At 71.8% G+C, this 57,337-nt stretch carries 49 protein-coding genes and 1 other RNA gene (2 of these 50 only partly in view); 7 read left to right on the top strand and 43 right to left on the bottom strand.

Features of this window, described 5'->3' with window-relative positions; translation table 11 throughout:
- The 13 genes from IE272_RS29525 to IE272_RS29465 all read right to left on the bottom strand — a co-directional run.
- Positions 1-299, bottom strand: the 5' portion of a protein-coding gene (locus IE272_RS29525) for a hypothetical protein (protein WP_057663195.1). 475 nt of this gene lie to the left of the window's left edge; 299 of the gene's 774 nt are visible here — the first part of the coding sequence; it begins with the start codon at positions 297-299; the stop codon falls past the left edge of the window.
- A 406-nt stretch (positions 300-705) separates the two neighbouring features.
- Positions 706-1,362: a hypothetical protein gene (locus IE272_RS29520; RefSeq protein WP_143202801.1), complete on the bottom strand. Its 657-nt coding sequence runs from the start codon at positions 1,360-1,362 to the stop codon at positions 706-708.
- Complete coding sequence (locus tag IE272_RS29515) at positions 1,359-3,686, bottom strand: hypothetical protein (RefSeq protein ID WP_190008872.1); 2,328 nt, start codon at positions 3,684-3,686, stop codon at positions 1,359-1,361. The genes IE272_RS29520 and IE272_RS29515 overlap by 4 nt, the downstream gene beginning before the upstream one ends.
- A 19-nt stretch (positions 3,687-3,705) precedes the next feature.
- A complete protein-coding gene (locus IE272_RS29510) occupies positions 3,706-4,128 on the bottom strand; it encodes a hypothetical protein (protein ID WP_056707324.1) in 423 nt (140 codons plus the stop codon).
- A 111-nt stretch (positions 4,129-4,239) separates the two neighbouring features.
- Entirely contained in the window at positions 4,240-6,597 is a 2,358-nt protein-coding gene (locus IE272_RS29505) for a xanthine dehydrogenase family protein molybdopterin-binding subunit (RefSeq protein ID WP_098890857.1), read from the bottom strand.
- A gap of 97 nt (positions 6,598-6,694) precedes the next feature.
- Positions 6,695-8,422 (bottom strand): 2Fe-2S iron-sulfur cluster-binding protein, encoded by a 1,728-nt coding sequence (locus tag IE272_RS29500; protein WP_190008870.1) that lies wholly within the window; start codon positions 8,420-8,422, stop codon positions 6,695-6,697.
- Entirely contained in the window at positions 8,419-9,315 is an 897-nt protein-coding gene (locus tag IE272_RS29495; RefSeq protein WP_032791588.1) for an FAD binding domain-containing protein, read from the bottom strand. The genes IE272_RS29500 and IE272_RS29495 overlap by 4 nt, the downstream gene beginning before the upstream one ends.
- A gap of 329 nt (positions 9,316-9,644) precedes the next feature.
- The gene (locus IE272_RS29490) at positions 9,645-11,348 is read right to left on the bottom strand and encodes a beta-N-acetylhexosaminidase (protein WP_050359652.1); all 1,704 of its coding nucleotides are present in this window, start codon (positions 11,346-11,348) and stop codon (positions 9,645-9,647) included.
- 4 nt (positions 11,349-11,352) lie between these two features.
- Positions 11,353-12,261, bottom strand: a complete 909-nt coding sequence (locus IE272_RS29485) for a carbohydrate ABC transporter permease (protein WP_373304208.1) — start codon at positions 12,259-12,261, stop codon at positions 11,353-11,355.
- Positions 12,258-13,238: a carbohydrate ABC transporter permease gene (locus IE272_RS29480; RefSeq protein ID WP_050359651.1), complete on the bottom strand. Its 981-nt coding sequence runs from the start codon at positions 13,236-13,238 to the stop codon at positions 12,258-12,260. The genes IE272_RS29485 and IE272_RS29480 overlap by 4 nt, the downstream gene beginning before the upstream one ends.
- Positions 13,239-13,240: 2 nt before the next feature.
- A complete protein-coding gene (locus tag IE272_RS29475; RefSeq protein ID WP_050359650.1) occupies positions 13,241-14,545 on the bottom strand; it encodes an extracellular solute-binding protein in 1,305 nt (434 codons plus the stop codon).
- Between the two features lie 239 nt (positions 14,546-14,784).
- The gene (locus IE272_RS29470; RefSeq protein WP_006124925.1) at positions 14,785-15,081 is read right to left on the bottom strand and encodes a DUF3039 domain-containing protein; all 297 of its coding nucleotides are present in this window, start codon (positions 15,079-15,081) and stop codon (positions 14,785-14,787) included.
- Positions 15,082-15,201: 120 nt separating this feature from the next.
- Positions 15,202-15,762 (bottom strand): YqgE/AlgH family protein, encoded by a 561-nt coding sequence (locus IE272_RS29465; protein WP_047176886.1) that lies wholly within the window; start codon positions 15,760-15,762, stop codon positions 15,202-15,204.
- A 287-nt stretch (positions 15,763-16,049) separates the two neighbouring features.
- On the opposite strand from IE272_RS29465, the gene murA reads away from it, so the two are divergent.
- Entirely contained in the window at positions 16,050-17,390 is a 1,341-nt protein-coding gene (gene murA, locus IE272_RS29460) for a UDP-N-acetylglucosamine 1-carboxyvinyltransferase (RefSeq protein ID WP_007450559.1), read from the top strand.
- Positions 17,391-17,517: 127 nt separating this feature from the next.
- Here murA and IE272_RS29455 read toward each other — a convergent pair whose 3' ends face one another.
- The gene (locus IE272_RS29455) at positions 17,518-18,399 is read right to left on the bottom strand and encodes a helix-turn-helix transcriptional regulator (RefSeq protein ID WP_373304207.1); all 882 of its coding nucleotides are present in this window, start codon (positions 18,397-18,399) and stop codon (positions 17,518-17,520) included.
- Between IE272_RS29455 and IE272_RS29450 the strand changes: the two genes are divergently transcribed.
- The gene (locus tag IE272_RS29450; protein ID WP_050359648.1) at positions 18,398-18,874 is read left to right on the top strand and encodes a DUF2000 domain-containing protein; all 477 of its coding nucleotides are present in this window, start codon (positions 18,398-18,400) and stop codon (positions 18,872-18,874) included. The genes IE272_RS29455 and IE272_RS29450 overlap by 2 nt on opposite strands.
- Before the next feature lie 31 nt (positions 18,875-18,905).
- Here the strand turns inward: IE272_RS29450 and IE272_RS29445 are convergent, their stop codons facing one another.
- The 7 genes from IE272_RS29445 to IE272_RS29415 form a co-directional block, all read right to left on the bottom strand.
- Entirely contained in the window at positions 18,906-19,466 is a 561-nt protein-coding gene (locus tag IE272_RS29445) for a hypothetical protein (protein WP_229897808.1), read from the bottom strand.
- Positions 19,467-19,676: 210 nt separating this feature from the next.
- Positions 19,677-19,958, bottom strand: coding sequence for an HU family DNA-binding protein (locus IE272_RS29440; RefSeq protein WP_003968811.1), 282 nt, complete (start codon positions 19,956-19,958; stop codon positions 19,677-19,679).
- 376 nt (positions 19,959-20,334) lie between these two features.
- On the bottom strand, positions 20,335-21,771 hold the full coding sequence (locus IE272_RS29435) for an NAD-dependent malic enzyme (RefSeq protein ID WP_098890852.1): 1,437 nt from the start codon (positions 21,769-21,771) through the stop codon (positions 20,335-20,337).
- A 434-nt stretch (positions 21,772-22,205) separates the two neighbouring features.
- On the bottom strand, positions 22,206-24,593 hold the full coding sequence (locus IE272_RS29430; RefSeq protein ID WP_050359645.1) for a HelD family protein: 2,388 nt from the start codon (positions 24,591-24,593) through the stop codon (positions 22,206-22,208).
- A gap of 120 nt (positions 24,594-24,713) precedes the next feature.
- Positions 24,714-25,739: an anti-sigma factor family protein gene (locus tag IE272_RS29425; protein WP_190008867.1), complete on the bottom strand. Its 1,026-nt coding sequence runs from the start codon at positions 25,737-25,739 to the stop codon at positions 24,714-24,716.
- On the bottom strand, positions 25,736-26,323 hold the full coding sequence (locus tag IE272_RS29420) for a sigma-70 family RNA polymerase sigma factor (RefSeq protein ID WP_063739458.1): 588 nt from the start codon (positions 26,321-26,323) through the stop codon (positions 25,736-25,738). Before IE272_RS29420 ends, IE272_RS29425 begins: the two co-directional genes overlap by 4 nt.
- Positions 26,324-26,389: 66 nt before the next feature.
- Positions 26,390-27,028: a CGNR zinc finger domain-containing protein gene (locus IE272_RS29415; RefSeq protein WP_190008865.1), complete on the bottom strand. Its 639-nt coding sequence runs from the start codon at positions 27,026-27,028 to the stop codon at positions 26,390-26,392.
- 146 nt (positions 27,029-27,174) lie between these two features.
- Between IE272_RS29415 and IE272_RS29410 the strand changes: the two genes are divergently transcribed.
- The gene (locus tag IE272_RS29410; protein ID WP_056707350.1) at positions 27,175-27,819 is read left to right on the top strand and encodes a GNAT family N-acetyltransferase; all 645 of its coding nucleotides are present in this window, start codon (positions 27,175-27,177) and stop codon (positions 27,817-27,819) included.
- Here the strand turns inward: IE272_RS29410 and IE272_RS29405 are convergent.
- From IE272_RS29405 to IE272_RS29375, 7 genes are all read right to left on the bottom strand, one after another.
- Positions 27,752-28,315 carry a GNAT family N-acetyltransferase gene (locus IE272_RS29405; RefSeq protein WP_190008863.1) on the bottom strand — a complete coding sequence of 188 codons (564 nt, stop codon included), beginning with the start codon at positions 28,313-28,315 and terminating at the stop codon, positions 27,752-27,754. The two genes, IE272_RS29410 and IE272_RS29405, sit on opposite strands and share 68 nt — an antisense overlap.
- A gap of 45 nt (positions 28,316-28,360) precedes the next feature.
- Positions 28,361-29,503 carry a uroporphyrinogen-III synthase gene (locus tag IE272_RS29400; RefSeq protein ID WP_190008862.1) on the bottom strand — a complete coding sequence of 381 codons (1,143 nt, stop codon included), beginning with the start codon at positions 29,501-29,503 and terminating at the stop codon, positions 28,361-28,363.
- Between the two features lie 153 nt (positions 29,504-29,656).
- The gene (locus IE272_RS29395) at positions 29,657-30,988 is read right to left on the bottom strand and encodes a nitrate/nitrite transporter (protein WP_050359640.1); all 1,332 of its coding nucleotides are present in this window, start codon (positions 30,986-30,988) and stop codon (positions 29,657-29,659) included.
- 135 nt (positions 30,989-31,123) lie between these two features.
- Positions 31,124-32,293, bottom strand: coding sequence for an acyltransferase family protein (locus IE272_RS29390; protein WP_190008860.1), 1,170 nt, complete (start codon positions 32,291-32,293; stop codon positions 31,124-31,126).
- Positions 32,290-34,440: a bifunctional polysaccharide deacetylase/glycosyltransferase family 2 protein gene (locus IE272_RS29385; protein WP_050359639.1), complete on the bottom strand. Its 2,151-nt coding sequence runs from the start codon at positions 34,438-34,440 to the stop codon at positions 32,290-32,292. The genes IE272_RS29390 and IE272_RS29385 overlap by 4 nt, the downstream gene beginning before the upstream one ends.
- Before the next feature lie 87 nt (positions 34,441-34,527).
- Entirely contained in the window at positions 34,528-35,211 is a 684-nt protein-coding gene (locus tag IE272_RS29380; RefSeq protein WP_190008858.1) for a hypothetical protein, read from the bottom strand.
- A gap of 161 nt (positions 35,212-35,372) precedes the next feature.
- Positions 35,373-36,344: a LysR family transcriptional regulator gene (locus IE272_RS29375; RefSeq protein WP_190008856.1), complete on the bottom strand. Its 972-nt coding sequence runs from the start codon at positions 36,342-36,344 to the stop codon at positions 35,373-35,375.
- Between the two features lie 102 nt (positions 36,345-36,446).
- Between IE272_RS29375 and IE272_RS29370 the strand changes: the two genes are divergently transcribed.
- The gene (locus IE272_RS29370) at positions 36,447-37,790 is read left to right on the top strand and encodes an MFS transporter (protein ID WP_229897807.1); all 1,344 of its coding nucleotides are present in this window, start codon (positions 36,447-36,449) and stop codon (positions 37,788-37,790) included.
- Between the two features lie 150 nt (positions 37,791-37,940).
- On the opposite strand, the gene IE272_RS29365 is transcribed toward IE272_RS29370, so the two are convergent.
- The 6 genes from IE272_RS29365 to IE272_RS29340 form a co-directional block, all read right to left on the bottom strand.
- Entirely contained in the window at positions 37,941-38,783 is an 843-nt protein-coding gene (locus IE272_RS29365; RefSeq protein ID WP_056707364.1) for an ABC transporter ATP-binding protein, read from the bottom strand.
- Positions 38,780-39,862, bottom strand: a complete 1,083-nt coding sequence (locus tag IE272_RS29360) for a FecCD family ABC transporter permease (protein ID WP_050359634.1) — start codon at positions 39,860-39,862, stop codon at positions 38,780-38,782. The genes IE272_RS29365 and IE272_RS29360 overlap by 4 nt, the downstream gene beginning before the upstream one ends.
- Positions 39,859-40,932: an iron chelate uptake ABC transporter family permease subunit gene (locus IE272_RS29355; RefSeq protein ID WP_056707369.1), complete on the bottom strand. Its 1,074-nt coding sequence runs from the start codon at positions 40,930-40,932 to the stop codon at positions 39,859-39,861. Before IE272_RS29355 ends, IE272_RS29360 begins: the two co-directional genes overlap by 4 nt.
- Positions 40,929-41,810, bottom strand: coding sequence for a siderophore-interacting protein (locus tag IE272_RS29350; protein WP_050359632.1), 882 nt, complete (start codon positions 41,808-41,810; stop codon positions 40,929-40,931). The genes IE272_RS29355 and IE272_RS29350 overlap by 4 nt, the downstream gene beginning before the upstream one ends.
- Positions 41,807-42,838: an ABC transporter substrate-binding protein gene (locus IE272_RS29345; protein WP_190008854.1), complete on the bottom strand. Its 1,032-nt coding sequence runs from the start codon at positions 42,836-42,838 to the stop codon at positions 41,807-41,809. Before IE272_RS29345 ends, IE272_RS29350 begins: the two co-directional genes overlap by 4 nt.
- Positions 42,839-42,978: 140 nt before the next feature.
- On the bottom strand, positions 42,979-43,830 hold the full coding sequence (locus IE272_RS29340; RefSeq protein WP_050359630.1) for a helix-turn-helix domain-containing protein: 852 nt from the start codon (positions 43,828-43,830) through the stop codon (positions 42,979-42,981).
- Between the two features lie 82 nt (positions 43,831-43,912).
- Here IE272_RS29340 and IE272_RS29335 point away from each other — a divergent pair, with 82 nt between their 5' ends.
- Positions 43,913-45,613 carry an ABC transporter transmembrane domain-containing protein gene (locus tag IE272_RS29335; protein ID WP_190008852.1) on the top strand — a complete coding sequence of 567 codons (1,701 nt, stop codon included), beginning with the start codon at positions 43,913-43,915 and terminating at the stop codon, positions 45,611-45,613.
- The gene (locus IE272_RS29330) at positions 45,610-47,394 is read left to right on the top strand and encodes an ABC transporter ATP-binding protein (RefSeq protein WP_190008850.1); all 1,785 of its coding nucleotides are present in this window, start codon (positions 45,610-45,612) and stop codon (positions 47,392-47,394) included. Before IE272_RS29335 ends, IE272_RS29330 begins: the two co-directional genes overlap by 4 nt.
- A gap of 66 nt (positions 47,395-47,460) precedes the next feature.
- Here the strand turns inward: IE272_RS29330 and ssrA are convergent.
- The 5 genes from ssrA to ftsE form a co-directional block, all read right to left on the bottom strand.
- Positions 47,461-47,848, bottom strand: a transfer-messenger RNA (tmRNA) gene (ssrA, locus tag IE272_RS29325).
- A 118-nt stretch (positions 47,849-47,966) separates the two neighbouring features.
- The gene (gene smpB / locus IE272_RS29320; RefSeq protein WP_032790702.1) at positions 47,967-48,455 is read right to left on the bottom strand and encodes an SsrA-binding protein SmpB; all 489 of its coding nucleotides are present in this window, start codon (positions 48,453-48,455) and stop codon (positions 47,967-47,969) included.
- Between the two features lie 18 nt (positions 48,456-48,473).
- Complete coding sequence (locus IE272_RS29315; protein ID WP_190008848.1) at positions 48,474-49,661, bottom strand: S41 family peptidase; 1,188 nt, start codon at positions 49,659-49,661, stop codon at positions 48,474-48,476.
- Between the two features lie 68 nt (positions 49,662-49,729).
- Positions 49,730-50,647 (bottom strand): permease-like cell division protein FtsX, encoded by a 918-nt coding sequence (ftsX, locus tag IE272_RS29310; RefSeq protein ID WP_050359626.1) that lies wholly within the window; start codon positions 50,645-50,647, stop codon positions 49,730-49,732.
- 54 nt (positions 50,648-50,701) lie between these two features.
- A complete protein-coding gene (gene ftsE, locus IE272_RS29305; RefSeq protein ID WP_003968787.1) occupies positions 50,702-51,391 on the bottom strand; it encodes a cell division ATP-binding protein FtsE in 690 nt (229 codons plus the stop codon).
- A gap of 259 nt (positions 51,392-51,650) precedes the next feature.
- Here ftsE and IE272_RS29300 point away from each other — a divergent pair, with 259 nt between their 5' ends.
- Complete coding sequence (locus tag IE272_RS29300; protein ID WP_003968786.1) at positions 51,651-51,851, top strand: hypothetical protein; 201 nt, start codon at positions 51,651-51,653, stop codon at positions 51,849-51,851.
- Positions 51,852-52,054: 203 nt separating this feature from the next.
- Here IE272_RS29300 and IE272_RS29295 read toward each other — a convergent pair whose 3' ends face one another.
- The 4 genes from IE272_RS29295 to IE272_RS29280 form a co-directional block, all read right to left on the bottom strand.
- A complete protein-coding gene (locus tag IE272_RS29295) occupies positions 52,055-52,981 on the bottom strand; it encodes an LPXTG cell wall anchor domain-containing protein (RefSeq protein WP_190008846.1) in 927 nt (308 codons plus the stop codon).
- 330 nt (positions 52,982-53,311) lie between these two features.
- Positions 53,312-54,418, bottom strand: a complete 1,107-nt coding sequence (gene prfB / locus IE272_RS29290; RefSeq protein ID WP_007448315.1) for a peptide chain release factor 2 — start codon at positions 54,416-54,418, stop codon at positions 53,312-53,314.
- Between the two features lie 146 nt (positions 54,419-54,564).
- Positions 54,565-55,812 carry a serine/threonine-protein kinase gene (locus IE272_RS29285; protein ID WP_050359624.1) on the bottom strand — a complete coding sequence of 416 codons (1,248 nt, stop codon included), beginning with the start codon at positions 55,810-55,812 and terminating at the stop codon, positions 54,565-54,567.
- A 190-nt stretch (positions 55,813-56,002) separates the two neighbouring features.
- Positions 56,003-57,337 carry the 3' portion of a serine/threonine-protein kinase gene (locus tag IE272_RS29280; RefSeq protein ID WP_190008844.1) on the bottom strand. Its footprint extends 363 nt past the window's final position, so 1,335 of the gene's 1,698 nt are visible here — the last part of the coding sequence; its start codon lies off the right edge, out of view; it ends in the stop codon at positions 56,003-56,005.

The following is a 57,337-nucleotide window of genomic DNA, read 5'->3' as shown; positions in this document are numbered from 1 at the left end:
GGCTCGGCCGCCGGCTCCCCCACCGCCTCGGCGAGCGCCTTCAGCTCCACCGCCGCGCAGGAGTCGGACTCCACGCGGTAGCCCCGCGGGTCGGGCTTCCGGTCGCCGCCGATCCCGTACGCGAAGACCGCCGTCGCCCACACCGCCGACGCCACCACCGCTCCGGCGGCGGCCCACAGCAGGCCCTGCCCCCGGCGTCGGCCGCCGGCCACGGGTCCCTGCCCCGGATCGAACCCGCTCACCACGTCCGGGGGCGCATCCGACCCGGGCTCGCCCACCAGTTCCGGCTCAGTGATCACGTGCGGGCTCTCCCTTGTTCGGACAACGGTACGAACTTTTGGCCGGGTTCGGCCCTTCGGGGGCATTCTCCGGCTATCCGGGCCGGCCCGGAAGTGTCCGCGTGCTCCCGTCGCTCGGAGAGCCTCTCGCTCCGGCAGGGGACGCGAAGGGCCCGCACGGAACCGGGAAGCCGGGGGTTCGCGTGCGGGGCCGCTCACAGCGCGTGGGCCGTCAGACAGCGTCCAGAGAGTACGTACCCGTGCCGTCCTGCCTGCCGCTGGAGTACTGGCGGACGAACTCCCCGTCCGCGTAACGGTCGTGGCCCATCATGGATCCGGTGTACCGCACACAGCCACACCTCACCGGGTCACGCGGGATCCAGCGACGGCCGGGCCTCCAGCCCCCTGCGACCGCCGGACAGCCCGCTCACGCGGAAGGGGGCAGCGCGGAGGGAATGACGGGAGCTTTCGCGCAACCCATCTCTTCCGTGACCGAGCGCGCGAACGTGCTCAGCAGTTTCCACCGTAGCTCCGTTCCCAGACTCGCCCCCGCCACGTCGAACTGGAGTGGCAGGTCGGACGGCTGGGAGGCGATAGCGCCGGGCACGGCGCATTCCGCAACCAATCGCATTCGGGCCGGCCCAGGCTCCGGTTGCACGTAAACCGATTCGTTCGCTCGACGCCACGTGCGACTGTTCTCCGGGCTGTCCATCATTCCCAGGGAGAGGATGGACCACTTCACCGACACATCGACGGTGCCGCTGATGCGATCACCTTCGAAAGCGTCCATTCTGCAGCCGGTGTAGAGGGTGTGCTGCAGATCCGACTCCTGCCACCGCTTCGCCTCCCGTACGAGGCGATCCGCCAGCACATCGGTCTTAGGTGTCCCGCTCACCTCGACGTCATCGCCGCCCGTCCGCTTGACCGCCGCCTCCACGTTCCCCGCACCGAGCAACGCCTTGCACTGCCCCAGTTCCGGTGATTCCGTACGGTCCTCGCCCCCGGAACACCCGGAGAGGAGACCACCGATAACCAGGACCGTTGTTACTGTCATCCGATTCCCATGGCGGCGCAGCATCGTCACTTGACCCTCCCCGCATCACTGACCGCATCCTTACCGTTCCCGTAATAGGTCTCAATATCCAATCCAAGCTGCCGCTTCTCGTCAGCCGACAGCCCAATTTCGTCCGCGTAGTTGAGCAGGGGCGTGACAGCCCCGCGCTCCCCCTCGGCCTTAAACTTGTCAACCCCGGTCAACGCTTCGTCATTATTGTCGTACTCGCGCTGCTTCAGGTAATCCATCGTCTCACCGGCGTATCCGGTACTAATTGCCGAGGAAGCGGTATCCATAACGAGAGGAACCGCTGTAGCGGCCACGACTCCCGCAGCAGGACCCAGGACTACTGCAGTACCAACCCCCACCACAGCTCCTACGCCGGAACTGACGCCGAATTTCCTCCACTCGGCATCCTTCTCCATCTCCAGTATCTTGGCTTCTTCTTCGCCCTTGAACTGCTGATGGATGCCCTCGATGCGCGACTCATCGAGGATTCCATGCATCTTCGCCCCGCTGTATCCGAAGTGCAATCCGAGTTCCTGACGCTCGGCCCCGAATTCCTTGAGCCCACTCGCCTCGTACATCTGCTGCGCCGACGACAACGACCTCCAGCCCTCTTCATCGGCTGCCACCACACTCATGAACCGCCGCGTCGCGGCCTCGCCGAAGTCAGTCCGCTTGGAACCATCGCTGCTGTTCACGAACAGATCGTCACGCCCGAGTTCGTCACCCGCCGACCCGAAGTTGTACGTGGAGTAGTTGAGGTCGTCGATGTACGCGGCCCCCATACGGCCCAAGTTGTCCTTCAGCGCCTCATGCCGGCCGAGCAGGCCCGAATCCGACCCGTAGCTGTCGATCACGTTCTTCATGATGTCCGCCGTCACCTCGTCCCGCTTGAGCGTGGGCGAGGGGTCGTCCCAGGCATGCCCGGTGGTAGCCGCCTCCAATGCCTTACCAAGCGCATCAGGCATGTATTGCGTGGACTTCTTTGCGTCATCAGGGTCATGGCCCGTCACGTCACAGAACGGGTCATATTCCTCATTCTGGAAAAATTCCAGGTAACTAGTGGCCTCCCGCTCCTTCCCGTCCTCGCCCTTGACCTTCCCGAGGTCAGCGTCACCGCTCTTCGGGGTGCCGTCCTCGTTGTACGCGGTGGGCTCGGCGGAGAAGAACTGCTTTGCCGCCTCCGGGCTGTGCCCCAAGGCTTCCAGCATGCTGTTCACCGGGTCGTAGCCGGAGCCATTGACACCCGAGGGGTTGAACGGGTTCTCCGGGCCACCGGGTATGCCCTTCGACGCGTAGAAGAAGTCATGGTCCTTCTGCCTCAGCTGGACCACATGCTCGGCAATGGGATTGAGGAACTTGGGGGCGTAGTTCCCGTACCGCATGATGCCGCCGAGCAGCTGATAGCCGAACGGCCCGCCGTAGTCGTTCTTGGCGAGCGGAATGCGTTCCGTCCCCAGCTTGCGGAGCTCCGGCCCCCACTCCGCCGAGAACGCCTTGTCGTGGGAGGCGGTGGCCAGGTTAAGGCCGAGGTTGCGCTGGAGTTCCTGCACGTCCGCCAGGCGGGTCTTGTCGACCTTGGCGTAGTCGTGCGTGTCCGTGGCGAGCTGACCGAAGAAGGCGAGGGACTTCTCCGGGCCGAGCTTCTCGTAGAAGTTCTTCGCGAACTCCGGCGACTTTCCGTTGTCGCGCAGCAGCTCGTTCAGCGACAGGAGTTCGGTGTGGGTGAGGTCGCGGCCCTTGGCGGCCAGGGCAGCGGCCCGGCCCGCCTCCTCCTGGTCGAACTTCGTGTACTTCGGGGCGCTGAAGTCCTTGCGGTCGGTGACGTTGGCCTCGAGGGAGTTCTTGAAGGCCACATCGGTGTCGTTGCAGTTGTCGACGATGAGGTCGATCCTCTTCTGCCACGACTCGATGTTCTCCCTCTCCTGCTGGAGGTACTTACTGAAGTCGGGGTCGTGGCGCGCCGTGTTGTCCTCGGAGATCGGGGAACGCGCCGTGACCCTGCCCCTGCCGTCCACCCGCATACCGGCCGCGGGCCCCTCGTGTTCCCGGATGTTGACCAGGTCGTCCTTGGCCTTCTTGAAGGCCGTGTAGCCCTCTTCCAGCAGCGTCTTGACACCCTTGGCCTCGGCCGCGGCGTCCGCGAACTCCTTGGCGGTCTTGCCGATGAACTCCCTGGTGACCCCGGCGTTGAGGCCCTCCCAGCTCGCCTTGTTCGCCTTCGCCTTCATCCCGTCGGATGCCTGGGTGGCGAGCTTGTCCAGATTGGTCGCCATCTCCGACCAGTCGTCGGCCGCGGCCTTCAGCTTTGCCAGCGGGGCTTCGACGATGTCTTCGTATTGCAGCATGCGCGCGCTCCCCCGAGCCCTACTTCATGTATTCCGAGAGCTTGGAGATCGATGACAGATCCCCACCGATCTTCACGTCGTCCTTCGAGTGCAGAGCCTTGGTGTAGTCCAGGTGGTTCGAGATGTGCGCACAGGAATCCAGCAGCGTCTTCAGATGCGTCTGCCAGAAGTCATGCACCTTCAGCACCGCCGCACCGCTCGCGAAGTTGCCGTTGGTGAGCGCGATCGCCGCGTCGAAGGTGGCCGGACGGGCGTGGTCACCGTCCTTCGACAGCTTCGTCCTCAGCTCATAGGCGTCATTACCGATAGCACCGAGATCATCCCGGTTCACCACCAGATCGGCCGAACCCCCGCCCCCCTGGGCCGGTGCGCTGTTGATCTGCATGGTGCCTCGCTCGGCCGCCGCCGCGCGCAGTTCGGCCCATTCCTTCTCGAACGTCACGAATTCCCCAAGTCCGCTTGCGTAGACCGCTTCATCGGAGGAACGCGGCCACCAGCCCGCTCACCGTATCGGGTTCATCCCCGCACGGGTTGAGCGAAGGGCGAAGACTGTTCACCTGGGCGCCGCCACCGCCGCCTGCGGCCTGATCGGCAGGCGGTTCACCGGGCGGCCCGTCGCCGAGCGGACCGCCGAGGCGACCGCCGCGGGGGCCGTGACGACCGGGACGGCCGAGGCCGGCTTCGCGCCGAACGGGGCCACCACGTCGCGTTCCTCGACCAGCTTCACGATGCGGATGTCCGGGGCGTCCAGCGAGGTCGGGAGCGCGTAGCCGGTCAGGTCGGGGTGGCGGATCAGGCCTCGGGCGGTGCGGAGGTTCTCCGTGAGGGCCGCGCCGATGCCCTGGGTGATGCCCGCCTCGATGCGGATCGCCAGCTGGGCCGGGTTCAGGACGCGGCCGACGTCCTGGGCGACCGCCATCTCCACCACGCGGACCGAGCCGAGCTCGATGTCGACGTCGACCACCGCCCGTACCGCGCAGAACGCGAGGCCGACGAACGCGTCGCCCTGGCCGGACTCGTCCAGCGGTTCCGTGGGATGGGGGCGGCACTGGGCCGTGGCCCAGAGTTCCTTGCCGTCCAGCTCCTCGGTGACCGTCGTGGACAGCACGCCGTCGTACGAGGTGATCTTGCCGTCGGCAATCTGGAGCAGCTCGGTGGACATGCCGAACTTGTGGGCCAGCGGCTGGAGGAGCTGGGTGCGGACCATCTTCGCCGCACGCTCCACCGCCCCGCCCGACACCCAGGTGTGGCGGCCGTGCGTCGCCGGGCCCGCCGGGGGCTGGTCGGTGTCGACGGCGGCCACATGGACCTCTTCGATGCCCAGGGTCTCCTGGACGATCTGGCGGGCGAGGGTGGTGAAGCCCTGGCCCGTCTCCACCGCCGCGCAGATCACCGTGGCCACGCCGTCGTGCACCCGGACCGTGGCCGTGGAGACCTCGTCCGTGCCCTCGGCCCCGAGCATGTGCACCATGCCCAGGCCGTAGCCCACGCCCCGGCGCACCGCTCCGGGCTCCCCCGCGCCCTCGGGGCCGCCCGGCAGCAGCCAGTCGTCCTCCGGGGCGTCCTTGGGGAGGGAGGGGAGGGGGTAGTCGCGGACGGCCTGGAGCAGTTCGGCCACGGGGGCCGGGCAGGTCACCGTCTGGCCCGTGGGCAGGATGTCGCCCGTGGAGAGGGTGTTGCGCAGGCGCAGTTCGGCCGGGTCGATGCCCAGCTTGGCGGCCAGCTTGTCCATCTGGCCCTCGTACGCCGCGCAGACCTGCATCGCGCCCTCGCCGCGTACGTGACCGGAGGGCGGGTTGTTCGTGCGGACCGCCCAGCCCTCGATGAAGGCGTGCGGAACGACGTAGGGGCCGCAGGCGAAGGCCACCGCGGCGGCCAGGGATTCGGAGGAGGCGTCGGCGTACGCGCCCGCGTCCAGGAGGATCTGGGCCTCCACCTTGACCAGCCGGCCCTCCGCGTCCGCGTGGTGGCGGTAGCGCAGGAGGGTGGGGTGGCGGTGGGTGTGGCCGAGGAAGGACTCCTCGCGGCTCGCGGCCAGCTTCACCGGGCAGCCGGTGCGCAGCGCGAGCAGGCCCAGCGGGATCTGGAAGCCCGGGTCCTCGCGGTCGCCCGTCGCGCCCGGCACCCCGGTCACGACGACCTTGACCCGGTCCGGTTCCAGGCCGAAGCAGGCGGCGATCAGGTCGCGGTCGGTGTGCGGGTCGGTGGAGGCGGTGTAGATCTCCACGCCGCCGTCGGGCCTCGGCACGGCGAGGCCGGCCTCCGCGCCGATCGGGGCGGGGTCCTGGCGGCCGATGCGGTACAGGCCCTCGACGACGACCTCACCGGTCGCCTCCGCGTCGCCGTAACGGAGGGGGATGTGGCGGATCAGGTTGCCGTCGGGGTGCAGCGGCTCGGCCGCGAACGCCTTCTCCGGGTCCGTGACCGGCTCCAGCACCTCGTACCGTACGGCGATGGCGGCGGCGGCCAGCCGTGCGGTGTCGGGGTGGTCGGCGGCGACCGCGGCGATCGGCTCGCCGTGGTGGCGGACCAGGTCGGAGGCGAACACCGGACGGTCCACGACGTGGCGGCCGTAGTTGCTGTCCCCCGGCACGTCCTCGTGCGTGACGACCGCGCGCACCCCGGGCATCTCCTCGGCGCCCGAGGTGTCGATGGACAGGATCCGCGCGTGCGGGTGCGGGGAGCGCAGCACGGCCGCCCACAGCAGGCCCTCGGCCCAGAGGTCCGCGGCGTACGGGAAGGTGCCCTCGGTCTTCGCACGGGCGTCGGCGGCCGGCAGTGAGGCGCCGAGGCCCAGCAGGGGCGGTGCCTCGTCCGGGCCGGAACCCGCGCCCGGTCCGCCGCCGATGGCGTCGATCCTGGGCAGGCTGGTGCTGGTCGCGTTGGCCGCGGTGGCCGCGTCGCTGCTCACGCCGCCTCCTTGTCGTTCGCCCCGCCGGTGCGGCGACGGGAGATGGGCCCTGGGTCGGCGTGGTGCTGCTGTCGTACGGCGGGGCCGCGGGCGTGCCTCACAGCGCCTCTCCCTCGTGCGGGTGGGGCCCCTGCTGCACGCCGCCGGCGCCCGGCTCGGCCTGGTGCGGGATGCGCGCCTCGTCCTGGACGGCCGTGGCCGCCTCGGCGCTCGCCTCGCGGGCAGCGACGACGTCCGCGACGGCGTCGAGGACGCCCCGGTAACCGGAACAGCGGCAGAGGTTGCCGCAGAGTGCCTGGCGGGTCTCCAGCTCGCTGGGGGCGTGGTTGCCCTCCAGCAGGTCGTGGACGGTCATCGCCATGCCGGGGATGCAGAAGCCGCACTGGACGGCTCCGCAGGCGGACAGGGCGCGCTGGACGTCGGAGGGTTCGCCGTCGACGGCGAGGCCCTCGACCGTACGCACCTCGCTGCCCGCCGCCGTGGCCGCGGGGACCAGGCAGGAGGCGACCAGCCGGCCGTCGACCTGGACGTTGCAGGCGCCGCATTCGCCCTGCGAGCAGCCGTCCTTGGCCCCGGCCAGGCCGAGGCGCTCGCGGAGCACGTAGAGCAGGGACTCGCCGATCCAGGCGTCGCTGACCGGGCGGTCCACGCCGTTCACATGGAGCAGGTAGGACGCGGACGGGTGTTCGCTCGGTGCGTCGAGGAGGACGGGGGCGGGGTCGGCTTCCGGGGCCGCCTCCGGGGCCGTCTCCGGGGCTACCTCCGGGTCCGTCTCCGAAGTCGCGTCCGCGTCGCCGTCCAGGAGTGTGTCCGGTGCCGCGTCCGCGTCCGCGTTCGCGTCGGCCTCGGGAGCGGGTGTCGCGTCGGATGCCGTCCCGGCTTCCTCGGCGGCGGGGCCCTCGATGTCGGCGGTGGTGGCGCCGGGCTCCGCGTCCGCGGTCCGGGCCGCCTGTGCTGCCGGTTCGCCCGTCGCCTGATCGTCCGTCGCCGGGTCCGCTTCCGGGGTCCGGTCCGTCACGGGTACGGGGTCGGCCACCGGCTCCGGTTCCGGCGTGGCCCAGGGGGCGGGGGCGCCGCCGGGAAGCGTTGCCGGGCGGGCGCTGTCCGCGTACCACTGCGGCGTGTGCGCCGAGGCCAGGAACTCGCCCGATTCGTCCGGGAGATCCCCGTCCGCCACCGGGATCGTCCACTGGCCGGTGTGACCGGTGTGACCGGCCTGGCCGACCTGGCCGGCATGACCTGTGTGGTCGGTATGGCCTGTGTGGCCGGCGTGGTCGGGGTGGCCGGTGTGATTCGCCTGGTCGGGGTGGCCCAGGTGCCCGGCATCCGGGACCTGCGCCTCCGGGACCTCGGTCGCCTCCGGGGCCGCCGGCGTCCCGCCGAAGGCCTCGGTGAAGTTCCACTGGGCCGTGGCGTGCGACGTGTCCTGGTAGGGGCCCTGGTATCCGCCCTGCCCGCCCTGCTGGTTCGGGTCCGGCCAGTGGACCGCCCCGGACTCCTGGGCGGCGGCGGCCTCCTGGGCGCGCTGCTCGGCCTGTGCCTGCTGGGTCTGCGTCTGGAGCACCCAGCTGCCCGTCGCCGCCGGGTCCAGGCCCGCGGCCGGGGTCAGCGGCAGGATCATCGGGGGGACGTACCCGTGGCCGGGCGCGGCCAGGGGGATGTTCGCCAGGTCCTCCGGCGGGAGGTGGACGAACGCGGTGGCGTCGGCGTCGAACCCGTCGCCCTGCGGCGTCGGCTCCCAGCCGCCGTAACGGGGGTCCGGGCCCTCGGGGTGGCCCTGCCGCCCCTGCCGGCCGTGCTGGTCGGAGGTTTCCTCATTGCTCACGACAGTGCCCTCCCCAGCGCGCGTCGGGCGAGCGCGGCGACGGTGCGCCGCAGGTGCAGTACGGCCGGGGACAGCGGCGGGGCCTCTGTTCCGTCGGCCGGTGGTGCGTGGTCCGGGATGCAGGCCGCGGCGACGTACTCGCCGAAGGCGGCCAGCGCGTCGGGGGCCAGGCCCCGCTCGCCGTCCCAGTCGATCAGCGAGGCGATCCAGCGCTCAGCCTCCAGCGGGCGCAGCGGCATCGGGGCGATGGCGCCGACCGCGCAGCGCACGCCCCGGCGGGCCGGGTCCAGGACGATGGCGACCGAGGCGGTGGCGCGGCCCGGACCGGTGCGGCCGGTGGCCTTCAGGAAGACCTGCGGGGCGTGCAGCAGCGGTACGCGGACGAAGCCGATCAGCTCCGCGGGCTCCAGCAGTTCACGGCCGGCCAGCAGATGGGAGACGGGGATCTCGCGGCGGGCGCCGCCGGGGCCCGCGATGACCAGCTCGGCCTCCAGCGCGGCCAGCACCGGCAGGGCGTCGCCGGTGGGCGCGGAGGTGACGATGTTGCCGCCGAGCGTGCCCGCGTTGCGGATCTGCGGCGGTCCCGCGGCGCGGGCGGAGGCGGCGAGGGCGGGGATCAGGGCGGCGAAGTCGGGGCGGCCCATGCGGGCGTGGGTGAGACCGGCGCCGAGGAGCGCGTGGCCGTCCTGGTAGTGCCAGCCGCGCAGCTCGCTGATCCGGCCGAGGCCGACCAGCCCCGAGGGGCGCAGGAGCCCCTTGTTGACGGCTGCCATCAGGTCCGTGCCCCCCGCAACCGGAACGGCTGCGGGCATGGCGCCGAGTGCCGCCACGGCCTCGTCCAACGAGGCCGGCAGCGTCACCGTCTGCATCGCCTGCGGTGCGTGCGTGGTCAACCCAGCTGCCCCTTCCCGGTCTCCCGGCTGTCCCGCCTGTTCCGCCGTACGGTACGTGTTCACAGCCCGGACGTGGCAACTCTGGCACATCTTCCGATCGGACCGTCGCGAGGGTCCGCGAAGGGTGGATCCGTCCCTGACCTGCGAGATGTTCCGGTATCGCACTTCTTCGGCGGGGAGGGTGAATTGCCACTCTTCAGCGAGGCTTGTACGACTTATACGGTTCGCGGCCTCGCTCCGGCGCGTGGCGGCAGGGCTGTTGGCCCCGGACGCGCGCCGGCCGCGGCGGTCCCGGAGGACGGCCGCGGCCGGGCGGGGTGGTGCGGGGGTCACACCACGGGCGGCGCTCCCTCGCGCGGGAAGCCGAGAACGCCGGGGCGCTGCTGCCGGGGGTACGGGCCGGCCGGCGGGCGGTAGTCGACGCCGAGGGCGTCGAGCCGGGCGTAGTGGGCCGTCATCCGGGCGTCGAAGGCGGCGAAGTCCCGTTCGGCCGGGGCGGGCAGGGCGGACCAGGCGACCTCGGCGAACGCGGCGAGGCGCGGGAAGACCTGGTAGTCGACGCGGGCCCGGTTCTGCATGACCTCGGTCCAGACGTTGGCCTGGGTGCCCAGGATGTGACGGGCCGCCTCCTCGCTCAGGCCCGGCGGGACGGGCTCGAAGCGGTAGACGTCCTCCAGGCTCCGGACGTACCCGATGGGCATCGGCTCGTCGGGGCCACCGTCCTGACGGTGGTCCAGGTACACCTGCTGCTCGGGGCACATGACGACGTCGTGTCCGGCCTCGGCGGCCGCGATGCCGCCGCCGTAACCGCGCCAGGAGGAGACCGCGGCACCCTCGGCGAGGCCCCCTTCGAGGATCTCGTCCCAGCCGATGAGGCGGCGGCCTCGTTCGGTGAGCCAGGCGTCGAAGTGCCGGATGAACCAGGACTGGAGCCCGTCCTCGTCCTTCACGCCGAGTTCGGCGATCCGGGCCTGGGCGAGCGGGGACTCCTTCCACTGGTCCTTGGGGCACTCGTCGCCGCCCATGTGGACGAACGGCGAGGTCTCGGCGGGGAAGAGTTCCAGCACCTCCTCCAGGACGCCTTCGAAGAAGCGCAGGGTGTTCTCGGTGGGGGCGAGTACGTTCGGACTGACGCCCCAGTTGTCCCAGACGGAGAGGGTGGTGGTGTCGATGACGTCGGTGTTGCCCAGCTCGGGGTAGGCGGTGATGGTCGCCTGCGAGTGGCCGGGGATGTCGATCTCGGGGACGACCCGGATATGCCGCTCGGCGGCGTAGGCGACGATCTCGCGGATGTCGTCCTGGGTGTAGAAGCCGCCGTAGGGGGTCTCGTCCCACAGCTCGGATGCCCGGTGGCCGTACTTGGTGCGCGAGCGCCAGGAGCCGACCTCGGTCAGGCGCGGGTAGCGCTTGATCTCGATGCGCCAGCCCTGGTCGTCGGTGAGGTGGAAGTGGAAGACGTTCAGCTTGTGCGCGGCCAGCAGGTCCAGGTAGCGCAGGACGTCGTCCTTGGGCAGGAAGTGCCGTGAGACGTCGAGCATCATGCCGCGCCAGCCGAAGCGGGGTTCGTCCTCGACGACGACCGGCGGGACCTCCCAGGTGCGGCCGGGGGCGAGGGGCGCGCGCCGGAAGGCGTCCGGGCCGAGGAGCTGACGGAGGGTCTGCGCGCCCCGGAAGACGCCTGCCGCCGTGCCGCCCGTGATGCGTACGGCGTTGGCCTCGACGGCCAGGCGGTAGCCCTCGGGGGCGAGCGACTCGTCGAGGGCCAGCACGATGCCCTGCCCGGTCGAGCCGGAGCCGTCGCCCGCGCCCGTGCCGGTGCCGTCGCCCTCGGGCAGGGGCAGTCCGGTGGGCGGGCCGAGCGTCGCGCGCAGCCAGCGGGCGACGCCCTCGGTGCCCGGTGCGGCGGTCAGCGGGGTCGTGTAGCCCAGCGGGTAGGGCCCGGCGGCAGCGGCCGTCAGGGTGCGCGGGGCCGGGATCAGACCGAGAGCCGCGGTGTCCACGGTGTCCGGGGGGACGGAGTTCGCGGGTGTCATGACATCAGTCCTTTACCGCTCCGCCCAGTCCGGAGACGAGGCGTCGCTGTACGAGTACGAAGAAGACCAGTACGGGGATGGTCATCACCGTCGAGGCTGCCATGATCCCTCCCCAGTCGTTCTCGTCCGGTTTGAAGAAGACCAGCAGCGCCATCGGCAGCGTCGACTGGGAGGTGTCGCTGATGATGAACGACTTCGCGAACAGGAAGTCGTTCCAGGTGGTGATGAAGGAGAAGACGCTGGTCGCCACGAGGCCCGGGAAGACCAGCGGGAAGAGGATCTGCCACAGGAAGCGGGTGCGGCTGGCCCCGTCGATGTAGGCGGCCTCCTCCAGGGCCTCGGGGACGGCCTTGACGAAGCCGCGCAGCATCCAGATGGCGAACGGCAGCGAGAAGGCGAGGTGCGGCAGGATCAGCGAGCCGAGCGTGTTCAGCTGGCCGAAGTCCCGCATCAGGAAGAACAGCGGGATGGTCAGCGCCTCCACCGGCACCATCTGCGCGACCAGGAACATGATCAGCAGCGTGGTGCGGAACTTGAAGCGGAAGCGGGTCACGGCGGTGGCGGCGAGGAAGGCGATCAGCGCGGAGAGGATGACGACCGTGCCCGCCACCAGCAGGCTGTTGAGGAAGTAGCGCCCGAAGTCCTGCTGTTCGAAGACCCGGCGGAACGAGTCGAGCGAGGGCGCGAGCGTCCAGGGGCGGGCGTCGGTGGACTGGATCTCCCCGGCCGGTTTGAAGGCGGAGAGCACCATCCAGTACAGGGGGAAGGCGACCGCGACGGCGATCAGCAGGGCGGCGGCCTCCGCGGCCAGTCTGCCGGGCCGCTTGACGCGCAGGAGCTTGGCGATGCCGCCGCCGCGCGTGGCGCCGCGTACGGGACGGTCGCGTACGGGACTGCCGGTCGTCGCGCTCACAGTTCCTCCCCCTGGCGCCTCACCAGGCGCAGATAGACCAGCGTGACGGCCAGCAGGATCACCAGCATCACGACGCCGATCGCGGATCCGAGGCTGTACTGCGAGGACGCGAACGCCTTCTGGTACGCGTACACGTTGAGCACCAGGTTCTGGCCGGCGATGCCGCCGCCGTTGGTCATGACGTAGATCTGGGTGAAGACCTTGAAGTCCCAGATGATCGACTGGATGGTGACGACGATCAGGATGGGCTTGAGCATCGGCGCCATGATGGTGCGCCAGATCCGCCACTGGGAAGCGCCATCCAGCGAGGCGGCCTCCAGCACTTCGGTCGGGATGGCCCGGATACCCGCGTACACGGTGACCATCACGAACGGGAACGAGCACCACAGGACTTCGAGGAGCACCAGGGCGAAGGCGCTGTAGCGCCCGTACGTCCAGGAGAAGTCGCCGAGTCCCAGCACCTTGTTGACCGGTCCGAAGTCGGGGTCGAAGAGGAAGACCCAGACGGTGGAGCCGGTGATCGCGGGGGTGGCCCAGGCGCCGAGCGCGGCCATCATCAGCGCGAGCCGGGGCAGGGCGCGGATGCGGGTGAGCAGCACGGCGAGGGCGCAGCCGACGAACAGGGTGGACACCACGCAGGCCGCGGCGAAGACCACGGTGGCGAGGAGGACCTGCCAGAACTGGCTGTCGTTGAAGAGGGTGGCGTAGTTGCCGAAGCCCTGGAAGGTGGTGGGTTCGCCGCCGCTGACCTGGGCCTGGGTGTACTCCAGGAACGAGATCAGGCCGAGCTGGTAGATCGGGTAGACCAGCAGCCCGGCGAGCAGGACGAGCGCCGGCAGGAGGTAGAGCCACGGGGTCCAGCCGGAGCGGTTCGCGGGCGAGACGGACCGGCCGCGCCGGGGCGGGCGGGCGGCCGGGCCGGCGCCGCCCTTCCCGGCCGCGGGCGGCGCCTTGAGCGAGGTGGTGTGCGTGGTCATCGTCAGCCCGCGTCGGTGAAGGCCGTGTCCATCTTCTTCGCCGCGTCGTCCGAGGCCTGGGCCACGTCCTTACGGCCGGAGACGATCTCCTGGAACATCGTCGGCAGGATCAGCGAGGCGTCGATCTGGCCCCAGGCGGGCGAGGCGGGGACGAACTTGGCGCCCGCGCCCAGGGTCTGGACGAACGGGGCGACGAAGGGCTCCTTCTTCGCGGCGTTGTCCAGGACGTCGGTGTAGGTGGGCAGGAAGCCCATCGCGTCGAACATCGCGGCCTGGGTCTTCTTGCCGCTGAGCGACTTCATCAGGTCGACGGCGAGGGTGCGGTGCGAACTGCTCTTGAGGACGCCGAGGTTGTTGCCGCCCGCGAAGGCGGGGGCGATGGAGTCCTTGGCGACGCCGGGCAGCGGGACGACGGCGTACTTGCCCTTGACCGCGCCCGCCTCGACGGCCGCGTGGCTGAAGTCGCCGCCGATGGCCATGGCGGCCTTGCCGGAGGCGAAGGCGGTCACGGTGGCGTTGCCGCCCATGGAGGCGCACTTGGCGGCCGGGCAGTTGTCGTCGCCGAAGAGGGAGGTGTAGGCCTCGATGCCCTTGCGGGACTTCTCGCTGTTGATGCCGGACTTGTACGCCCCGTCGGTCTCGCCCGCGAGTTCGCCGCCGTTGGCCCAGATGAAGGGCATCGCGCCGTAGGTGTACGCGCCGCCGACCGCGAGGCCGTAGAGGTCGGGCTTCGCCTTGCGGATCTTCTTGGCGGTGGAGATCAGCTCGGCCTGGGACTTGGGGGCCTCGATGCCGAGGTCCTTGAAGACGTCGGTGCGGTAGTAGAGGGCCCGGACGCCGACGAAGAAGGGCGCGCCGTAGACCTTGTCGCCGACGGTGACGGACTGCTTGGCGATCGGGTCGGTGTCCTTGGCCTCGTCCCAGGCGCCGAACTCCTCGGTGATGTCCGCGAGTCCGCCGTCCTTGACGTATCCGGCGGTGTCGGAGTTGCCGTACTCGATGAGGTCCGGGGCGCTCTTGGGGTCGTTGAACGCGGCCTTGATCCGCTGCGCGCGGGTGTCGACCGGTATGTACTCGACCTCGACCTTCGCGCCCTTGTGGGCCTTCTCGAACTCGGCGACGGCCGTGTCGACGACCTCCTCCTTGGGCTTGTTGCCGACCTCCTGGAAGAGCCAGACACGGAGCGTGCCGCTCTTCTCGTCACCCTTCGCACTGGTGTCGGAGGTCTGCGGCGCGCAGGCGGTGGCGGTGAGGCCGGCCAGCACAAGCGCCGCAGCCGGGGCGGCAATTCGGGCAGAAAGCTTCATCCGGAACCCCTACCGGTCATGCGTTGCATCATGTGCAACGTGCGTTTCGTTCTGCACAACTGGCAGGAGAGTAGATCCGCGCCCCGGCGACGACAAGTGGTCTCGACCACTCTGTGACCAGCGGATGCAGCCCGTGCAACGCGACCGAACGGTCACCATGAGTGACCGGGCAAGCGAAAGGCCCCCGGGGCGTGCGGTGTCGCACGCCCCGGGGGCCTGACAGCAGGTGAGGTCCGGACCTACTTCTTGTCCTTGCCGCCGCCCTTGCCCTTGTCCTTGTCGCCACCGGCGCCCATGGACTCGTAGATCTCCTTGCACATGGGACAGACCGGGTACTTCTTGGGGTCGCGCCCCGGCACCCAGACCTTCCCGCACAGCGCGACCACGGGAGTGCCCTCCAGGGCACTCGCCATGATCTTGTCCTTCTGGACGTAATGGGCGTAGCGCTCGTGGTCGCCGTCGCCCCTCGACACCTGCGGCGTCGGCTCGACGAGGGTCCCCGTACCTGCCCCGCGATCGGGCTCAAGAGTGCTCATAACCGCCAAGGGTACTGAAAGAGGCGGCCTCCGGTTGAGGGAAGGGTCACCCCGGTCGAGCGGAGGTTCGTCCCCCAGCTGAACGACGGGGCGCCCCCCGGCCGAGCGACGGTTCGTCGCTCAGTTGAGCGAAGGGTCGTCCGGATACGTGGCGATCATCGCCAGCTCGCTGCGCTGACGGCGGAGCACCGCGCGCCAGAGCCGTTCGGGGCTCGGGGACGAGACGTCGCCGGGCTCCGACTCGACCACGTACCACGCGCCCTCGTTCAGCTCGCCCTCCAGTTGACCGGGGCCCCAGCCCGCGTATCCGGCGAAGATCCGCAGCGAACCGAGGGCGGGGCCGAGCAGCTCGGGCGGGGTCTCCAGGTCGACCAGGCCGATCGCCCCGTGCACCCGCCGCCAGCCGAGCGGGCCCTCGTCGCCGGGGATCACCGCCACCCCGAGCGCCGAGTCGAGCGAGACCGGGCCGCCCTGGAAGACCACGTCCGGCTCGCCGGTCAGGGCGGCCCAGGACGCGAGGATGTCCCCGACGCCGACCGGGGTCGGGCGGTTGAGGACCACGCCGAGGGAGCCCTCCTCGTCGTGGTCGAGGAGCAGCACCACCGCCCGGTCGAAATTCGGGTCCGTGAGGGCGGGTGCGGCCACGAGCAGCCGCCCTGTGAGCGAGGACACCTCCGTCATGGCAGGAATGATCCCGCATCTTCACCCTTCACGGGGGGTGAGTGACCGTGATGCCGCCCTCAGGAGAGCGAGCGCAGCTCAGGGCGCACGGAGGCACGGGGAGCGCACCGTCGGGCGGTGGTGGGGTGGGCCATCCGGACGGTAACCCTCCGCAAGATCGGATGCGCGGAGGGTGTTGTGGCGGATTCATGACGTTCGTACACCCCCCTTCGCCTTACGGAAGGGGGGTAGGAGGCCATTACCCTTTTCGTTGGCCCCCTGCCCGACCACTCCGGAACGCGAGATACATGACCGGCACAGACGATGTCCTGCTTGTCCACGGCGGAACCCCGCTGGAGGGCGAGATCCGCGTCCGAGGCGCCAAGAACCTGGTGCCGAAGGCCATGGTCGCCGCGCTGCTCGGCAGCGGGCCCAGCCGCCTCCGCAATGTTCCCGACATCCGTGACGTACGGGTGGTCCGGGGGCTCCTCCAGCTCCACGGCGTCACCGTCCGCCCCGGCGACGAGCCGGGCGAACTGATCCTCGACCCCTCGCACGTCGAGTCGGCGAACGTCGCCGACATCGATGCCCACGCGGGGTCGTCGCGCATCCCGATCCTGTTCTGCGGCCCGCTGCTGCACCGCCTCGGCCACGCCTTCATCCCGGGCCTGGGCGGCTGCGACATCGGCGGCCGGCCGATCGACTTCCACTTCGAGGTGCTGCGCCAGTTCGGCGCGACCATCGAGAAGCGGGCGGACGGCCAGTATCTGGAAGCCCCGCAGCGGCTGCGCGGCACCAAGATCCGGCTGCCGTACCCGTCGGTGGGCTCCACCGAGCAGGTGCTGCTCACCGCCGTCCTCGCCGAGGGCGTCACCGAGCTGTCCAACGCGGCCGTCGAGCCGGAGATCGAGGACCTCATCTGCGTACTGCAGAAGATGGGCGCGATCATCTCCATGGACACCGACCGGACCATCCGGATCACCGGTGTCGACAAGCTCGACGGATACACCCACCGGGCGATCCCGGACCGCCTGGAAGCGGCTTCCTGGGCGTCGGCGGCGCTGGCGACCGAGGGCAACATCTATGTGCGCGGCGCCCAGCAGCGCTCGATGATGACCTTCCTGAACACCTTCCGCCGGGTCGGCGGCGCCTTCGAGATCGACGACGAGGGCATCCGCTTCTGGCACCCGGGCGGCGCGCTGAACGCCATCGCCCTGGAGACGGACGTGCACCCCGGCTTCCAGACGGACTGGCAGCAGCCGCTCGTGGTCGCGCTGACGCAGGCCGCGGGCCTGTCGATCGTCCACGAGACGGTGTACGAGTCGCGGCTCGGCTTCACCTCCGCGCTCAACCAGATGGGCGCGCACATCCAGCTGTACCGCGAGTGCCTCGGCGGCTCGGACTGCCGCTTCGGCCAGCGCAACTTCCTGCACTCGGCGGTCGTCTCCGGACCGACGAAGCTCCAGGGCGCCGACCTGGTCATCCCGGACCTCCGGGGCGGCTTCTCGTACCTGATCGCGGCGCTGGCGGCGCAGGGCACCTCCCGGGTGCACGGCATCGACCTGATCAACCGCGGTTACGAGAACTTCATGGAGAAGCTGGAGAAGCTCGGCGCGAAGGTCGAACTGCCGGGCGGTTCGCTCGTCTGACCGTCCACGTGCGCCGTCAAGGCCGCACAGTGCTGCCGCACACAGCACTGCGCACCGCGCAGTTCCCGCGTGAGCGGCCCGCCGCCCCGGTTCCGGTCTCGGAGCCGGGGCGGCGGGCTGTCGGGCGTCAGAAGGGCCCCTGAAGGCCGTGAGAGCGGGCATGGCGGGCATAGCGGCCCGGGGTGGTGCCGGTGATCCGCCTGAAGTGCCGGGTGAGGTGGGACTGGTCGTGGAAGCCGACGGCGGCCGCAGCCTCGCCCGGCGGCATCCCGTCGAGCAGCAGCCGGCGGGCCCGGTCGACCCGGCGGGACGTCACGTACTGGTGCGGCGCGATGGCGTAGGCCGCGCTGAAGGCCCGGACGAGATGGGTGGGGTGCGCGTGGACCAGCCGGGCGGCCTCGGCCAGGGTGACGCCCTCCCGCAGCCGCTCGTCGAGGAGCTCGCGCAGATCCCGTGCGACGCCCCGGCCGGGCGCCGGGCCCGCCGGGAGGTCCCCGGGGCGCAGGTGCCCCCGCAGCCGCTCGCCGACGAACGCCAGACGGCTCTCCGCCTCGAACGCGTCGCCCGGGTCCGCGAGAGCGGTGTGCAGCCGGCCGACGCGGGTGCGCAGCAGCGGGTCGGCGAGGTCGGGGGTGTCCACGGCGGGTCCGACGAGGCTCGCGTCGAGCTGCGTCATGTCCAGATAGAGCACCCGTTTGCGGAAGCCGTCGGAGGTCGCGGGAGAGCCGTTGTGCGGGACGCCGGGCGGCAGCAGGCTCACCGTGCCGTCCGGGGTGGAGCGCTCGTGGCGGTCCAGGTCGTAGCGGACGGCGCCGTCGTCGACGATCAGGAGCGTCCAGGCGTCGTGCACGTGCATGGGGTAGGCGTGCTCGGTGAAGCGGGCGTGGAAGACCTCCACGACACCGGCGACGGCCGGACGCCAGGCCGCGACATCCTGGATCTCCCACCGTGGCACCACGCCAAGAACGTACAAGACCCCGCCCGGGTCCACCGGCCAGTCTCGAACCATGAGAAACACGTACGAGACCGAGAGCGGGACCGAGAGCGGGACCGCGGCGGCCGGGAACGCTCCCGTCCGCTTCGACACGAAGGTCGCGGTGCTGCTCCGTGACGACCTGGAGTCCTGGCAGCGCCTGAACGTGACCGCATTTCTGGTCAGCGGCCTCGGGACGGCGGTGCCGGAGGTGATCGGCGAACCCTACGAGGACGCCGACTCCACCGCGTATCTGCCGATGCTCCGGCAGCCCGTGCTGGTCTTCGAGGGGGCGAAGGAGACGGTGACCGCCGCGCACGCCAGGGCGCTGTCCCGGTCGCTGACGACGGCCGTGTTCACCGCGGACCTGTTCGGCACGGGGAACGACCGGGACAACCGGGCGGCCGTACGGGCGGTGGGACGGGACGCGCTCGATCTGGTGGGTCTCGCCGTGTACGGGCCCCGCAACGCCGTGGACAAGGTGCTCAAGGGCGCACGGATGCACCCCTGAGCCCCAGGGGCCGGAGCGGAGCGCCCCGGGCTCAGTGCAGGCCGGAGAAGATGCCGGGGGAGATGACGCCCAGGGCGGTGAGCGGCCCCGCCAGTCCGATGACCACGAGCGCCGCGGCCATGGCGAGGGACAGGAGGAGCAGGAGGACGGCGAAGGCCAGCGTGCCGGCGGTGCGGCGGCCGACCTGGGCCGTTTGCCCGGCAGCCGCCGGATCGTGGAGAACCTCCACCCGCTGCGCGGATGCGTAGCTGTCCACGAGGCGGTGGGTCCGCCCGTCGAGGTCGGTGTACTCGTAGGCGCCCGAGGGCTGCCTGCGCCCCTCGACCAGGACGCCGCGGGTGCGGAGCCGCCACACCTCCCGGATCATCTCCCGGCCCGCCGTCACGCCGTGGCGGACCGGAACCGCCACGAAGCCGAGCAGCCAGCACGCCAGTGCCAGGTACCACTCGTACGCGCCGAGAAGGGCGGCCAGGAGCATCGCCGCGGCTGCCAGGAGGCAGAGCCACACCGTGAGACGCACGGCCGTACGTCTCCGGCCGGATTCCACCGGGCGTGCATCCGCGTCCATGGGCGGCAGGGCATCCGAGGTCATGCGGGAAGGCTAAGGGGGTGCGGCGGGAGCCGGTGGCCGCCCCGGGCGGACGCGTGGTTCCGCGGGCCGTCCCTCCGGGCGTGGGCCCGGGGGCCCGCAGCTGCCCCGGGCATGGTGCGGGGGCTCCTGCGGGGCGCATGTGCCCCTGGCATGCGCGAGGGCGGCCACTCCTGGTCGGGAGTGGCCGCCCTCTTGTTGCGCCGTTGAGGGTTACTTACCCTTGGCGGCTTCCTTGAGCTTCGAGCCCGCGGAGACCTTCACGCTGTAGCCGGCGGGGATGTTGATCGGGTCGCCGGTCTGCGGGTTGCGAGCGGTGCGAGCGGCACGGTGGGTGCGCTCGAAGGTCAGGAAGCCGGGGATGGTGACCTTCTCGTCGCCCTTGGCGACAATCTCACCGACGGTCTCGGCGAGCGCGGCCAGCACGGCGTCGGCGTCCTTGCGAGTCACCTCGGCGCGGTCGGCCAGGGCGGCCACCAGCTCACTGCGGTTCATGTTGTTACTCCCGTGTTCTTCTTGCCTGTGAGGCGTGAGATCGAAGCCGATGCTGCCAGGGCCCTCTGACAGTCCCCGGACCCGGGTCTGATGTCAGACCCTCTCGCCCGATTACGCATCCTGCCCCCACCAGCGGCGGGAAAGCCAATCCGGAACCCTTCGGGGTCAATGAAAAGCGCCACGGTTTGCTCGTGGTGACGCTCCGTCGACTTGACCGAGCGGTCCGCAGCGGATGCCGGGCCCCGCAGGGCCCACTGCCCGCCCACCCTAAAGGGGCGTTTGGGGCGCCGCGACCCGCGACGCGCCGTACGGCACGGGCGGGTGCGGCCCGGGGTGTCTCGCGGGTACCCCGCGGGACATCCCCGAAACGATGGGGTCAGACGGATGCGGAGGGGGTCGCTCCGGCGCCCGAGGCGGCCTTCGCGGCGGCCCGGACGGCTCCGGCGACCGCGCCCGCCACCTTGTCGTTGAAGACCGAGGGGATGATGTAGTTCGCGTTGACCTCGTCCTCGGCGACCACGTCGGCCAGGGCGCCGGCCGCGGCGAGCATCATCTCCGTGTTGACGGTGCGGGACTGAGCGTCCAGCAGACCCCGGAAAACACCCGGGAAGACCAGCACGTTGTTGATCTGGTTGGGGAAGTCCGAGCGGCCGGTGGCGACGACCGCAGCCGTCTGACGGGCGATCGCGGGGTCGACCTCGGGGTCCGGGTTCGCGAGCGCGAACACGATCGCACCGTCCGCCATCGCGGCGACGTCGTCGCCGTTCAGCACGTTCGGGGCGGAGACGCCGATGAAGACGTCGGCGCCGACGACGGCCTCCTTGAGGGTGCCGGTGACGCCCTCGGGGTTGGTGTTGTCGGCGATCCAGCGCAGCGGGGAGTCGGGGTCGGCCGCGACCAGGTCCTCGCGTCCGGCGTGCACCACACCGTGGATGTCGGCGACGACGGCGTGCTTGACGCCGGCGGCGATGAGCAGCTTCAGGATGGCCGTACCGGCCGCTCCCGCACCGGACATGACGACCCGTACGTCCCCGATGCTCTTGCCCACCACGCGCAGGGCGTTGGTGAGGGCGGCCAGCACGACGATCGCGGTGCCGTGCTGGTCGTCGTGGAAGACGGGGATGTCGAGGGCCTCGCGCAGCCGGGCCTCGATCTCGAAGCAGCGCGGCGCGGAGATGTCCTCCAGGTTGATGCCCGCGAAGCCGGGGGCGATGGCCTTGACGATCGCGACGATCTCGTCGGTGTCCTGGGTGTCCAGGCAGATCGGCCAGGCGTCGATGCCGGCGAAGCGCTTGAAGAGGGCCGCCTTGCCCTCCATGACGGGCAGCGAGGCCATCGGGCCGATGTTGCCGAGGCCGAGCACCGCGGAGCCGTCCGTCACAACTGCGACGGAGTTGCGCTTGATGGTGAGGCGGCGCGCGTCCTCGGGGTTCTCCGCGATGGCCATGCAGACCCGGGCGACGCCGGGGGTGTAGATCATCGACAGGTCGTCACGGTTGCGGATGGGGTGCTTGGACGCCATCTCGATCTTGCCGCCGAGGTGCATGAGGAACGTACGGTCGGAGACCTTGCCCAGCGTGACACCCTCGATGCCGCGCAGACCTTCGACGATCTCGTCCGCGTGCGAGGTGGAGGTGGCGGCGATGGTGACGTCGATCCGCAGCTTCTCGTGGCCCGAGGCGGTCACGTCGAGGCCGGTGACCGAGCCCCCGGAGGACTCCACGGCCGTGGTGAGCTGAGAGACCGCGGTGCCGCTCGCGGGCACCTCCAGCCTGACCGTCATCGAGTACGAGACGCTGGGCGCCGTTGCCATGGCCGAGTCCTTCGCTTCCTGAGCTTCATTGCCGCACATCCGGAACCCTCGCCCCGGACACGCTTCCCGATCGTCGCACCTACTGGCTGGTAGCCGGTAATGACTGCCGTCTTTCGGAAAGTAGTTTCCACCATACGAGAAACTACCCGTTCGGCGGAACCCCCAACGGGACCCGAACCGGCCGGGCGGTCATCGGAACAGGGACAGGGCCCGTGAAAACAAGAACAGACCCGCGCCACCAGCAGGTGACGCGGGTCTGTCTTCTTCGGTTGGATGGCACCGACCCGCCATGCTCGCCTCGCGGCAAGTGGTCGCTCGAAGCGACGAAGGTTGGGCCCGGGGGCTTGGATCGAGCCGGTGCCAGTACCAAGGTAACAAAGACCCCCGAGAAGTGATTCCCGCGCGCCGGGTTGACTCTCCGCGCCCCTTCGGCGTCAGTCCCTCAGCAGGTCCGGCACCCCGTCCTCGTCCGGCATGTCCCGCTCCCCCGAGACCACCGTGAGCTGCTGCGTCGCCCGGGTCAGCGCCACGTACAGCACCCGCAGACCGGCCGGGGACTCGTCCGCGATCTCCGCGGGCGAGACGACCACCGTGGCGTCGTACTCCAGCCCCTTGGCCTCCAGGCTGCCCAGCGCCACCACCCGTTCACCCAGCTCCGCGAGCCACTCGCGGGCCTGGGCGCGCCGGTTCATCGCGACGACCACGCCGACCGTGCCGTCCACCTCCGTGAGCAGCCGCGCGGCCTCCTCGCGGACCGTGGCGGCCAGGTCCCCGTCGCGGACGGGCTCGAAGCGGGGCACCACCCCGGTCGAGCGCACCGCCGCCGGGGACTCCATGCCGGGCATCGCCAGCGCCAGCACCTTCGCGGCCAGCTCCGCGATCTCCGCCGGGTTGCGGTAGTTGACGGTGAGGGTGAAGCGGCGGCGCGGCCGGGAGCCGAGCGCCTCGTCCCGGGCGGCGCCCGCCTCGTCCGGGTCGGACCAGGAGGACTGGGCCGGGTCGCCGACGATCGTCCAGGTGGCGTGCCGGCCCCGGCGGCCGACCATGCGCCACTGCATCGGGGTGAGGTCCTGCGCCTCGTCGACGATGACGTGCGCGTACTCCGTGCGCTCCGCCGCGAGCCGCTCGGCCCGCTCCCACTGGGTCTCCTCGCGCTGCGGCATCAGCTCGTCGAGACCGGTGAGCTGGTCCAGCGGATCCGCCTCGCGCTTGCGCCTGGGCCGGTTCGGGGTGCCCAGCAGCGCCTGGAGCTCGTCCAGGAGCGCCACGTCGTGGACGGAGAGCGGCCCCTGGCCGTCCGCGTCGAGACGCTTCAGCGACCGGGCCAGGCGGCGCGTCTCGCCCTGGTTGAGGATGCGCCGTGACCAGCGTCCGAGGCGCCGCTCGTCGGCCATCGCGGCCAGCACCCGGCGCGGCGTCAGTTCGGGCCACCAGGCGTCCAGGAACTCCAGGAACGGGGTCTCGGTGGAGACGTCCTCGTCGAACGACGAGCGCAGCTCCGCCACCAGCTGGGGGTCGGTGTACCTGCCCCGTCCGGAGGACTTGCTCCACAGGGCGTCCAGCAGCAGCTTCCGGGCGCGCGGTCGCAGCAGGTTGACGGGGGCGGTGCCGCCCAGCGCGTTGTGCCGGATGCGCTGGAGCTCGTCGGCCTCCAGCTCGACCCGGGCCCCGAAGGCGACGACGCGCAGCCGGTTCGGGGTGGTCGCGGACGCCGTCGCGCCGTCCCCGGGCTCCTCGCCGAAGGAGAGCTGGCCCGCCTCCTCACGCGGTGCGGCCGGCCTGCCCTGGTCCAGCGCGCCCCGGGCCGCCTTGCGCAGCACGTGGAGCATCCGGGAGGAGCCCTTGATCCGGGCCACGGCCGGTTCGTCGTACGTCGTCGCGCCCTGGAGGCCCGCCGCGTCGTCGGAGAGCGAGCCGACCGCGCGGATCGCGACCTGGCCCTCCTCGCCGAGCGAGGGCAGCACCCCTTCGGTGTACGCGACCAGGAGCGGGGTGGGCGAGACGACCAGGATGCCGCCCGCGTACCGCCGCCGGTCCTGGTAGAGCAGATACGCCGCCCGGTGCAGGGCGACCGCGGTCTTGCCGGTGCCGGGGCCGCCGGTGACCTCGGTGACGGAGGCGGCGGGGGCCCGGATGACCAGGTCCTGTTCGGCCTGGATGGAGGAGACGATGTCCCGCATGGTGTGGCTGCGGGCCTGGCCGAGCGCCGCCATCAGCGCGCCGTCCCCGATCACCGGCAGCTTCTCGCCGTCCAGGAACGCCGTCAGCTCCGGGCGCATCAGGTCGTCCTCGACCCCGAGGACCTTGCGGCCCTTGGAGCGGATGACCCGGCGGCGTACGACGCGGCCCGGCTCCTTCGGGGTCGACCGGTAGAACGGGGCGGCCGCCGGGGCCCGCCAGTCGATCACCAGCGGCGCGTAGTCGGAGTCCAGGACCCCGATCCGGCCGATGTGGAGCGTCTCCGCGATGTCGGCGGTGGCGTCCTCCCGTACGGTGTCGTCGGCCGGCTCGACCGAGGTGTACGCGCCGTCCGGGCCGCGCTCCCCGTCCTTGCCGAGCAGCAGGTCGATCCTCCCGAAGAGGAAGTCCTCGAACTCGCTGTTCAGCCGGTTGAGGTGGATCCCCGCCCGGAACACCTGGGCGTCCCGCTCCGCGAGCGCGCCGGGGGTACCGACCTGGCCGCGCTTGACGGCGTCGTTCATGAGAAATTCCGCCTCGTGGATCTTCTCTTCGAGGCGGTGATAAACACGGTCGAGATGCTCCTGCTCGACACCGATTTCCCGGTCCCGCAGCGATTCGACAGCGGCATCCTGCGCGGCCACCGAGGCCCCCTTCTGACGTGCACTGGGCAGCCGTCAACCCTATAGCGAAGGGGGGCCCGAGCGCACCTGTCGGCCGGGGACGATCGCGCGTCGCGTCGGCGGTGCGTGACGGGGCGCGGCTCAGGCTCCGATCTCCACCAGCCGCTCCCCGTCGAAGGTCCGCACCTCGAAACGGTCGATGTCCTCGCGGTCCATCGCCGCCCCGCCGTGCACGTACAGCGGGGACTTCGCCGTCGGGTTCGTGGCGCCCTCGACGCCGTACCCCCACTGCGGGACGGACCAGGAGGTGACGACCTCCTCCTCACCGGTCCGGGAGACGGCGATCAGCTTGCACTTCTGCGGTCCCTTGACGTTCTTCAGCTCCAGGACCGTGTGCGTGCCCCAGGCCTTCTCCTCCATGCCGACGGTCGCGCCGACCCGGGTGGTGGGGTCGGTCGCCGAGACCTTCTCCGTCATGTGCTGGAAGAAGGCGTCCTCGGCCGGGCTGGTGGGATGCGGGTCGGCGGCCACCGGCCCGCCGCCGCGGTCGTCGCCCGCCGTGACCGCGAACGCCGCGACCGGGCCGCCGATGATCAGGGCGGCGGCGGCCGCGACCAGATACCGGCTGCGCCGGGTGCGGCGGTGCCGCTTGTGCGCGACCTCGTCCATCAGCCCGCCGAGCAGCCGGGGCGCCGGCCGCTCGGGGACATGCGGCACGGGACGGGCGCCGGGCACGGCGGCGGGCGACTCGGAGAGCATCGCGAGCATGGGCTCCATCCCCGCGAACTCGTCGAGGTGCGCGGCGCACCGGGCGCAGCCCGCGAGGTGGGCCTCGAAGGCGCTCGCCTGCGCGTCGTCGAGGACGCCGAGGACGTACGCGGCGGCCGCGTCGTGCTCGGACCCTTCGGGCTCCGCGCCGAACGGCTCACCGTGACCGGAGGGGCCGGAGGGGCCAGAGGGGCCGGACGGGCCACCGGGACCGAAGGGGCCACCGGGACCGCCCGCGCCGCCGGGATGCCCGGGGCCCGTGCCGTAGCCGGGGCCGGAGAGGTGCGCGGGCCCTGAGGGGTGTGCAGGACCCGCGGTATACGGGGGACGCGAGGGACCGGACGGCGTGCGGCGGCCGGGGGGCCGGGGCCCGAACGGCTGCCACTGCTGGTCGCTCATGCCGTGATCCCCCTCTCTTCGAGTGCGAGCTTCATCGAACGGAGTGCGTAGAACACCCGGGACCGCACGGTCCCGCTGGGGACGCCCAGCACTTCGGCGGCCTCATTGACCGTACGTCCCTTGAAGTAGGTCTCGACCAATGCTTCCCGGTGCGCGGGGGTCAAATCTTCGAGCGCGTCCGAGAGCGTCATCAGCCACAGCGCCTTGTCGATCTCGTCCTCCGCGGGAATGACCTCCAGCGGCGACGGATCGACCTCGCGCGGCCGGGCCTGCCGGCTGCGGTGGTTGTCGATGACGATGCGCCGGGCGACCGTCACCAGCCAGGGTCGGACGGAGCCGGTGGCCCGGTTGAGCCGGCCGGCGTTCTTCCAGGCACGGATGAGCGTCTCCTGCACCACGTCCTCGGCCCGCTGGCGGTCGCCCGCGACGAGTCGGAGCACGTACGCGAGCAGCGGCCCGGCGTGTTCGCGGTACAGCGCCCGCATCAGTTCCTCGTCGGGTATCCCGGAGGGGGACGGGGGCGGCTCACTGCGATGTCGAGCCCTGTGCGGACGGTCATCGGCCACGGCCGCATCCTTGCGCACCCGAACCTCCCGGTCGAGACCTCTGAAACGAGCTCTTCGACCATCGGTACGGGGGCGGGGCCCGGTTCACTCAACGCCGGGCGGAAATTCTTTCTCCGGGCCGCGCCCGTCGGCCGCCCCCAGGGTCCTGCGCCGGTGCCGGGCGACCCGTTCCCGGTTGCCGCAGACCTCGCCGGAGCACCAGCGCCGCCGCCCGCCGCGCGAGGTGTCCAGGTAGAGGCGGTGGCAGGCCTCGCCCTGGCAGCGGCGCAGGGCCGCCCGCGCGGCCGGGTCGGTGAGCAGGTCCACGGCGTCCCGGGCGACGACGGCGAGGAGCCCCGCGCAGTCGGGCGCGACGCTCAGGGCCCGCACCAGGCCACCGTCCGCGCCGCGCACCGCGCGGGGCCCCGGGGGCGCCCCGGATGCCAGGGAGTTGACCCGCTCCAGCGACCCGTCCGCCTCGGGACCGCCGAGCTGGGCCGCCATCAGGCGGCTGACGGCGGAGCGCAGTTCGTGGAAGCGGGCCACCCAGGTGTCGTCCAGCGCCGTCAGCACGGTGTCCGGCGGGACGAGCCGGGCGTCGGCCAGCCACCGGGCCAGCTGCACGGGTCCGTCGAGCTGTTCGCAGGTCCCGGGCACCCCGCCCGCGGGCTCCGTGGCCACCAGATCGAGGCAGATCCGGCCCGCGTCGAACCGCCACATCCGCGCACCCCTGCCCGCTGCCATGCTCCTGTCACCGCCTTGGGTCACCGGTCGAACGGCCACCCCCCAGAGTGCCCCTGTCGGGGCCCGGCCGGAACCCCCGCCGCCGTCCCGGTGCGGGGCCCCGCCCCCGTACCGTGGCGGCCATGGATCACGAGGGGGAGATACCCATGGACCACCGCGACGCGAGCGCCGTGCTCGGCCCCGGCGGGCTGCGGCTGCGCCGGTGGCGCGAGGAGGACCTGTCCGCACTGCTGGAGGCGTACGAGGATCCGGCGATGCGGCGGTGGCTGGCCACCCAGGTCTCCGGAGCGGACGGGGCGGCCGACTGGCTGGAGGCGCAGCGCAGGGGGTGGGCGACGGGCACCCGGTTCGCCTTCGCCGTGACGGAAACCGTGGACGGCGACTGGCAGGACGGCGGACCGGTCGGCACACCGCTCGGCAACATCGTGCTGAAGCGGCCGGATCCGCGGAGCGACTGTTCCGAGGTGGGCTACTGGACGACCGCCGCGGCGCGCGGCCGGGGCGTGGCGTCACGGGCTCTGACCGCACTGTCCGAATGGGCGTTCGCGGAGTTCACCGAACAGGGCCTGACCAGGCTGGAGTTGCTTCACCAGGTGGACAACGAGGCCTCGTGCCGGGTGGCGGAGAAGTGCGGGTACGCGCTGGCGCGGGTGATCCCCGCGCTGCCGCCCGACTATCCGCTGGACGGCCATGTGCATGTGCGCGAGGCCCCCTCGGTGGCGCTCAGCCGGCCGGCGGGTCGTCGTGCAGAAGCCGCTGGAACAGGTGGTGGTCGCGCCAGCGGCCGTTGATGTGCAGATAGCCGGGCGCGGTGCCGATCCGCTCGAACCCGGCCTTGGCGAGCACCCGTTGGGAGGGGGCGTTGTCGGTGACGGTCGCCGCCTCGACGCGGTGCAGGCCCAGCCGGTCGCGGGCGGCGTCGCAGACCGCGCTGACGGCGGCGGTGGCGAGCCCGCGTCCGGCGTGGTCCGCGTCGACCCAGTAGCCGAGGCGGGCGTTGCGGTAGGGCCCCCGCTCGACGCCGGAGAGCGTGAAGGCGCCGACCACCCGGCCGTCGTCGTCCACGAGCGCCCAGGGCATGGCCCGTCCGGCGTCCCGTTCGGCCAGCAGGGCGGTGAGCCGGGCGGCCTGGCCCTCGACGGTGTAGAACGCGTCGGGGCGTACGGGTTCCCAGGGGCGCATGTACGCGCGGTTGCGGGTGAGGGCCGCGGCGAAGGAGGGCGCGTCGGTGATCGCGACGGGGCGGAAGGCCACGTCCGGGGCGATCCGGTGGAGGTGATCGGTCATCCGGTCACGCTAAGCGCTGCCCGTCGGCGGTGACGCTCCGGCCCCTCAGCGGTCGTACTTCGTGTCCGCCGACGGGTCCAGCGCCAGCCGGTAGCCGCGCTTGACGACCGTCTGGATCAGCCGGGGCACGCCCAGCGCCGAGCGCAGCCGGGCCATCGCGGTCTCCACCGCGTGCTCGTCGGTGCCGCTGCCGGGCAGGACCCGCAGCAGGTCGGCGCGGGCCACCACCCAGCCGGGGCGGCGGGCCAGCGCGTGCAGGAGGGCCATGCCCGCGGGCGGCACCGTGCGCAGCTCGTCGTCGACGAGGACGGCGTGGCCCCGGATCTCGACCCGGTGGCCGGCGACGGGCAGGACGCGGGCGGTGAGAGGGAGCCGGGCGCACAGCAGCTGGACGAGGGGGCCGAGCCGGAAGCGTTCCGGCTGGAGGGTGTCGATGCCCCGGGCCTGGAGCGGGAGGGCGGTGACCGGTCCGACGCAGGCGACCAGCACGTCGTCGCGCAGGGCGCCGAGGATCTCCGGGAGCAGTCCGCGGGTCTCGGCGCGGCCCAGGAACGAGGCGGCGGCGGGGGCGCTGGTGAAGGTGATCGCGTCCAGGCCCCGGGCGGCCGTGACGTCGAGCATGCGGTCGAGCGGGGCGATGTCCTGCGGGGGCATCCAGCGGTAGACGGGGACGACGACGACGTCGGCGCCCGCGGCCGTCAGGGACTCGACGAAGCCGGGCAGCGGTTCGCCGTGCAGCTGGAGGGCGATCCGGCGGCCGGCGACGCCTTCGGCGAGGAGCCGGCCGAGGACCTCGGCCATCGATTCGGACCCGGGCGACCAGGCCTCGGTCAGCCCGGCGGCCCGGATGGCGCCCTTGACCTTGGGGCCCCGGGCGAGGAGTTCGGCCCTGCTCAGCGTCTTCAGCAGCGCGTCGCCGACCCCCCAGCCGTCGGCCGCCTCGATCCAGCCCCGGAAGCCGATCGCGGTGGTGGCGACCGCCACGTCGGGGGCGTGGCCGATCAGCTCCTCGGTGGCGGTGAGGAGTTCGCTGTCGTCGGCGAGCTGCACGATCCGCAGGGCGGGGGCGTGCAGGACGGCGGCCCCGCGGCGCTTGAGGAGGGTGGCGAGCTCCTCGGCGCGACGGGCGGCGGTCACCCCGACGGTGAAGCCCGCGAGGGGGCCGTGCGTTGTGTCGTCGTCCTGCATGGCGTGTTCCCGGCTCCTGTGGTTCCCGCTGGTACGCGATGTGCGGAGGCCCGAGACTGTCAACGATGCGTGACAGGCTCGGTTCCCCCGTATTTCCCGGCCGTTACGTCACATGACGCCGGGATGTCGTCCCATGACCTCCCAGGGCGCGTCCTAGACCTCCGCGTAGCCGAGCTGGGCCCGTGTCGGCACGGGCGCGGGGCGGCGAAGGTATACCGCCCAGGTGAGGGTGAAGCACACTCCGTAGAAGGCGAGGAAGGACCAGAAGGCCGCGGTTCCGGTGCCGGTGGCCTGGAAGGACTGGCGGAAGGCGAGGTTGATGGCCAGGCCGCCGAGCGCGCCGACGGCCCCGATCAGGCCCATGGCCGCGCCGGAGAGCCGCCGTCCGTGGGCGGCGGCCGCCTCCGCGTCGAGCCCCCTGGCGAGGGCCTTGGCGTGGAAGATGCCGGGGATCATCTTGTACGTCGATCCGTTGCCGAGGCCCGTCAGGACGAACAGGGCGGTGAAGCCGGTGAGGAAGACGGGCAGCGAGGCGTTCCCCGAGGCATGGATGACGACGCCGGTGGCGGCGGCCATCGCGGCGAAGGTGGCCAGGGTGATGCGCGCACCGCCGTACCGGTCGGCGAGCCGGCCACCGACGGGCCGGATCAGGGAGCCCAGCAGCGGGCCGATGAAGGTGAGCGAGGCGGCCTGGAGCGGGGTCCGGCCGAACTGGGTCTGGAGCACCAGGCCGAAGGCGAAGCTGTAGCCGATGAACGAGCCGAAGGTGCCGATGTAGAGGGCCGCCATGATCCAGGTGTGCGGGTCCCGGACGGCTTCCAGCGCGGCCCCGGTGTCGTTCTTCACGGGCCGGAGGTTGTCCATGTACAGGGCGGCGCACACCGCGGCCAGGACGATCAGCGGGATGTACACCCCGAGGACGATCCGGGGGTGCGAGGCCCCCAGCGTGCCGATGACGAGCAGGCCGACGAGCTGGACGACGGGGACGCCGATGTTGCCGCCGCCCGCGTTCAGGCCGAGCGCCCAGCCCTTCTTGCGCAGCGGGAAGAAGGCGTTGATGTTGGTCATCGAGGAGGCGAAGTTGCCGCCGCCGATCCCGGTGAGCGCCGCGACCGCGACGAAGGTGGCGTACGAGGTCCCGGGTTCCATCACCCAGAACGCGGCCAGCGTCGGGACGAGCAGGCTCACCGCGCTGAAGATCGTCCAGTTGCGGCCGCCGAACCGGGCGACGGCGAAGGTGTACGGCACCCGCACCAGCGCGCCGACGAGGGTGGCGGTCGAGATGAGGAAGAACTTCCCGGCCGGGTCGATGCCGTACTCCGGTCCCATGAACAGGACCATCACCGACCAGAGGGTCCAGATGGAGAATCCGATGTGCTCGGAGAGCACGGAGAACCACAGGTTGCGGCGGGCGACGCGTTCGCCCTTCTCCCGCCAGAACGTCGCGTCCTCCGGCTCCCAGGTCTCGATCCAGCGGCCTGCCATCACGCGCCTCCACAGGGGGTCGGGGTGTTGTCCCCGACACTAGGGAGCCCGCGTTTCGCCGTGGTGCCGCGAGGTGACCGGTGCGCAACCTTGCTCTCACCGGGCCGTTCCCGGCCCGGTGAGATGCGGTGCCCGCTACCGCCTGCCGTCCGGCCACAGCTGCGGCCGGCGCCGGGCGGCGACGTCCTCGGCCCAGCCGAAGGCGAGGACGCAGAGCGCGATGAGGGCCCACGTGATCAGCAGCACGGGCACCCAGCTCTCCAGCAGCCAGGGGACGTTCTCGCTGAGGGCGTCGACGGACCAGAGCCGGTCGTAGAGCGTGGCGGCGGCCAGGATGCAGACGTTGTGCCAGAGGTAGACGGTCACCGCCCGCGAGTTGAGCAGGGTGATGGGCCGGTCGAAGGCGCGCAGCCGCTTCGGCCACTCGGTCCAGGTGGGGCTGAGGTGCAGCAGGAGCAGGACGCAGCCGAAGGACCACAGGGCCTGGGCGAGCGGGATGGAGTCCAGGTCGAAGCCGCTGCGGAAGCCCTCGTGGCTCGCCCACCACAGGCCCGCGCCCGCGAGGAGCGGGGCGATCGACGGCACGACGTAGGCGGGCAGCCGTTTCAGGACGCCTTCCTGGTGGGCCATGCCGAGGACCCAGCAGGCGCCGAAGGTGGAGAAGTCGGTGATCGCGGAGTCGAGGCGGTCGGTGGTGGAGAGCAGTTCCAGACGCATGGCGACGGCGAGGGCGAGCGGCGCGAGCAGCGTCGGCCAGGGCAGCCTGCGCAGGCCGCGCAGGATCAGCGGGGAGAACAGGACGAACCACAGGTAGGCCCGGATGTACCAGAGCGGCCCGGCCAGCTCCTCGGGCCAGCTCTCGCCGAGGAATCCGTCGATGCCCGCCACGTCGTACGCGTACGGCGGATCGCTGAGCGGCAGCGCCCAGTACAGGAGGTGCTGCCACCACCAGCCGGGGTGGCCCTCGGCGTCCGGGCCCCAGCCCTGGGCGACCATGCCGGTGACGCCGATCGCGCCGAGCAGCCACAGCGGCGGCAGGAGCCTGCGGAGGCGGCCCCGGATCACCTGGACGGCGGGCCGCTTCAGCGAACGCGCCATCAACGTCCCGGCCAGGGCGAACATGACGCCCATCGAGGGGAAGACGATCGGCAGCCAGGCCCAGCCGGTCAGGTGGTAGAGGACGACCCGGAAGAGGGCGAGGGCCCGCAGCAGGTCGAAGTACCGGTCGCGGACGGGCTGCACGGGTGCGGGCCGCGGGACCCCGACGTGCGGGTCGGCGGTCCCCGGCAGGGGCGGGGCGGTCATACGAAGGGCCTCCGGTCCGGGCGGTCGCCGCCGACGGGTCCGGCGGCGGCCTCCCTCGGGCGCCGGCCGGACGAGACGCCGGGAGCCTCCACCGCGCCCGTGCGCCGCAGCTTCTGCCAGCGCAGCCGGCCCCCGGTGAGCGCGGTGATCCAGGACTGGAGCAGCACGACGTACATGAGCTGGCGGTACAGGATCTGCTGGAGCGGCAGCGAGATCAGGTGCGTCATGCGCTCCTTGTCCAGCCGGAACGCGTACGCGGCGCACACCGCCTGGACGACCAGGACGCCGAACCACGCGGCGACGGTCCTGCCCGTGGGGCCGAAGACCAGCCCGTACAGCAGGAACACGTCGATCAGGGGTGCGAGGAGCGGGGCGACGACCATGAAGAGGGAGACGAACGGCAGCCCGACCCGTCCGAAGCGGCCCGAGGGTCCGCGTTCGATCACCGCGCGGCGGTGCTTCCAGATGGCCTGCATGGTGCCGTACGACCACCGGTAGCGCTGCGACCACAGCTGCTGCACGGACTCGGGTGCCTCGGTCCAGGCGCGGGCGTTCTCCGCGTAGACGACGCGCCAGCCGTCCCGGTGCAGGGCCATGGTGACGTCGGTGTCCTCGGCGAGGGTGTCCTCGCTCATCCCGCCGACCCGGTCCAGGGCCTCGCGGCGGAACGCGCCGACGGCCCCGGGGATGGTGGGCATGCAGCCGAGGACGTCGTACATCCGGCGGTCCAGGTTGAAGCCCATCACGTACTCGATGTGCTGCCAGGCGCCGATGAGGGAGTCGCGGTTGCCGACCTTGGCGTTGCCCGCGACGGCTCCGACCCGGGGGTCCCCGAAGGGCTGGACCAGCTCGCGGACCGTGGCCGGCTCGAAGACGGTGTCGCCGTCCATCATCACGACGATGTCGTAACGGGCGTGCCGGATGCCGTTGTTGAGGGCGGCGGGTTTGCCAGCGTTCCGCTGGCGCACGACCCGTACGCGGGGCAGTCGCATCGCCTCGACGAGGTCGGCGGTGCCGTCCGTGGAGCCGTCGTCGATGACGATGATCTCGATGGGGTGCTCACCGGCGGCCAGGGAGCGCACGGTCGCCTCGATGCACGCGCTCTCGTTGTACGCGGGGACCAGGACGGAGACCGGGCGGGTGACGGGCGGGCCCCAGCCGAAGTTCCTGCGGCGGACCTTGCGGGCGTGCAGGAAGGAGAGCAGCAGCATCAGCCCGAAGCGGGCGAGGACCAGGACGCCGATGACGGCGAGGCCGACGACCAGGAATCCGGTGATCCGCTCGGACACGGCGACGGCGGAGACGAACGCCTTGCCCTTCCACAGCGCGAACCCGGTGACCGGGGTGTGCGCGCTGGGGGCGTCGAGGGCGGTGGTGAGGCGGGTGAAGGTGTAGCCCCGCTCCTTGAGGTCCGGCAGCAGGGTGTCGAGCGCCGCCACGGTCTGCGAGCGGTCGCCGCCGGAGTCGTGCATCAGGATGATCGCGCCCTTGCCGTCCTTCGGCGTGGCCCGCTCGACGATGGCGCGGACCCCGGGCCGCTTCCAGTCCTCGCTGTCGGTGTCGTTGACGACGGTGAGGTAGCCGCGGCTGCCGATGTACTCCGTGACCGGCCAGGATTTGTTGTCCATGGCGTACGAGAAGGAGGAGTACGGCGGGCGGAAGAGCGAGGTGCGGATACCGGCCGCGCCCGCCAGCGCCAGCTGGTTCTGCGACAGCTCCCAGTCGATGCGCCCGGTGGACTGGTAGGAGAGGTCGGGGTGGTTGAAGGTGTGCAGCCCGATCTCGTGCCCCTCGGCGACCATCCGCTCGACCAGCCCGGGGTACCGGGCGGCCATGTTGCCGGTGACGAAGAAGACACCGTGGGCGTCGTACTCCTTCAGCTTGTCGAGCACCTTCGGCGTCCACACCGGGTCCGGCCCGTCGTCGAAGGTCAGGACGATCCGGCGGTCGGGTATGCGCAGGGTCTTCGCGTCGCCGGAGCGGGCGTCGATGACGGGCCCGCCGGAGCGGACGTCCTTCGGTACCAGGGTGTTGTGGTCGGCGTCGCGGACCCGGTGGTCGGCGAGGATCTCGCTGTGCACGTATCCGCGCAGCATCAGCATCGCGAGCAGGGCGACGAGGAACGTCGTCGGCAGGAGGTAGCGCATGGGGAGCCTGAACCGGCTCCGGCCGCGTGGCGCTTTCCGTTTCCTGACGTTCTTGCCGTTCCTGCCCCGCGTGGCGGGGGAGTTCATTTACGGGGCGCTCTCTTCTTGCACCGGCGGGTCGGGTGTCTCGGCGGGAGAGGTCGTCGGGTCGGACGGCTCCGGCTCGGGGGACGGCGGCGTGGGGTCGACCGGTGGCTTGGCGGTCGAGGTCGTGGGGTCCGGCTTCGTGGCGCCGCCCGCCCCGCCCGTCCCGGTGGAACGGGAAGGGTCGGCGGAGGTGGACGCGGAGGGGCTTCCGGCGGATCCGGCGGGCACCCGTACGGAAGTGGCCGACGGGGTCGCACCGCCGGGCGCGCCGGACTCCTCGGCCGCCGCGGAGCCGGAGGCGCTGGGTCCGGGCTCCGGGGTGCCGCCGGACGGGCCGCCGGCGGTGTCGTCGGGCGCGGGGGCCTCCTCGGCCTGCTCCGCCTTCGCCTTCTCCTCGGTCCCGGACAGGGGCAGCCAGGGAGCGCTGGAGTTCCCGCCGAGGACGGCGAGGACGAGCGTCACGGCGTAGGCGACGCAGACCGAGGCCAGGACCCAGCCGAGGCGCCGGTAGGTCTTGCTGCGGCGGCCGCTCTCGTCGACGAAGACGGGGCCGTCGGAGCCGTCCGGCGGGGCCGGTTCGCCGGGCAGTTCGGCGAGCTGACGGCCCAGCCCGTCGAGCTGGATCGTCGCGTCGTTGGGCTCATGCGTGTGCCCGGTTCTCTGGCCTTCGCGCCAATTGTCCACAGGTGCAGCCCATCCCCCACTCAATGAATCAGGCGCACGGAATTGACTGGTTCTTTACTGTCGGACTGAGCCCCCACCCGTCCACGAACCTGGCCGTCCTGCACCCGGACGATGAATGTAGCGCACGACATTGACGCCCAAGTGCCCCTGAACGGAGTTGATCAGGAACGGTTGCGCATCAGTGACCGATCGCCCTCGGGAAGCCACGATCCGGTCGGCGGGGCCATCCACCCTTCGGCAAGGGCCAACTGGTCAGTAGCGCTACGCAAGGCGTCTACGCCGGGGTGGTTCAGACCCTTGCGCCAGACCAGCGCCAGCGGCGAAAGCGGAATGGGGTCGACGAGCGGGCGCAGCACAGTTCCGGGCAGCGCCGGAAAGTCGACGACGGCGAGCACGGGATGTCCCCCCTTCGACATGACCCGCTGAAATTCGGCCACACCCACGGCGAGCGGAACGGGCGGGGCCATGGTGATGCCCCACTCGGCGAACAGCAGCGCGGCGAGGTCCGTCCACTCCCGCGTCCGCTCGTTGCCGGCGCCCGCGTAGACGGTCTCTCCGGACAACTCGGCCAGGGCGACGACCTCCCGCGCGGCGAGGGGATGGGAGACGGGCAGCATCACGGCCATCGGCTCGTACCGCACGGGGTGCACGGAAAGTCCCGCACGCACCGCGGGGGCCAGTCCGGCGACCCGGCCGAAGGAGGCGTCGAGCCTGCCGGCCAGGATCTCGCCGGCGGCCCAGGTGAGACCGGACTCGAAGCGGGCCATCAGCTCGCACTCCGGCAGCAGTTCGCGGGCGCGCGCCAGCACGCGGGCGGCGGTCGCCCCGTCGCTGTTCAGGTCGACGAGCAGCGGCCGGGCGGGCGCACCGCTGAAGGCCCCGGCCAGTTCGGCGTGCGCGTCGAGCACCCGGCGGGCGTACGGCAACAGGCGTTCGCCGTCCGGGGTGAGCGCCACCTGCCGGGTCGTACGGACGAACAGTTCGGCGCCCAGCTCGCGCTCCAGCCGCCGGACGTCCCGGCTCAGCGCCTGCTGCGCGACGAAGAGGCGGGCGGCGGCCCGGGTGAAGTGCAGTTCGTCGGCGACGGCGAGGAAGGCGCGCAGGAGACGGGGGTCGGTGTCGGCGGGGGGCACACCGCGAATCTACAGCGCGGGGCGCCATTCACAACACAGACGCGTGAATCGGTGCGGAGTAGGTGTTGGACCGGGGCGGCGGGGCCGGGCCAGCCTGGTCGTATGCCGATATCCCCCGCCGCCGCCCGCCCGGAGTCCGCTTCCCGGCCCGTCCCGGCCGCCCGCCCGGACCGGGCCGCCGCGCCGCATTCCATTCCCCTGTTCACGGTCGCCGGAGGCCAGTTGGTCGCGGCCCCGCGCCCGGCGCCCGGGAGCGGCCGCGCCGGACGGCGGCCGTCGTCGAACCCGTACCTCCGGCTGCTGGCCACGCCCGGGGCCCGGGCGTTCACGGCGGGCAACCTGATCGCCCGGCTGCCGATGGGGATGTTCAGCGTCAGCGCGGTCATCATGATCGCCGGGTCCCGGGGTTCTTACGACCTGGCCGGGGCCGTCACCGCGACCGGTCTGGCCGCGACGGCGGTCGTCGCGCCCTTCACCGCCCGGCTCGTGGACCGCTTCGGGCAGGCGCGCGTCGCGGTGCCCGCCACCGCGCTCGCCGTGCTGGGGTCGCTGGCCCTGGTGCTCTGCGTGCACTACGACGCCCCGGCCTGGACACTGTTCGCCGCGTACGCCGCGACCGCTACGACCCCGAACACCGGCGGGATGTCGCGGGCCCGCTGGGCGCATCTGCACCGGGGTGATCCGGCGGCCCTGCACACCGCGAACTCCTTCGAACAGGCCGCCGACGAGCTGTGCTTCATGCTGGGCCCGGTGCTGGCCGCGACGCTCTGCGGGGCGCTGTTCCCGGAGGCGGGCACGCTGGTGGGGGCGGTGCTCCTGATGAGCGGCGTCCTGGTCTTCGCCGCCCAGCGCGCCACGGAACCGCCCGTCACCCCCCGTACCAGGACCGTGGCCTCGCCCCTGCGTACGCCGGGGATGCCCGCGCTGCTGGCGGTCTTCCTCGCCACGGGGGCGGTGTTCGGGGCGCTGGAGGTGGTCTCCATCGCGCATGCCGGGGGCGCGATCCTGGCGCTCCAGGCGGCCGGGTCGTGCGCGGCGGGCCTGGTCTACGGTTCGCTGCGGCCCGCCCGGAACGTCCGCCTCAGGCTGCTGCTGTGCCTGGCCGCGATGACGGCGCTGATGTCCCTGCCGCTGCTGGCCGCCGCCGGTTCCGCCTCCCTGCCGGTCCTGGCGGCCTGCCTGCTGGTGGCGGGGGCGGCAACCGCGCCGACGATGGTCACGGGCATGACACTGATCCAGCGGTCCACCCGCCCGGAGCAGTTGAACGAGGGCATGACGCTCGCGGTGACCGCGCTGCTGGGCGGCATCGCGGCCGGGGCGGCAACCGGCGGCTGGCTGGTCGAGCACGCGGGCACGGCCACCGGCTACGCGGCCCCGACGGCCGCGGCGGCCCTCGCCCTGGTCATCGCGGGCGCGGCGACGGCGGGGAGCCGAGGGCCTGTCTGACCATTCCCGTCGTCGCCCGCAGGGCGGCAGCGCGGCGTCAGGTGCGTGCTCTCGGCGTGCCGGCCCCCAGGCCCTCGTACTGGACGTACTTGGGTCTGGGGCCAGTGCGGCGAGAGCGCGTGCATGGCGTCGTGAGGCAGGCGGGAATGGTCAGACAGGCCCGAGCGAGCCGAGCGGTATGACGAGGGGGCTGTGCGAGACGGGGTCCTCGATGACCCGGCAGGGCAGCGCGAAGACGTCCTCGACCAGCTCCTCGGTGATCAGGTCGGCGGGCGGCCCCTCCGCGACGACGGCCCCGTCCTTCATCGCGATGACATGAGTGCCGTAGCGGGCGGCCTGGTTCAGGTCGTGCAGGACGGCGACGAGCGTGCGGCCCTCCCGGTTGAGCCGCTGGAACAGCTCCAGCAGTTCGATCTGGTGGGCGATGTCGAGGAAGGTCGTCGGTTCGTCGAGCAGCAGGAGCGGGGTCTCCTGGGCCAGCACCATCGCCACCCAGACCCGCTGGCGCTGCCCGCCGGACAGTTCGTCGACCGGCCGCCCGGAGAGTTCGGCGACGCTGGTCTCCTCCATCGCCCGGACGACCGCCTCCTCGTCCTCCCGCGACCACTGCTTGATCAGCTTCTGGTGCGGATGACGGCCGCGCGCGATCAGATCGGCGACGGTGATGCCGTCGGGGGCGAGCGAGGTCTGCGGCAGCAGCCCCAGCCTGCGGGCCACTTCCTTGGACTTGTACGAGGTGATCGCCCGGCCGTCCAGGATCACCTGCCCGGTGCTGGGGCGCAGGAGCTTCGACAGGCCGCGCAGGAGCGTCGACTTGCCGCAGGCGTTCGGGCCGACGATGACGGTGAAGGAACCGTCCGGGATCTCCACGGAGAGGTTCCGGGAGATGGTGCGGCGGTCGTAGCCGATGGTGATGCCGTCGGCCCGCAGGCGGGCGTCGGTCTTGGTCATGGAGGGGCGGTCCTTCTCCGGAGTTTCCGAGGGGGTGGTCATGTGCGGCGGGCTTCCCGGACGAGCAGCCAGACCAGATACAGGCCGCCGATCGACACGGTCACGATCCCGACCGGCAGTTGGACGGGGGCGAACAGCCGCTGCCCCGCCAGATCGGCGAGCGCCAGCAGGAACGCGCCGAGCACCGCCGAGGGCAGCAGGGCCACCGAGGAACCCCGGGTGATCCGGCGGGCGATCTGCGGGGCTGCCAGCGCGATGAAGGCGATCGGCCCGGCCGCCGCGGTGACCAGGGCGATCAGCGCCACGCCGAGCACAACGAGGACGAGGCGCACCGCCTCCGTACGGGTGCCGAGGGCGGCGGCCGCGTCGTCGCCGAGCTCCAGTCTGCGCAGGGCCGGACCGCAGGCCAGGGCGGGCGGGATCAGCAGGGCGAGGAGGGCGAGGACGGGCCGGAGCTGGTCGTAGCCCAGGCTGTTGAGGGAGCCCGCGCCCCAGACGGCGGAGAGCATCGCCTCCTCGATGTCCGCCCGGAGCACCAGCCAGGTGTTGAACGCCCCGAGCATGGCGGAGATCGCGATGCCGACGATGATCAGCCGGAACCCCTGGGCGGCGCCCCGGCGGTAGGCGAGCACGAAGACCACGAACGCCGTGAGGATTCCGCCCGCCAGCGACCCGGCGGCCACCTGGTAGTAGCCGCCGCCGGTCAGCAGCATCACCACGAGCGCCCCGGTGTACGAGCCGGAGGAGAAGCCGATGATGTCGGGCGAGCCCAGCGGATTGCGGGTGACCGACTGGAAGATCGCCCCGGAGACCGCGAGGGCCGCGCCGAGCAGCACCGCGAGCAGGGCCCGGGGCAGCCGCCATTCGACGACGACCGTGCGGGTGCCCGCCGGTCCCTCGCCGAGCAGCGCCCGTACGACGTCGGGGAGCGGGATCTCGTACGTCCCGTAGGCCAGGGTGACCACCACGGCGGCGAGGGTGAGGAGCAGGAACACGGCGCAGCTGACGACCGTGCGCACGTCCAGGCGCAGCGACCAGCGGGGGCCGCGGGTGATCAGGGTCGGCCGCCCGAAGTCGACGGACGCGCGGGCCTGGCGCACGGGTACGGGGTTCGGGCTCACAGGCCGCTCACCTTCTTGCGGCGGACGAGCAGGATCAGCACGGGCGCGCCGATGAACGCGGTGACGATGCCCGCCTGGAGTTCCTGCGGGGACAGCACGACCCGGCCGATGACGTCGGCGACGATCAGGAGCAGGGGCGAGCAGACGGCGGTGTACGGGATGATCCACCGCTGGTCGGGCCCGATGAACCAGCGGGCCACGTGCGGGACCATCAGCCCGACGAAACCGATCGGTCCGGCGGCGGCGGTGGCGGCCCCCGCGAGCAGGGTCACGGAGACGATCACCAGCAGCCGGGTGCGGACGATGTTCGCGCCGAGGGACTGGGCGAGGTCGTCGCCGAGCGCGACCGCGTTCAGCGGGCGGGCCGCGAGCAGGGCGAGCAGGAGTCCCGCCCCGATGAAGGGGAGGACGGTGAACAGGATGTTCCAGTCCCGCCCGGCGAGCGAACCGGCGGACCAGCCCACCAGTTTCACGAAGGCGTCCGGCTTGAGGAGCGTGATCGCCGAGGAGATCCCGGCGAGGACCGCACCGATGGCGACGCCGACCAGGGTCAGCCGGATCGGGGTGCCGCCGCCCTGTCCGGCCGAGCCGATGACGTACACGAGGGCGGTGACGAGGATCGCCCCGGCGAACGAGAGCCACAGGTAGGCGTTGATCGAGGAGAGGCCGAGGAAGCCGACCCCGATCGTCACGGCGAACCCGGCGCCCGCGTTGACCCCGAGGATCCCGGGGTCGGCCAGCGGGTTGCGGGTCAGCGCCTGGATGAGCGCGCCGGAGACCCCGAGGGCCGCCCCGGCGGTGAGCGCCAGGAGGGCGCGCGGCACCCGCAGTTCACGCACGATGAACGCGTGCTCGGAGCCGTCGGGCGCGGTCAGGGCGTCCCATACGTCGGGCAGGGGTACGGACCTGGCGCCGACGGCCAGGCTCGCGGCGAGGACCAGGACGAGGACGGCAAGCGCGAGGAGCAGCCCGAGGGCCCGCCCGGCGTTGGTGTGGACGAGCCCGGGGCGCGCCTCGCGCCCGGCGGCCCCGGCCCGTACCGCGACCGGGGCGGCGGCGGTGGTCGTCATAGCCCGAGCCGCTCCAGCCCCGCCTCGTACAGGTCCCGCCGCAGTTCCTCGTCCTCGGTGCGGTCCCAGAGGCCGTTCAGCTCGGCCATGGTCGCGGCGTCGATCGCCCGGTACTTCTCCAGCCACTCCTCCTGCTCGTGGCGCCAGTAGCCGATGACCTTGTACCAGGCGGTGGGGTGCTTCAGCTCGTGGCGCAGGTAGCGGCGGGCCCCGCGCAGTTCGCCGGACTCGCCGGCCACCCAGACGTAGGTGCCGGGCGTGAGGTCGAGGCCGCGCAGGATCTCGGTGATGGCGCTGGGTCCGACGCCGTTGCCCCGGCCGGCCACCCAGCGCACGTCCAGGCGGGCGGGGCTGGTGAGTTCGATGCGGTGGGAGGCGTCGGCGATCTCGACGACGGCGACGGCGTGGGTGGCCGGGTCGAGCTGCTCCAGGAGGCGGCCGAGGGCGGGCAGCCCGGTGGCGTCGGTGACGAATACCTGCCGGGCGGCTTCGCCCGGGGCCTCGTACAGGGAGCGCGGCGGGCCGAAGAGGAGCCGGTCGCCGGGGACGGCCCGCGCCGCCCAGCTCCCGGCGCGGCCGTGCCCGTGCAGCACGAAGTCGATGTCGACCTCGGCGGCTTCCGGGTCGAAGCGGCGCAGGGTGTAGGGCTGGATGTGCGGGTACTGCCCGTCGGGGTAGTGCCAGTCGCCGTCCTCGCCGACCTCGGGGAGGACCGGTTCGCCGTCCTCGGGCGGGAAGTGCACCCGGACGTACTCGTCGCCGATCCGGGTGGAGGGGTAGTCGCGCAGGCTCTCGCTGCGGAGGGTCAGGCGGACCATGCCGGGCGACAGGGGGACCGCACGGGCGACCTCGGCGACCACAGGGGCGGTGGCGGTCATGAGCGGGCCTTCCCGTCGATCTGCGCGAGGACGCCGTCCAGCGCGTCCAGGCTCTCGGTGCCCCACTCGAAGGAGGAGACGACGGAGGCCGGGATGTTGCGGAAGACCATGCCGTTCTTCACGGCGGGGAGGTTCTTCCACACGGTGTTGTCGGCGAGCGTCTCGTCGACGAAGTCCTTCGCTCCGTAGGCGTGGAGGAGGATGTCGGCGTTGTCGAGCTTGCCGATCTGCTCCAGCGAGAGCCACTCGCTGACGGCGCCCTCCTCCCCCTTGTGCTCGCCCTCGGTGTAGGGGCGGAACTTCGCGCCCACCGCGCCCCAGACCGGCACGTAGAAGTGCCCGGCGGGGTAGGTGCCCCAGGTCGTCTTGTCCTGGCCGTAGGCGAAGACCGCGATCTTGTTGTCCGCCAGGACGTCCGCGTACTTCGTCTTCAGCTCGTCGGCCCGCTTCTCGAAGACGGCGGCCTGCTTCTTGATCTCGGCGGACTTGCCGATGGCGGCCCCGATCATCAGGGTCCGCTCCTTCCACGCGCCGACGCCCGCCGCGTCGAGCTGGACGACGGGGGCGATGCCCTGGAGCCGCTTGAGCTCGCCCTTACGCAGGAAGCGCGTCTCGGCGAAGATCATGTCGGGGTTCTGCTGGGCGACGGCCTCGATGTTGAGCTCGTAGTACATCCCGATGGTGGGGGTGTCCTTGAGGGCGTCGTGGTAGCGCTTGGGCCGCAGGTCCGGGTCGTCGCTGTCGAAGCCCTCGACGACGCCGACGGGCTTCACGCCCAGGTCGACGAGGGTCGCGGGCGAGTAGAAGTCGACGGAGACGATCCGCTTCGGCTCGGCGGGCACCTCGACCTCGCCCGCGATGTCGGTGACCGTGCGGGTGGCGGACCCCTTGCCCGCTCCCGCCTCCTTCGCGCCGTCACCGCTCGCGGAACAGGAGCTGGCGCCCAGCACGGCGACGAGACTCGCGGCGGCCACGGCGAGCAGCCGTCTCCGGGGCTGCGGGGCGGCGGAGGTACGGGGGCGTGTCATCGGACTCCTTCAGGAACCCCTGTCCGGCGGCCGGGACATGGCCGGAACGGACTGGTTAGGGCAGGCTTACCTAAGGAAGTTACCTCAGTTCCCATGAGGGTATGGCGACACGCTGTTCCGGTTTCACGACACACACCCCCTCACAGGCTCGACTCGGCCACCCCGTTCACCGAGCGGAAGTACGCGGCGGGCGTATGGCCGGTGACCTGCCGGAAGAGATCGATGAAGGTACTGGGGTTGGCATAGCCGAGCCGCCGCGAGACCGCCACGACCGGCTTGCCCGCCGCGATGTCGATCAGCGCCGAACGGACACGGACGAGAATGCGCCACTGCGTCAGACTCACCCCGGTGTCCCGCTGGAACCAGCGCATCAGCGTCCGGCCGCTGAGCCCGATCATCCGGGCCCACTCCTCCGTCGTCCGGTCGTCGGCCGGATCCGCGATGATCCGCTCCGCGATCGTGAGCAGCTCCGGCGTCTTCGGCAGCGGAATGTCGAGCGAGACGGTCCGGACCGGCCGGATCAGGTCCACCCCGACCCGCTGGAGCCGCAGCCGCGCCTCGGTCGGCATCTCCTCGTTCTGGTTGTGCAGCAGCAGCTCCCGCAGCAGCCGGCCCATGGGGATGCCCACGACGCCGGTCCAGTCGACGGCCACCTGCTCCGGACTGAGGAAGGTGGCGTACGTGACGGCTCCCGCGCTCGCCCGGACCCGGTGCGGGGTCCCGGCCGGCAGCCAGATACCGAGGCTCGGCGGCACCATCCACAGGTGCCCGGCGGCCTCCACGGTGACATTGCCCGTGGTGGACCAGAGCAGCTCGTGCTCCCGGTGCGCGGTCGTCGCCCACTCGGTGGGCTCGGGCGTCGGGAAGGTCCCCGTGGTCAGCAGCCAGCGCTCCTCGACCTTGGGCTCGTCCGTCTCCACGGACGCGGTCCACTCGTCCCGCTCCAGGGTCGGGGCGCCCCAGAGCCGCACGGCGGAACCCTCGGCGGTCATCGGGATACCTGTCGTCTTACCGTCATGAAGTGTCACGATACCTGCTTGTGTTCAGCGCGGCGTCGTTCCTAGCGTTGAGGCGGTGACCGCTCCCGACCGCACCCCGCGCCCCGGCGCCCCCGCCTCCCCCTCGCCCGCCGCCCTGGTGCGCCTGGCCACCTCCGGCTCGGGACGGGGCGGCCGACTCGCCGTGGCCGGCGCCGGTTTCGCCGGTCACCAGGTGGCGGAGGCGCTCGTACCGGTCCTCCTCGGCCTGGTCGTCGACCGGGCGATCGGCCGGAACGACCCGGGTGCGCTGCTGGGCCTGCTCGGCGCACTGGCCGCCCTGTTCGCGGCGCTGATCCTCTGCTGGCGCACCGGTTCCCGCCTCACCACCGGCGTGTACGCCTACGGGGAGCACGACCTGCGCCTCCTGGCGACGGGCCGGGCGCTGCACCCCCGGGGCATGGCCGCCTGCCGGCCGCCCGGCGAGGTGCTGACCATCGCCACCTCCGACGCCTCCAACGTCTCCGGGGTCTCCTGGCTGATCGCCGAACAGGGCGCGGCGCTCGCCGGGCTGCTCACCGCCGCGGTCTCGCTGCTGCTGATCTCCTGGCAACTGGGCGCCGTCGTCCTCGCGGCGACGGCCGTGCAGCTGGTCGTGCTCCAGCTGCTGAGCGGCCCGCTGGACCGGCGCGTGTACGCCGAACAGCGCGAGGCCGCCCGCGCGGGGGCCCTGGCCACGGACTTCACGGCCGGGATCCGGGTCCTCAAGGGCTTCGGCGCGGAGGGGGCGGCCGTCCGGCGCTACCGACGGGCGAGCCGGGACTCGATGGCCGCCGCGCTGCGCCGGGTGCGGTCGCTGGCCGGGCTGACGGCGCTCAACTCGGCGGTCTCCGGCGTCTTCCTGGCCGGGATCGCCCTGCTGGCCGCCTGGCACGCGCTCGAAGGGCGCCTGAGCGTCGGCGAGTTCGTCGCGGCGATCGGGCTCGCCCAGGTCGTCTCGGGCCCGATGCAGACGCTCGGCTTCTTCGGCGCGTCCCTCGCCGCCAAGCGCGGATCGGCCCGGCGGCTGGCGGAGCTGCTGGCCGAGCCCCACCGCGTGACGCACCGGCCGGAACCGGACGGACTCCCCTCCTCCGACGCCCTGTTCGCCCTCCGCTACGGGCAGGTGACGATCACCGCCCGGCCCGGCGAGCTGATCGGCGTCCGGGCCGACGGAACGGCCGCCGAGGAGCTGTCGGCGCTCGCGTCCTGCCGTACGGCGGCCGAGCCGGGGAGTTACGTCCTCGCGGGCCGGGACGCCGCCGCGCTCTCCCCCCACGAGGCCCGCCGGACGGTCTACGCTCCCCCGCACGACGCGTCCGTCTTCACCGGAACCGTCGCGGAGAACCTGGCGACGGACGGGGTGAGCGCCCGGGCCACCGCGGCGTCCGGCCTGGACGACGTGCTCACCCACCTCCCCGAAGGGCTCGCTTCCCAGGTCGGCGAGCAGGGCCGCCTCCTCTCCGGCGGACAGCGCCAACGGCTGCTCCTGGCCCGGGCCCTGCACCAGCCGCAACCGGTACTGGTCCTGCACGAACCGACCACGTCGGTGGACAGCGTCACCGAGGACCGCATCGCACGGGCCCTGCGCGCGAGCGGCCGGACCATCGTCCTGATCACCACCGGCCCGACCCTGCTCAGCGCCTGCCACCGGGTCCACGACCTGACCCCGGACACCGCCACGGACCCCGGCGCCACCCTGCCGCAGCGGAACACCACGCTGCCTGAGCCCGCCACGACGACGAGAGCCGCCCGATGACCCCCACGACGTACAGCGCGGGCAGCCCCGCCCTGCTCCCCGTCGCCTCCCCCCGGGACACCGCCCGCACGACCCTGCGGCTGCTCGCCCGGCACCGCCTCCGGCTGGCCGGAACGGTCCTGGTGCTGCTCGCCGCGACGGCCGCCGCCCTCGCCGTACCGGCCCTGCTGGGCACGATGGTCGACGCCGTGGCCGAGGGCCGCCCCTGGTCCGGCCTGCTGCCGCCCGCCGGAGCCATCGTCGCGGCCACGGGCACGGGGGTCGCGCTCGGCCGGTGGGGGCAGTTGCTGCTGGCCCGGACCGCGCAGGACACCTTGGCCGGCCTGCGCGAGGACGTCTTCGCCACGGCGGTCGCCCAGCCCTCCTCCGTACTGGAGCGGGCGGGCAGCGGCGACCTGGTCTCCCGCGTCGCCGGGGACGCCGAGGCCGTCAACACGGTGATCGGGAAAGTCCTCCCCGCCACCGTGTCGGCCCTGTTCACGATCGCCCTGACACTCATCGGCATCGGCGTGATCGACCTGCGCTTCGCGCTCGCGGTGCTGGCCGCGACCCCGGTCCAGTACCTGGCGCTGCGCCGGTTCCTCGCCCGGTCCGGACCGGTCTACCGGGCGGCCCGGCAGGCCGAGGCGGCGCGCGGCCAGCGCATCGTCGAGAGCCTGACCGGCGCGGACACCGTGGCCGCCCTGCGCGCCCAGGACCACCACACGGCGGCGGTGGCCGCCTCCTCCGAGCACGCCATCGGCTTCGAACTGCGGGCGGTACGGCTGCGCACCACGTTCTACGGGCTCCTGAACCTCGCGGAGTTCATCGGACTCGCCGCCGTCCTGGCCGTCGGCTACCACCTGGTGGGCGGGGGCACGGTGACGCTGGGCGCGGCCACGGCCGCCGCGCTCTACTTCCACCGGCTGTTCGACCCCATCGGCGTCCTGCTCTCCACCGTCGACGAACTCCAGAACGCGGGGGCCGGTCTGGCCCGGCTGGTGGGCATCCTCTCCCTGCCCGCGTACCGGCAGTGCGGGAGCCTCCCCCCGTCACGGACACCGACGACGCCCGGCCGGATCGCCCTGGACCACGTCTCGTACGGCTACGCCGCCGGCCGCCGGGCACTCGACGCCGTCTCCCTCACCGTGGAACCGGGCGAGACCGTCGCGGTCGTGGGGGCGAGCGGGGCCGGCAAGACCACGCTCGCCAAGATCCTCGCCGGGGTCCTGACCCCCGACTCCGGCCGCGTCCTGCTGGACGGCGTCCCGCTCGCGGAACTCCCGGCGGACGTCCTGCGCCGCCGGATCGTCCTGGTCAGCCAGGAGGTCCACGTCTTCGACGGAACGGTCGCGGAGGACCTCCGCCTCTTCGCCCCCGACGCCACGGACGCCGAGATCCGCGCGGCCGCCGGCCGCCTGGGCGCGACGGCATGGCTCGACGCGCTCCCCGAGGGCCTCGACACCCGGGTCGGCGCGGGCGGCCACGACCTCGCCGCCGCCCGCGCCCAGCACCTCGCCCTGCTCCGGCTCGCCCTCGTGGACCCGGACGTCGCCCTCCTGGACGAGGCGACGGCGGAGGCCGGGACGAGCGATGCGGACCTCCTGGAGAACGCCGCGGCGTCCGCCCTCGCGGACCGTACGGGCGTGGTGATCGCCCACCGTCTGAGCCAGGCCGCCCGCGCCGACCGGATCGTGGTGATGGACGCCGGGCGGATCGTCGAATCCGGTACGCACGCGGAACTGGCGGCGGCCGAAGGCCCGTACGCCCGGCTCTGGGAGGCGTGGAACCGCGCACGGTGAAGAAACATGGGCATAAAAAAGCCTCCGCCCCGCGAGTGAACTCGCGGGGCGGAGGCTTACATGGGGTGGTGGAGATGGCGGGAATCGAACCCGCGTCCAACGGTGCGGAACCAGGGCTTCTCCGAGTGCAGTTCGCTACGCTTTTCTCGGCCCCGGAGGTCACGCGAACAAGCCTCCGACAGGCCCAGCCACTGTTTGATTTCCTTCTCGGCCCCGTGGCCGGGCCGAGAAGTTTAGATCCCTAGTTGATGCCAGGATCCGGGTCGGGATCACCCCCGGGCTGACACTCCGCAGAGTCTTCGCTTAGCTGCTAATTAGGCAGCGAGGGCGAAGGCGGAGGAATCGCGCTTGGAATTGGCGATTATTGTTTGCGACATATGGTTTACGAGATCATTGCCGCTTCCTCGACTCGCTTCCCCTGCTTCGACATCCGCTGTCGAAACCGATCATCCCCATGTTGATTTTTCAAAACGCGCACCTTCGCTGAGGTGCACGGCCCATCGTACGTGACCAACGCCGGACGATGCCACTGTATTCCTGTCCGGCCACTGCCCCGCCGGGACGGGCCCCGCTCAGGCGCTGCGCTGCCGCCGGCGGGCCGCCGAGATGGCGCGGTTCGTCTCCCGCGTGTCCTGCTTCTCGCGGAGCGTCTGCCGCTTGTCGTACTCCTTCTTGCCCTTCGCGAGCGCGATCTCGACCTTGACCCGGCCGTCCTTGAAGTACAGCGCGAGCGGCACGATCGTGTGGCCCGTCTCCTGCGACTTCGACTCCAGCTTGTCGATCTCGGCCCGGTGCAGCAGCAGCTTCCGCTTCCGCTTGGCCGTGTGGTTGGTCCAGGTGCCCTGGACGTACTCGGGTACGTGGATGTTGTGGAGCCAGGCCTCGTGGTCGTCGATCTGGACGAAGCCGTCGACCAGGGAGGCCCGTCCCATGCGCAGGGACTTGACCTCCGTACCCATGAGGACGAGGCCGCACTCGTAGGTGTCGAGGATCGTGTAGTCGTGCCGCGCCTTCTTGTTCTGCGCGACCATCTTGCGCCCGGTGTCTTTTTCCTTCGCCATAGTGCGGTCATTTTCGCACTACGACCCACCCCCGAGGCCACTCAATACCGTCTCGGCCCGCTGCTGGGCCCTCTCCCCCACCACGAGGTCGGGTGTGATGCCCCTGCCGTCGACGTTCCGGCCGGCCGGGGTGCGGTAGTGGCCGACGGTCAGCTCGGCCACCGAACCGCCCGGCAGCTCGCTGGGCATCTGCACGGAGCCCTTGCCGAAGGTGGGCGATCCGACGGTGACCGCACGGCCCCGGTCCTGGAGCGCACCGGTCAGCAGCTCGGCGGCGCTCATCGTGCCGCCGTCGACCAGGACGACGACCGGCCGGTCCGTGTCACCGCCCGGTTCGGCGTACAGGGCCTGCTGCTCCCCGCGCACGTCGTACGTGGCGACCAGGCCGCCGTCCAGGAAGGCGGAGGCGGCGACGACGGCCTCGGCGACGAGTCCGCCGGAGTTGGCGCGCAGGTCGAGCAGTATCCCGGCCCCGTCGGGAGCATCGCGGACCGCGTCCCGGACATCGGCCCCGGCCCCCTTGGTGAACGCCTCCACCTTGACCAGGACCGCCGACGACGGCTCGGCCCCCAGTCGCCGCACGGTGACCGCCTCGGTGGTCAGCCGGGCCCGCCGAAGGGTCTCCGTCCAGCTCCGGCCCTCCCGGACCAGACCCAGCTCCACCCGGCTGCCCTCGGCCGCGCCCGTACCGTCGCCGCGCAGCAACGCGACGACCTCCGCGACGGGGCGCTTGCCGACCGCGCGGCCGTCCAGGGTGCGCAGCAGGTCTCCGGCGCGGATCCCGGCCCGGTCGGCGGGGCCGCCGGGCTGGACGCGGGAGACGGTGACGTCGCCGCCGTCGGTGCGCCGGGCGGAGAGCCCGACACCGGTGTAGGCGCCGTCCAGCGCCCGCTCGAACTCCTCGTACTCCCGCTCGTCGTAGACCGCGCCCCAGCGGTCCCCGCTACGGCTGACGACCTCCTCGGCGGCGTCCTTCACGGACTTCCCGTCGGCCTCGGCCTCGGCGGCGGCGTCCTCGATCTCGTCGCGGTCGACCGGGGCGACGGTGGAGGAGACGGCACGGGTCTGCGGCCCGGGCCCGGGATCGGGGTCCTGCGGCAGCGAACCGGTCGCGGCGGCGGTGGCGAGAGCACACCCGAAGACCAATGTCAGGGCCGCCCCGCGGCAGAGGCCGCGGGGCCGGAAGCGGTGCGAACAACCCGACATGGCGCCGAGTCTAGGACAAGCCCCCTGGGGCGCACGGGCACTCACCCGTGCGCCCCAGGGGGCACATGTCACACCTTCAGGTACTTGCGCAGCGCGAACAGAGCGGCGATGGCGGGCATCAGCAGACCGATCGCGAGCACCAGCGGGAGCTTGGTGAGGACCGCGTCCCAGCCGATGAAGTTGATCAGGTTGAGCTTCTCCTGGAGCGCGAGGCCGCCGTCGATCAGGAAGTAGCGTCCGCCGAGCAGCATGGCGCAGGCCAGCACGCCGCCGATCAGGCCGGCGACGGCCGCCTCCATGATGAAGGGGGCCTGGATGTAGAAGCCGGAGGCTCCGACGAGGCGCATGATGCCCGTTTCTCGTCTCCGGCTGAACGCGGATACCCGCACGGTGTTGACGATCAGGATCAGCGCGATCACCAGCATCAGGATCATCACGTAGACCGCGACGGCGTTCATGCCGTTCATCAGCTCGAAGAGCTGGTCCAGGATGGACCGCTGGTCCTGGACGGACTGCACCCCGTCACGCCCGGCGAAGGCCGTCGCGACGACCTTGTACTTCTGCGGGTCGTCCAGCTTGACCCGGAAGGACTCCTGCATCTGGTCGGGCGTGATGTTGCCCGCCATCGGGGAGTCGCCGAACTGCTCCTGGTAGTGCTTGTACGCCTCGTCGACCGTCTCGAAGTGGACCGTCTCGACGGCGTCCATCTTCTCCAGGTCGACCTTGATCTGGTCCTTCTGCTCCTTGGTGACAGCCCCCTTGGCGCACTTGGGCATGTCCTTGGCGTCGTTCTTGTTGCAGAGGAAGATCGAGACGTTGACCTTGTCGTACCAGTAGTCCTTCATCGTGCTGACCTGCTCGCGCATCAGCAGCGCACCGCCGAACAGGGCGAGCGAGAGGGCGACGGAGACCACGACCGCGAAGGTCATCGTGAGGTTGCGGCGGAGACCGACGCCGATCTCCGACAGGACGAACTGGGCGCGCATGGCGTCCTTTCAGTACTCGATGCTCGAAATGCACGAAGGGCCGGAGCCCCTCGGTCAGTGCTGGTAGCCGTAGACGCCGCGTGCCTGGTCGCGTACGAGACGGCCCTGCTCGAGCTCGATGACGCGCTTGCGCATCTGGTCGACGATGTTCTGGTCGTGGGTCGCCATGATCACGGTGGTGCCGGTCCGGTTGATCCGGTCCAGCAGCTTCATGATGCCCACCGAGGTCTGCGGGTCGAGGTTGCCGGTCGGCTCGTCCGCGATCAGCAGCATGGGGCGGTTCACGAAGGCGCGGGCGATGGCCACGCGCTGCTGCTCACCGCCGGAGAGCTCACCGGGCATCCGCTCCTCCTTGCCGCCGAGGCCGACGAGGTCGAGGACCTGGGGCACGGCCTTGCGGATCTCGCCGCGGGGCTTGCCGATGACCTCCTGCGCGAAGGCCACGTTCTCCGCGACCGTCTTGTTGGGCAGCAGGCGGAAGTCCTGGAAGACCGTCCCCAGCTGGCGGCGCATCTGCGGCACCTTCCAGTTGGACAGCCGCGCGAGATCCTTGCCGAGCACATGGACCATGCCCGTGCTGGCGCGCTCCTCGCGCAGGATCAGTCGCATGAAGGTCGACTTGCCGGAGCCGGAGGACCCCACCAGGAAGACGAACTCACCCTTCTCGATGTCCAACGAGACATCGCGCAGAGCCGGTCGGGTCTGCTTCGGGTAGGTCTTGGAGACGTTGTCGAATCGGATCACGGATGCACCACGGTCGGCCGGGAGTAGGTGAGCGTGACCATACGCGAACCGGGCTCACGCGTGCAGGCGGCGTCCGGCAATGGGCGTTTTATGGCGGATCACCCCCTGGAACGAAACGGGTCGTGCCGGACCTTGTCCGGCGGGCCGCGCCGAAATCGTCGCGAGCTGGCACAGTGGTGGGGGGAACGGTTGCGTTTCCGTGAGCGTTGTGCGGAGAGAAAGCAGCAAGCGGCTCCGCCGCGCGGGAGGAGGAATGCGCATGACCTATGACCGACTGGTGTGCGCGAACTGCGCGTCCCCCGTCAGCGAGGGCCGCTGCCGCGTCTGCCGTGCCGTGCGGCAGCAGATGCTGGAGGAGCAGGGCCAGGGCCCGCTGGCCGGGATGAGCCCGGCGATGCTGATCGCCCTGATGGTGGTGCTGCTGACCGCGCTCGCGCTGCTGGCGCACCAAGCGGCCTGATCCGGCCCGCACGGCCCTCCGGGGCCGCCCCTCACCGCCCCGTCGGGGCTGACAGACGTACGCGTACGGCCGCCTGAGCGGTTCGGACGCGCAGAAGGGCCCGGGAGGCGTCGTACGCCCACCCGGGCCCTTCTTCATGCTGTGCCGTGCCGCGCAGAGGCTTGGTGTGCGCCCGCTACGCGTCGGTACGGTCCGCTGGGGACCTAGGCGACCGTGCGGCCGCCGCCGACCAGGCGGGGCAGGATACGGAAGCCGATGCCGCCCGCGATCATCGTCGCGGCGCCGATGACCAGGAAGGTCGTCTCGGCCGCACCGGTCTCGGCGAGCTCTTCCTTGCCCTTGCTCTGCTCGACCGGCTTGTTGCCGACGCTGTCGGTGTCGGTGTTGTCGGTGCACTCGGCGCCGTCGAGGTCGACGGTGCAGCCGGCGTCGTCGCCACCGGTGGTGGAACCGCCGCCGGTGGAGCCGCCGGAGGTGGTGGAGCCACCCTGGTCGCCGCCGCCGGTGGTGGTGCCACCGTTGTTGCCCGAGCCGCCGTTGTTACCGGAACCACCGTTGTTACCGGAGCCACCGTTGTTGCCCGAGCCACCGTTGTTGCCGGAGCCGCCGTTGTTGCCCGAGCCACCGTTGTTACCGGAGCCGCCGTCGACGCCGCCGTCAGCACCGCCATCGGCACCGCCGTCAACGCCACCGTCAGCACCGCCGTCGGCACCGCCATCGACGCCACCGTCAGCACCGCCATCAGCACCGCCATCGACGCCACCATCGGCACCGCCGTCAACGCCGCCATCAGCACCGCCATCGACGCCACCGTCAGCACCGCCGTCGACGCCACCATCGGCACCGCCGTCAGCACCGCCATCGGCACCGCCGTCAACGCCACCGTCGGCACCGCCATCAGCAGCACCGCCGTCGGCGCCCGCGTCGACGCCGCCCGGGTCGCCACCCTCGGTGGTGCCCTCGATGAGGCCGCCGATGAGACCGTCCTCGGTCTCGTCCTGGGTGGTGATCTGGGTCTCTTCCGGACCGTTCAGCGCCTGCGCCGCACCGGCCGCGGTCAGCGAGGCACCCGCGGCGATAACCGCACCAGCGGCGATCCGCGCGACGCGGATTCGCGTCTTCTTCGTCATGTGTTGCTACCCCCAGTAGCCGATCTCGTCATTGGAGCAGCCATATGCGGGCCGCGGCCCTGCGGGGAATCGCTCTCGGCAAGGCCACGTCGTGTCGTGGTCACCCCGCCAGCCCCCCGGTTCACACCCGTCCCAGACATACGCATGCTGCTCTAGCACCCTGGCCAGAGTTAAGGATTACGTCAAGGCCGTTCCGTGCACTAGGCACCGGTATGGGGGTTCTTGACGGCTATTCGGAAGCCGGACTGTGACGCATCGGGCACAGGTCCTCCGCAACGGAGGAAGGCCCGGACAGTCACCTGTCCGGGCCCAATCTCCGTACCGCCGAAGCTACTTCTCGCTCTGCTTGCGCCAGCGGATGCCCGCTTCGACGAAACCGTCGATCTCGCCGTTGAAGACCGCTTCGGGGTTGCCCATCTCGAACTCCGTACGCAGGTCCTTGACCATCTGGTACGGGTGCAGGACGTACGAACGCATCTGGTTGCCCCAGGAGTTGCCGCCGTCGCCCTTGAGCGCGTTCATCTTCGCCTGCTCCTCCTGGCGGCGGCGCTCGAGGAGCTTCGCCTGGAGGACGTTCATCGCGGACGCCTTGTTCTGGATCTGCGAGCGCTCGTTCTGGCAGGAGACGACGATGCCGGTGGGCAGGTGGGTCAGCCGGACCGCGGAGTCCGTGGTGTTGACGCCCTGTCCGCCGGGGCCCGAGGAGCGGTACACGTCCACGCGCAGCTCGGACTCGTCGATCTCGATGTGGTCGGTCTGCTCGACGACCGGGAGCACCTCGACGCCCGCGAAGGACGTCTGGCGGCGGCCCTGGTTGTCGAAGGGCGAGATGCGGACCAGGCGGTGGGTGCCCTGCTCGACGGAGAGCGTGCCGTAGGCGTACGGGACCTGGACGGCGAAGGTGGTCGACTTGATGCCGGCCTCTTCCGCGTACGCGGTCTCGTAGACCTCGGTCTTGTAGTTGTGCCGCTCGGCCCAGCGGATGTACATGCGCTGGAGCTTCTCCGCGAAGTCGGCGGCGTCGACGCCGCCGGCCTCGGCCCGGATGGTCACCAGGGCCTCGCGCGCGTCGTACTCGCCGGAGAGGAGCGTGCGGACCTCCATCTCGTCCAGCGCCTTCTTCACCGACTCCAGCTCGGTCTCGGCCTCCGCCTGGGCGTCGGCGTCGCCCTCGTCCGCGGCGAGCTCGAAGAGGACTTCGAGGTCGTCGATGCGGCCACGCAGGGTCTCGGCCTTGCGGACCTCGGCCTGGAGGTGGGAAAGCTTGCTGGTGATCTTCTGGGCCGCCTCCGGGTCGTCCCACAGGGACGGCGCCGCAGCCTGCTCCTCGAGCGCGGCGATGTCCGCCCTCAGCGCATCCAGGTCCAGGACGGCCTCGATCGACCCCATGGTCGAGGAGAGGGACTTCAGCTCTTCGGAAATATCGACGACTGCCACGGGTCCAGCGTAACGGCTGGGCGGAAGAAGCTTGCCCTCGCCCGGAAACCGGATGCCGGTCCGGGGCGGGGCAAGGGCTCCCGAAGGCTCTGCCGGGGGGTGCGAGGGGCGTCCGAACGCCCGCCGCGGGGGTCGCCGGGGCCGGCCTACGGGGTCGCCGGGGCCGAGTTCTCGCTGTCCTGGGGCGCCGGGCCCCCGTCGCCGTCGCCGGTGGCCAGCCAGCCGCCGACCGCGACCAGCGCACAGAGGGCGAGGGCGGCGACACCGAGGGTGATGCGGCGCTTGCGGACGGCCGCCGCCTTGTTCCGGGCGGAGCCGGGCCGGGGCCTGCCCGGGGCGCGGGGGGCGCGGGCCGTCCCGAGCGGGCCGCCCGCCAGCTCGTCCGGGGCGGGGACGCGCATGCTCGTATGGGTGTCCCGGTTGGAGTCGGGAGCGGAGCCGGGCACCAGCGGGACCGCCCCTCGGCGGCGCGGCTCCTCGGCGGCCGGGGTGTACTGCTGCTCGTCGTAGGCGGCGGGCTCCTGGTCGCTCTCCTCCGGGCCCGGCTCGTCCACCTCCAGCGGGGGTATCCCCGCCAGCAGGGGCAGCAGGTCGCGCAGCCGTACGGCGAGCTCCGAGGCGCGCAGCCGGGAGGCGGGAGCCTTGGCCAGGCACTGGACGAGGAGCTGCCAGAGCTCCTCGGGGATGCCGGGGAGCGGGACGACGGTCTCGGTGACGTGCCGCCGCAGGACCGCGCCGGGGTGGCCGCCGCCGAAGGGCGTGAATCCGGCGAGCAGCTCGTAGAGCACGGTCGCCAAGGCGTAGATGTCGACGGCGGCGCGCGGCGGGAGGCCCTCGACGATCTCGGGGGCCAGATAGTCCGGCGTACCGATGATCTTCGTGGCCTTGGTGCGGCGCGGGGTGTCGATCAGCTTGGCGACGCCGAAGTCGGTGAGCAGGGCGGGGTGCGCTCCGCCGGGGCCGAGCGGGCCCTCCATGTCGAGCAGGATGTTCTCCGGCTTGACGTCCCGGTGGACGACCTGGGCCTTGTGCGCGGCGGCCAGCCCGTCGGCGACGTCCGCGATGATCGCGACGGCGGCCTCGGGGGCGAGGCGGCGCTCGCGGTCCAGGCGGGTGCGCAGGTCGGTGCCGCGTACGAGGGTCATGACCAGGGCCAGGTCGTTGCCGTCCACGACGAGGTCCCGGACGGCGACCACGTGCGGGTGGTCGAGTCCGAGCAGGGCGGTGCGCTCCTGCACGAAGCGGCCCACGAGCTCCTGGTCGGACGCGAGGTCCTCACGGAGCAGCTTGATGGCGACCGGGCCCTCGGGCCCTTCGCCGAGCCATACCGTGCCGGCGCTGCCGCGCCCCAGGATCTGGTGGGCCGTGTACCGGCTGCCGATATTCCGTGCCAAGACTGCTCCCTCAGCGGCTGGCGGTGGACCCCCGGTCGACAAAGTTACGCGGCGTTCGGGGTGTCACGTGCCCTGGATGGCACCGACCTTCACTTCTCCGGGCCAAATAGGCCCGGAGAAGTCGACAAAGGGACAGGGTTACGGTCCGGGCGCCGCCGCTCGACCGTTACGGATCAGGCCCCATTACGGGTCAGGCCCCGCCCGAACCGCCTGTGCTGTCGGTGCTCTCGCCGACCTTGGAGATCCAGTCGGTGACGGTGCCGATCGCGTCGCCGATCGCTTCCCAGTAGCCCTTGCCCTGGGCGACCCAGTCCTGGAGCGGGGTCAGCTCCCAGACGAGCCAGCCGGCGACGATCAGGAGCACCACGGTGAACAGGCAGCCCTTGAGGCAGCCGAGTCCGGGGATGCGCATCGGGTTGGCGCCGCGCTGCCTCGGCGGACGCGGCTCGCGCGGCGGGCGCTGGGCCGGCGGCTGGGGCTGCTGCGGCTGCGGGGGCGCGTACTGCTGCCGCTGGGGCTGCTGCGGCTGCTGGTAGCGCTGCGGCTGATGCTGCTGCTGGTGTTGCTGCTGCTGGTGTTGCGGCGGGTACTGCTGGTGCTGCGGAGGCGGCTGGCGGCGCTGGGGCGGCTGCTGCTGGTGCTGCTGCTGCGGTGGCTGCTGGCGCTGGGGGCGGCGGCGCAGCGGGTCCTGGCTCGGGTCGAGGTACTGGACCTGGGTCTGCTCGTTGCGGTCGCGGGCCGCCTGGAGCTGCGACTGCCAGGGGTGCGGGCCGTCCGGCTGCGGCGGCCCGTCGGGGCGCTGCGGCACGGGCGGCATGACGGACGTCGGGTCGGCGTGGCCGCCGGGGCCGCCCTGCCCCCCGGGTCCGGTCTGCGGGAGCACGCTGGTGGCCGCCGCGGGGTCGAAGGAGCCCGCGTTGTTCGGCAGCACCTGCGTGGGGTCGGCCGCTCCGGGGGTCTCCGGGACGGCCGTGGGCGCCGGGTCGGGGGCGAGCAGGGCGCCCACCCCGTCGGCGGCGGCGATCTGGGCGGAGTTCGCGTGGACGCCGATGCCCGAGGCGACCGTACGCAGGCCGCGGGCCAGGTTCTCGGCGCTGGGCCGCCTGTCCGGGTCCTTGCTCAGGCAGCGCTCTATGACCGTCCACAGCGGGGCCGGGACGGTGGAGGGGCGGCGGGGCTCCTCGCTGAGGTGCCGGTGCAGGACTTCGAGGGCGGTGCCCCCGGCGAACGGCGGACGGCCGGTGACCAGCTCGTACAGCAGGATGCCCGCGCCGTAGATGTCGACGGCGGAGGTCTGCGGGCGGCCCTCGGCGGACTCCGGCGCCACGTAGGCGGGCGTGCCGACGAACTCGTGGGTCCGGGTCAGGCCCGGGGAGTCGGCCAGGCGCGCGATGCCGAAGTCGGTGAGCATCGGGTGCATCTGGCCGTCGCGCTCGTCGAGCAGCACGTTGGCCGGCTTGAGGTCGCGGTGGACGACGCCGTCGGCGTGGCTGGCGGCGAGCGCGTCCGCGATCTGCGCGGTGAG

Origin of the sequence: Streptomyces anulatus (genome assembly GCF_014650675.1) — a bacterium.
GTDB classification, from domain to species: domain Bacteria; phylum Actinomycetota; class Actinomycetes; order Streptomycetales; family Streptomycetaceae; genus Streptomyces; species Streptomyces anulatus.
Note: the sequence above shows the minus strand (reverse complement) of the source record. Positions and strands in the feature narration are given on the sequence as shown.

What these genes read in the sequence shown, in the direction of transcription:
- IE272_RS29515 (WP_190008872.1), bottom strand. Translation starts at nt 3,686, where the DNA reads ATGCTGCAATACGAAGACATCGTCGAAGCCCCGCTGGCAAAGCTGAAG.
- IE272_RS29490 (WP_050359652.1), bottom strand. Translation starts at nt 11,348, where the DNA reads ATGACACCCGCGAACTCCGTCCCCCCGGACACCGTGGACACCGCGGCT.
- IE272_RS29480 (WP_050359651.1), bottom strand. Translation starts at nt 13,238, where the DNA reads ATGACCACGCACACCACCTCGCTCAAGGCGCCGCCCGCGGCCGGGAAG.
- IE272_RS29475 (WP_050359650.1), bottom strand. Translation starts at nt 14,545, where the DNA reads ATGAAGCTTTCTGCCCGAATTGCCGCCCCGGCTGCGGCGCTTGTGCTG.
- IE272_RS29470 (WP_006124925.1), bottom strand. Translation starts at nt 15,081, where the DNA reads ATGAGCACTCTTGAGCCCGATCGCGGGGCAGGTACGGGGACCCTCGTC.
- IE272_RS29465 (WP_047176886.1), bottom strand. Translation starts at nt 15,762, where the DNA reads ATGACGGAGGTGTCCTCGCTCACAGGGCGGCTGCTCGTGGCCGCACCC.
- murA (WP_007450559.1), top strand. Translation starts at nt 16,050, where the DNA reads ATGACCGGCACAGACGATGTCCTGCTTGTCCACGGCGGAACCCCGCTG.
- IE272_RS29450 (WP_050359648.1), top strand. Translation starts at nt 18,398, where the DNA reads ATGAGAAACACGTACGAGACCGAGAGCGGGACCGAGAGCGGGACCGCG.
- IE272_RS29455 (WP_373304207.1), bottom strand. Translation starts at nt 18,399, where the DNA reads ATGGTTCGAGACTGGCCGGTGGACCCGGGCGGGGTCTTGTACGTTCTT.
- IE272_RS29445 (WP_229897808.1), bottom strand. Translation starts at nt 19,466, where the DNA reads ATGACCTCGGATGCCCTGCCGCCCATGGACGCGGATGCACGCCCGGTG.
- IE272_RS29440 (WP_003968811.1), bottom strand. Translation starts at nt 19,958, where the DNA reads ATGAACCGCAGTGAGCTGGTGGCCGCCCTGGCCGACCGCGCCGAGGTG.
- IE272_RS29435 (WP_098890852.1), bottom strand. Translation starts at nt 21,771, where the DNA reads ATGGCAACGGCGCCCAGCGTCTCGTACTCGATGACGGTCAGGCTGGAG.
- IE272_RS29425 (WP_190008867.1), bottom strand. Translation starts at nt 25,739, where the DNA reads ATGAGCGACCAGCAGTGGCAGCCGTTCGGGCCCCGGCCCCCCGGCCGC.
- IE272_RS29415 (WP_190008865.1), bottom strand. Translation starts at nt 27,028, where the DNA reads ATGGCAGCGGGCAGGGGTGCGCGGATGTGGCGGTTCGACGCGGGCCGG.
- IE272_RS29410 (WP_056707350.1), top strand. Translation starts at nt 27,175, where the DNA reads ATGGACCACCGCGACGCGAGCGCCGTGCTCGGCCCCGGCGGGCTGCGG.
- IE272_RS29405 (WP_190008863.1), bottom strand. Translation starts at nt 28,315, where the DNA reads ATGACCGATCACCTCCACCGGATCGCCCCGGACGTGGCCTTCCGCCCC.
- IE272_RS29400 (WP_190008862.1), bottom strand. Translation starts at nt 29,503, where the DNA reads ATGCAGGACGACGACACAACGCACGGCCCCCTCGCGGGCTTCACCGTC.
- IE272_RS29395 (WP_050359640.1), bottom strand. Translation starts at nt 30,988, where the DNA reads ATGGCAGGCCGCTGGATCGAGACCTGGGAGCCGGAGGACGCGACGTTC.
- IE272_RS29390 (WP_190008860.1), bottom strand. Translation starts at nt 32,293, where the DNA reads ATGACCGCCCCGCCCCTGCCGGGGACCGCCGACCCGCACGTCGGGGTC.
- IE272_RS29385 (WP_050359639.1), bottom strand. Translation starts at nt 34,440, where the DNA reads ATGCGCTACCTCCTGCCGACGACGTTCCTCGTCGCCCTGCTCGCGATG.
- IE272_RS29370 (WP_229897807.1), top strand. Translation starts at nt 36,447, where the DNA reads ATGCCGATATCCCCCGCCGCCGCCCGCCCGGAGTCCGCTTCCCGGCCC.
- IE272_RS29365 (WP_056707364.1), bottom strand. Translation starts at nt 38,783, where the DNA reads ATGACCACCCCCTCGGAAACTCCGGAGAAGGACCGCCCCTCCATGACC.
- IE272_RS29355 (WP_056707369.1), bottom strand. Translation starts at nt 40,932, where the DNA reads ATGACGACCACCGCCGCCGCCCCGGTCGCGGTACGGGCCGGGGCCGCC.
- IE272_RS29350 (WP_050359632.1), bottom strand. Translation starts at nt 41,810, where the DNA reads ATGACCGCCACCGCCCCTGTGGTCGCCGAGGTCGCCCGTGCGGTCCCC.
- IE272_RS29345 (WP_190008854.1), bottom strand. Translation starts at nt 42,838, where the DNA reads ATGACACGCCCCCGTACCTCCGCCGCCCCGCAGCCCCGGAGACGGCTG.
- IE272_RS29340 (WP_050359630.1), bottom strand. Translation starts at nt 43,830, where the DNA reads ATGACCGCCGAGGGTTCCGCCGTGCGGCTCTGGGGCGCCCCGACCCTG.
- IE272_RS29330 (WP_190008850.1), top strand. Translation starts at nt 45,610, where the DNA reads ATGACCCCCACGACGTACAGCGCGGGCAGCCCCGCCCTGCTCCCCGTC.
- smpB (WP_032790702.1), bottom strand. Translation starts at nt 48,455, where the DNA reads ATGGCGAAGGAAAAAGACACCGGGCGCAAGATGGTCGCGCAGAACAAG.
- IE272_RS29315 (WP_190008848.1), bottom strand. Translation starts at nt 49,661, where the DNA reads ATGTCGGGTTGTTCGCACCGCTTCCGGCCCCGCGGCCTCTGCCGCGGG.
- ftsX (WP_050359626.1), bottom strand. Translation starts at nt 50,647, where the DNA reads ATGCGCGCCCAGTTCGTCCTGTCGGAGATCGGCGTCGGTCTCCGCCGC.
- IE272_RS29300 (WP_003968786.1), top strand. Translation starts at nt 51,651, where the DNA reads ATGACCTATGACCGACTGGTGTGCGCGAACTGCGCGTCCCCCGTCAGC.
- IE272_RS29295 (WP_190008846.1), bottom strand. Translation starts at nt 52,981, where the DNA reads ATGACGAAGAAGACGCGAATCCGCGTCGCGCGGATCGCCGCTGGTGCG.